Raw genomic sequence first — 54,527 nt, 5'->3', positions numbered from 1 at the left:
CTCGACAAACTTTTCCGACGGCTTGCCGAGTATTTTGGCGGTCTCACTGCTGTCGTAGTTGGCGAGGCCGCGGGCGATTTCTTCACCGGCACTGTTGTGACAGGACACCAGCTCGCCGCGCCGGAAGCGCCCCTCGACCGCGGTGACGCCGACGGCCAGCAGGCTTTTGCCGCCGGTGCGCAGCGCCGCTTCCGCGCCGTTGTCGAGGGTCAGCCCCCCGCGCACCTGCAACTGCCCCGCCAGCCAGCGCTTGCGTGCGGTCAGCGGATCCGCTTCCGGCAACAGCAGCGTACCCAGCGCTTCACCGGCACAGACCCGCGCAATAACATCGTCCTTCGCGCCGCCGACGATCACCGTGCTGGCACCCGAACGGGCGGCCAGCTGCGCCGCACGAACCTTGGTGGTCATACCGCCGCGGCCTAGACCGCTGCGGGAGCCGCCGGCCATGGCCAGCAGCTTCGGATCCGCGGCCGAGGCCTCGCCGATCAGCTCGGCCGCCGGGTTGTCGCGGGGATCCTCGGTGAACAGGCCATCGGCGTCGGTTAGGATCAGCAGCGCGTCCGCCTCCACCAGATTGGCCACCAGCGCCGCCAGCGTGTCGTTGTCACCGAAACGGATCTCGTCGGTGACCACCGTGTCGTTTTCATTGACGATGGGCACGGCACCGAGGGACAGCAGCGTGCGCAGGGTGCTGCGGGCATTGAGGTAGCGGGTGCGATTGGAGAGGTCGTCGTGGTCGAGCAGGATCTGCGCGGCGCGACTGTCGAACTGGTCGAACGCGTGCTCGTATACCTGCACCAGATGGCTCTGGCCGATGGCGGCAGCCGCCTGCAGCTGGTGGATGGATTCCGGGCGGCGGCGCCAGCCGAGCCGGTCCATGCCGGCGGCCACGGCACCTGAGGAGACGAGGATCACCTCGATACCGCGCTTGCGCAGCGCGGCAATCTGCTCCACCCAATTGAAAATCGCCGCGCGATTCACGCCTCTACCGTTGGCGGTCAGCAGGGCGCTGCCGATTTTGACCACCCAGCGCCGGCTGGCGGCGAGCTGTTGCCGAGCTTGCACCGATCCCCTCCCGTGGAAACCGCCCGATGCGGGCAAAAAAGCCGGGCGCATACCTCTGCCCGGCTACCGATCAATGCCGATATTCTATATCGACGTCGTGATCATCGTCGTCCCAATCTTCATCTTCGTCAGCCTGCCCCTTGGCGGCGCGGCGCTTGAGCCGCTGCGCCTCACGCAGCTCATCGATGCGCTCGCGCGCTTCGCGCTGCATCTGCCGCTGTGACTCCAGCTCCGCCTCTGCCAGCTCCGGATCCGCTTCCTCTTCTTCCTTGCGCTCCTCGAGGTAGTCCATCAGGCGACCGCTCAGCACATCGGTACCCTCGCCGCGAATAGCTGCGACGCGGAATACCGGCCCCTGCCAGTCGAGTGCCTCGACAATGTCATTGCAGCGCTGATCCAGCTCCGCCGCCGGCACCAGATCGGTCTTGTTCAACACCAGCCAGCGCTCGCGCCCAACCAGGGTCGGGCTAAAGCTGGCCAGCTCGCGCTCGATGGCACGGGCATTTTCCACCGGGTCGGAGCCGTCAAATGGCGCCAGGTCCACCAGGTGCAGCAGTACGCGACAGCGGGTCAGGTGCTTGAGGAAGCGAATACCCAGGCCGGCGCCCTCGGCGGCACCCTCGATCAGACCGGGAATATCGGCGATGACGAAACTGCGGTGCCGCTGTACCTGCACGACACCGAGATTCGGCACCAGGGTGGTAAACGGATAGTTGGCCACCTTGGGCTTGGCCGCGGAGACTGCGCGGATAAAGGTGGATTTACCGGCGTTGGGCAGGCCGAGCATGCCCACATCCGCCAGCACCTTCAGCTCCAGCTTCAGGCTGCGCTCCTCGCCCAGCGAACCGTTGGTGGTCTGGCGCGGGGCGCGGTTGGTACTGGACTTGAAACGGGTGTTGCCGAGTCCGTGCCAGCCACCCTGGGCCACCAGCAGGCGCTCACCGGCTGCGGTCATGTCGCCGAGGGTCTCGCCGGTATCCACGTCGATCACGGTGGTACCCACCGGCACTTTCAGCACCAGGTCGTCGCCCTTGGCGCCGGTACAGTTGCGCCCGCGCCCGGGCTCGCCGCTCTCGGCCGCATAGCGGGGCTGGTAGCGGTAATCCACCAGGGTGTTCAGGGCGTCGTCGGCCTCCAGATAGACCGAGCCGCCGTCGCCGCCGTCGCCACCGTCCGGGCCACCCTTCTCGACAAACTTCTCCCGGCGAAAGCTCAGGCAGCCGTTGCCACCCTTGCCGGCCTGTACGTGAATGGGCGCCTCATCGACAAATTTCATGCTATCTCCGCCGCCACCGCGGCTTTATTCCTCAATTGCAGTGTAATCTGCAACGATTTTCCAACACAAAATGGCAGGGATTGCCGTTTTGCACAGCCGAAGGCTGCCCACGGGTGAGGGCCATGGATGGCCCGAATGCAAAAAGCCCCGCAATATGCGGGGCTTTTTGTGAAGCTCTTGTGAAGCCTCGGGGACCTGGAACCGCTTAGGCAGTTTCGATGGAAACGAACTTGCGGTTGTTGGGGCCCTTCACTTCGAACTTCACAACGCCGTCCGCGGTCGCGAACAGGGTGTGGTCCTTGCCCATACCAACGTTTACGCCGGCGTGGAACTTGGTGCCGCGCTGACGAACAATGATGTTGCCTGCAGCTACAGACTGGCCGCCAAAGCGCTTCACGCCCAGGCGTTTACTTTCGGAATCGCGACCGTTGCGCGTACTACCGCCAGCTTTCTTGTGTGCCATGAGTCGTTACTCCTCTGCTTATGCCTTGATGCCAGTGATTTTAACTTCGGTGTACCACTGACGGTGGCCCTGGCGCTTCAAAGAGTGCTTACGACGGCGGAATTTGATGATTTTCACCTTCTCGCCGCGGCCGTGACTTACCACTTCAGCAGTCACTTTAGCGCCGTCTACAACGGGAGCGCCGATGTTGATCTTGTCGCCGTCGACGACCATCAGCACTTTGTCGAAATCGATGGATTCGCCAGTGGCGACTTCCAGTTTCTCCAGGCGAAGTACTTCGCCCTCTTCTACGCGGTGCTGTTTGCCACCGCTTTCGATAACAGCGTACATATTTCTATGCTCCGAAATGGACGACACGAAGCAGCGGGAGAGACCATCGAGTCACTGCTCCGCGTTTTGGGAGCTTGCGCCGTGTTGTTTAATATCAGCCGCCGACCGAGTCATGGCCGCCATGGCCGGCCCGGTTCGAACGGGGCGCAGATTCTAATCAATTCGCCGGATTGATACAATAGCGCCCCTTCGCTCCCGGACACCTCCGGGCAGCCCCTTACAAGCAGTATAAGGAATCCTTGCATGTTGCCTTTTCACCGGGTTGCCGCCGACGACTTTGCCGCGGTCAACCAGCGCATCCTCGACCAGCTGCACTCGGACGTTCCCCTGGTGGAAAACATCGGCCACTACCTGGTGGAGGCCGGCGGCAAGCGCCTGCGGCCGCTGCTAGTACTGCTGTGTGCGCGCGCCTGCGGTTACAGCGCCAAGGATCATATCGATCTGGCGACTATCATCGAGTTCATCCACACCGCCACCCTGCTCCACGATGACGTTGTAGACACCTCAGACAGGCGCCGCGGCCGCCTGACCGCGAATGCCAAGTGGGGCAATGCGCCGGCGGTGCTGGTTGGCGACTTCCTCTACTCCCGCGCCTTCCAGATGATGGTGGCGCTGCGGGACATGGACATCATGGCGATTCTCTCCGAGACCACCAACACCATCGCCGAAGGCGAGGTACAGCAGCTGGTCAACGCCGGCGATCCCGAGGTGAGCGAGGACAACTACTTCACCGTGATCCACAAGAAGACCGGCGCCCTGTTCGAGGCCGCCTGCGAGACCGCGGCGGTACTGGCCGGCTGTGCAGCGGAGGAGCGCAATGCGCTGAAACTCTACGGTCGCCACCTGGGCCTGGCCTTCCAGCTGGTGGACGACGCCCTGGACTACCGCGGCAATCCCGAAGAGCTGGGCAAGAATGTCGGCGACGACCTGGCCGAGGGCAAGCCGACGCTGCCTCTGATCTACACCATGGCCAATGGCACGGAAACCCAGGCAGAACTGGTGCGCGAGGCGATCGAGCAGCGCAGCGCCGAGAAACTGACCGAGATTGTCGAGGCCATCGAGGCCTGCGGCGCGCTGGAGTACACCATGGAACGGGCGCGGGCGGCGGTGGATGAGGCGAAAGACCAGCTGGCGTTTCTGCCAGAGGGAGAGCATAAGACTGCCCTGCAGCAGCTCGCCAGTTTCGCCGTCGAGCGCAGCGTTTAATTTTCTGCCCGGTGGTGCGGAGCGCTGTTGGGCTGCTGGCCAAAAACCTGATCGGTAACTATTGGCCAGCAGCCCAACACCGCTCCGAGCAAGTTTTGTGCTTACCCATCGGGACCCAGTCGAGGCCGACAGCGGGTAAAAAACCTTAGCAGCGCCCGGGATCGAAGAGAAAGACTTGCAGATAAAGGAGCGGCGGCGGGGGTGTGGGCAACGGTTACCGTTCAGGTTGTTGCCCACACCCCCGCCGCCGCTCCGCCCGGATCTATCCGGATTTATCGGCGATCCGCGCAATCAAGCGCGAATCAGCTTCAGCAGCTCTTCGGTCTTTGCCTCCATCAATGCTTTGTCACCGCGGGACTCAACGTTCAGGCGCACCACCGGCTCGGTGTTGGACATGCGCAGGTTGAAGCGCCAGTCGGCAAACGCGACGCTGAGACCATCCACGTGTTCGACACTCACAGCGCCCGGCGCGTACTTCTCTTCCGCCGCTTTCAGCAGCGCCGCCGGATCCTCGACCTTGGAGTTGATCTCACCGGAACAGGGGAAGGCGGCCATGCGCTCGCCCACCAGCTGTGACAGCGATTTGCCGCTGTGGCTGACCAGCTCCGCTACCAGCAACCAGGGGATCATGCCGCTGTCACAATAGGCGAAGTCGCGGAAGTAGTGGTGCGCGCTCATCTCGCCGCCGTAGATGGCATCCTCTTTGCGCATACGCTCCTTGATGAAGGCGTGACCGGTCTTGCTCTGCACCGGCTCACCGCCGGCAGCGCGGACGATGTCCTCGGTATTCCAGGTCAGGCGGGGATCGTGCACGACCTTCGCGCCGCGATGCTTGAGCAGGAAGGCCTCTGCCAGCAGACCGACAACGTAGTAGCCCTCGATAAACTCGCCGCTCTCGTCGAAGAAGAAACAGCGGTCGAAGTCGCCATCCCAGGCGATACCGAAGTCGGCACTACTGGCCTTTACCGCCTCGGACGTGGCGCTGCGGTTCTCCGGCAGGATCGGGTTGGGAATACCGTTGGGGAAGTTGCCATCCGCCTCGTGGTGTACGCGCACAAACTCGAACGGCAGGTGCGGCGCCAGGGCGTCCACGACCGCACCGGCGCCACCATTACCGGCATTGACGACCAGTTTCAGCGGCTTCAGCTCAGCGGTGTCCACGTAGCCAAGCAGGTGCTGCACGAAGTCGGCGCGGTGCTCAAAATTTGCCAATTCGCCGCGCTTCTCGACCGGGCCGAAGTCGTTTACCTCCGCCAGACGCTTGATATCCAGCAGACCGGTATCGCCGCTGATCGGGCGGCTGCCGGCGCGCACGAACTTCATGCCGTTGTAGTCCATCGGGTTGTGGCTGGCGGTCACGCAGATGCCGCCGTCGAAGTCCCCATGGAAGGTCGCAAAGTAGACTTCCTCGGTACCGCACTCGCCGATATGGAATACATCGGCGCCGGCGTCGCGCAGGCCGTTGGCCAGGGCGTCGGTCAGTTCACCGCTGGTCAGGCGAATATCGTGGCCCACGACGACGCGGCGCGCGCCCAGGAACTGGGCAAAGGCGCGGCCCACGCGGTAAGCGACATCGGCATTCAGCTCGTCGGGTACGCGGCCGCGCAGGTCATAGGCCTTGAAACAGGTCAGCTCGGTCATTTACTTCTTCTCCAGTGCCGCCTGCTCGGGCAGGTAGACATTCTCATAGACAAAGTTGGTGGCCTCGATAAAGCCGTCGACGGACCCGCAGTCGAAGCGGCGCCCCTTGAAGCGGTAGGCCAGCACGCAGCCGCGCTGGGCCTGGGCGAGCAGCGCATCGGTGATCTGCACCTCGCCGTTCTTGCCCGGTGGCGTCTCGCGAATCAGGTCGAAGATATCCGGGGTGAGTATATAGCGGCCGATAATCGCCATATTGCTCGGCGCATCCTCGGCGGCCGGCTTTTCCACCATATCGGTGACCTGATACAGGCCCGGCTTGATCTCGTTGCCGGCGATCACGCCGAACTTGTGAATCTGCTCCTTGGGTACCTCTTCCACCGCGACGATGCTGCAGCGAAACTGCTTGTAGAGCTGCACCATCTGCCCGAGAACGCCGATGTCTTCGTTCAGGCACAGGTCGTCGGCCAGCACCACGGCGAAAGGCTCGTCACCCACCAGGCGCTGCCCCTGCAGAATGGCATCGCCGAGACCGCGCATTTCGCCCTGACGGGTGTAGGAGAAGCTGGCGCTGTCGATTACTTTGCGCACGCTGTCCAGGTACTTCTCCTTGCCGGTACCGGAGATCTGGTGCTCCAGCTCGAAATTGGTATCGAAGTGGTCCTCGATAGCGCGCTTGCCGCGGCCGGTCACGAAGCCTATCTCGCCAAGGCCGGCCTCGATAGCCTCCTCGACGCCGTACTGCACCAGCGGCTTGTTCACCAGCGGCAACATTTCCTTCGGCATCGCCTTGGTTGCCGGCAGGAAGCGGGTGCCGTAACCGGCAACCGGAAATAGACATTTTTTCAGCATTCTTGTCCCCAACAATTCTTTTTGACAGCGCTGCTCGCTCCCCCCGGAGGCGCCAGACGGGGGAACTTATCACAAATTGATGACCGCCTTCACTTACAGAGGGTGACAGTTGGCCACTGTCGCCAATTGACAGAGACTCCTCAGCGTCTGTTACAAATTTATGTCAGCAATCTCCGTACCAGTCACAAAAACACTTCTGACCGACTGGACAAGCTATCCTCAGACCTTAGAATGCCCGCTCTTGCAAAAGCGCTCACTCTCTATTGCGCAAACACCCAACAACGGGGACCCAATGAGTAATTTTGTTCAAAAAAGCAGCTACAGCAAAGAAGAGCTCCTGGCCTGCTCCCGCGGCGAAATGTTCGGCCCGGGCAACGCCCAGCTGCCCGCACCCAATATGCTGATGCTCGACCGCATCACCCACGTCTCCAAGGATGGCGGCGCCTACGGCAAGGGCGAGCTGATTGCCGAGCTCGATATCCACCCGGATCTGTGGTTCTTCGATTGCCACTTCCCCGGCGACCCGGTAATGCCCGGCTGCCTGGGCCTGGACGCCATGTGGCAGCTGCTCGGCTACTTCCTGGCCTGGAAGGGCAATCCCGGCCGCGGCCGCGCCCTGGGCTGTGGCGAGGTAAAATTTACTGGCCAGATCCTTCCGACCGCCAAGAAGGTTACCTACCATATCCAGATGAGCCGTCTCGTGGAGCGCAAGCTGGTGATGGGTATCGGCGACGGCACCGTGTCTGTAGACGGCCGCGAGATCTACAACGCGAAAGATCTGCGCGTGGGCCTGTTTACCCGCACCGACAATTTTTAAGTCCGGCGGGACAAGTTCCGCCGGGCAGGTCCGGCCGGGCAGGTCCCGCCACACAGGGCGCACAGACATCGCCGGCCGGTAAATCCGGCCTGAGAAGTCCTCTGCAAACCTATCCTGACAAAAATAACTAATTACACTGTCGTAAAGCTTTATTGGAGATCACTATGCGTCGGGTTGCCATTACCGGAATGGGTATCACATCCTGCATCGGCACCAATACCGAAGAAGTGACCGCCTCCCTGAAGGCGGGTCGCAGCGGTATCCGCTTTATGGAGGAGTACCGTGAACTGGGCCTGCGCAGCAACGTCGCCTGCCCGGTGGATATCGACTTCAAGGAGCATATCGACCGCAAAGTGCTGCGTTTTATGGGCGACTCCGCCGCCTATGCGTATATCGCCATGCAGGAAGCCATCAAGATGTCCGGCCTGGAGGAGAGCGATATCTCCAATCCGCGCACCGGCATCGTCATGGGTTCCGGCGGCACTTCCACCCGCGAAATCATCGAAGCCGCGCAGACCCTGAAAGAAAAGGGTGTCCGCCGCGTCGGCGCCTACCGGGTACCGCAGGTCATGGGCAGCACCGTGTCCGCCTGTCTGGCCACGCCGTTCAAGATCAAGGGCGTCAACTACAGCATTTCCTCCGCCTGCGCCACCAGCGCCCACTGTATCGGCAACGGCGCCGAGCAGATCCAGCTGGGTAAGCAGGACATCGTCTTCGCCGGCGGTGGCGAGGAGCTGGCCTGGAGCCTGACTCACCTGTTCGACGCCATGGGCGCTTTGTCGACCAAGTACAACGACGAGCCGACTCGCGCCTCGCGCCCCTATGACGCCGACCGCGATGGTTTCGTCATCGCCGGCGGTGGCGGCTGCCTGGTACTGGAGGAAATGGAACACGCCAAAGCCCGCGGTGCCACCATCTACGCCGAACTGACCGGCTACGGCGCCACCTCTGACGGCTACGACATGGTCGCCCCCAGCGGCGAGGGCGCGGTGCGCTGCATGCAGCAGGCGCTGGCTGGAATGGACGGCAAGGGCCTGGAAGGCAAGGTCGACTACATCAACACCCACGGCACCTCCACGCCGGTGGGCGATGTCGCGGAGCTGCGCGCCATGCGCGAAGTCTTCGGCGACCAGGTGCCCGCATTTGCCTCCACCAAATCCCTGACTGGCCACTCACTCGGTGCGGCCGGCGTGCAGGAGGCGATCTACTGCCTGCTGATGATGCAGAACGACTTTATCGCCGCCTCCGCCAATGTGGAGAACCGCGATGAAGCGGCGGAAGGTATGGATCTGGTAACCGAGGTGCGCAACCAGGAGATCAAGCGCGCCATGTCGAACAGCTTCGGCTTCGGCGGCACCAACGCCTGCCTGATTTTCGACAAGGTCTGATCTATCGCAGCCGGCCCCGGCCGGTCAGAATAAAAAAGGGCGACCCAAATGGATCGCCCTTTTTTTGTTTCCATGCGGCAGTTCGGCCGCTGCCCCTTTACCCGTTCAACGCGAGGCACCCGCCTCGAGGCGTTCCAGCCACAACTCCACCTGCCGGGTCAGCCCCTGGCGCCAGCTGCGCTGCTGGATGCCGAATACATCGCGCAACTTGCCGCAGGCGAGCACCACGCTGTGCCCGTCGGCATCCGGCAGCGCACTCAGCTCCGGGGAAAAGTCCTCGTCGTAAAAAGACTGGGCCCGCTCCACCACTTCCCGGGCAAACTCCATCGCGGTGCAGCTGTCTGCGGCACCATAGTGGTAAATACCCGATGCAGGTGCACCGCTGGCCAGCTGTTGAGCCACCGCCACCGTTACCCTGACCATATCCATGACCGTCACCGGACTACCGCGGCTCTCTTCGTCCAGGGCGATCGGCTGGCGCGCCACCAGGCCGCGTAGAATGCGCCCCAGCAGGGCGTCATCATTGCGGTCCACCATCCAGCCGAAACGCAGAATGGTCAGGTTCTCATGGCCCGCCAGGGCCTCTTCACAGGCCAGCCAGCGCCGGCCGGCGTCCGAAATGGGAGCGGGAACTTCGTCCTCGTCGTAGCGCTTGCGCGTTCCGCCGGGAAATACTTGATAGGAAGAAAGATGGAGCAGGTAGCTGCACTTCTTCTGCGCCAGCAATTCACACACCCGAACTGCCCCGGCCATCTGCTGACCACCGGCACAGGCCGACACATTGATCACAATCGAGCCGGGGCGCAGCTGATCCAGCGCATCGGCCGTCAATAGCTGCACGCGAAAACCGGCGCGCTGCAGACGTTTCTGCAGCGCGCCGTCGATTTCGTTACCGGCACCAATAATCGCAATCGAATCCGGCCTGTAACCGGTGTGAAGCTCTGCCACAGGTTGTGCGGAACCTTAGAAGGGGATGTCGTCGTCGAAGCTGTTATCGAAACCGCCAGCCGGAGCCTGGTTCGACGGCTGCTTGTTGGACGGCGCCATCGGTGACGGCGCGGTGCGGCCCTGGGCGTAGGGGTCTGCCTGCTGGCCGCCGCCCTGCTGCTGGTAACCGCCCTGGAAGCCGCCACCCTGCTGCTGGTCGTAACCGCCCTGGCCGCCCATACCCTGGCCGCCAAAACCGCCGCCCTGCTCGCCGCGGCCGTCGAGCATCTGCATCTCGCTGGCGACGATCTCTGTGGTATAGCGGTCCTGGCCGCTGTTCTTGTCCTGCCACTTGCGGGTGCGCAGGGAACCCTCGATATAGACCTTGGAACCCTTGCGCAGGTACTCGCCGGCGATCTCCGCCAGGCGGTTGAAGAACACCACGCGGTGCCATTCGGTGCGCTCCTGCTGCTGACCGGTCTGCTTGTCCTTCCAGGTCTCGCTGGTGGCCAGGCTGACATTGGTCACGGCGCCGCCGCTGGGCATGTATTTGGTTTCCGGGTCGTTGCCCAGGTTGCCGATCAGAATTACTTTGTTGATACCCCTGGCCATGGCCCTCTCCTCTCTCGCCCGGGACCTGCCCGGGGCTGTAAACGTGCAAATGTAATGTTTTTGAATGCCTTTACGCGCAACTTCTGCGCGGCGGCCGCCCTCTGGCGACCAGTGTATTTTTATCCAGCAGCATACAACAGACGCCGCCGGTTAGTAAGCGCTTCCCGCCTCCAGGCCGCGCGCGCGCAACAGCCACCACAGCAGCGCCCACAACAGCAACACGGCAGTCCCCAACCCGGCCACTGCGCCGGCACCGCCGAGGCCGAACAGGTAGCCACCCAGGGCGCCGCCGAAGAAGGCGCCGAGAAACTGGAAAGTCGCATAGAGTCCGGTCGCGGCGCCGCGGGCCTCGGTCGGTGCGGTGCGCGTCAGCTGCGCCGGCAACAGCGCCTCGAGCAGGTTGAAGGCGACGAAGAAGACCAGCAGCATCGCTACCAGTGACAACCCGCTGCCAAAGGGCAATAGCGAGGCACTGCCGGCAGCCAGCCCAATCAGCGCCAGCCCCATCGCCAGCGGCACCCGGCCGCTGCGCTCGGCGATGCGCATCAGTGGCAACATTACCAAGAAGGCACCGAGCATCAGCGGACCATACAGTTTCCAGTGCTGGTCGGCCGGCAGGCCGAGCTTCGCCACCACCGCCAGCGGCAGGGCGACGAACAGCGCCGTCAGCAGCAGGTGCGAAAAGAAGACGCCGCTGACCAGCTGCCAGGCTTCGCCACTGCGCAGCAGCGCGCGGAAACCGCCGCGGTAGACCGCCGAGCCGACCTCTGCCTGCGGCGTCGGCACCAGTCGCCAGACCAGCAGCATGCCGAACAGGGCCAGCGCCATGGTCAGCCAGAAGATGGCCGACAGGCCGCCGAGGCCGGCCAGTAGCGGCCCCAAAATAACCGCCAGCATAAAGGCCACACCGATGGCTGCGCCGATGATCGCCATGGCGATACCGCGCTTCTCAGTACGGGTCAGATCCGCCACCAGAGCCATGGTCGCCGCGGCGATGGCACCGCAGCCCTGCAACACGCGGCCGACAATCAGCCCGTAGACGGAATCAGTCTGCGCCGCCACCAGGCTGCCGAAGGCGAACACTGCGAGGCCCCCGTAGATCACCGGCTTGCGCCCCCAGCGATCCGACAGCATGCCCAGCGGAATCTGCAACAGCGCCTGACTGAGACCATAGGCGCCCAGCGCCAGCCCCAGCAGCGCCGGGGTGCTGCCGCGGTAGTCGGCGCCGTACACCGACAGGACCGGCAGCACCATAAACAGGCCGAGCATGCGAAATACATACAGGGAAGCCAGGCCCGTGAGGGCGCGGCGCTCAGTGGAATTCATGCACATCCCGGGACAGCGTTAAACAGGGCGCGCATTGTACAGCGGTCAGCAGTTGAGCTGTAGGGCAGATCGCCGTTAGATCCCGGCCTCAGCTGCGCCCGTAGGCATCGTCGAAGCGGATAATATCGTCCTCGCCCAGATAACTGCCGGACTGCACCTCGATCAACTCCAGCGGAATGGTGCCCGGATTCTCCAGGCGGTGGGTCACCCCCAGGGGGATGTAGGTGGATTGGTTTTCGGTGACCAGCAGCTGCTCGTCGCCGCGGGTAACCTTGGCGGTGCCGCGCACCACTATCCAGTGCTCGGCGCGGTGGTGATGCATCTGCAGGGACAGCTGCTTGCCCGGCTTGACGACGATGCGCTTGACCTGGAAACGCGGGCCGGCATCGATGGAGTCGTAGTAACCCCATGGGCGGTAGACCTTGCGGTGGCGCTGGGCCTCGCTGCGCTGCGAGCACTTCAGGCGCTGCACCAGCTTCTTCACTTCCTGCACCCGCTGCTTGTCGGCGATCAGTACCGCATCATCGGTGTCTACCACCACCAGGTCGCGCACACCGAGCAGGCCCACCAGGCGGTTGTCGGCCCGCACCAGGCAGCCCTCGCTGTCCTCGGCCATTACATCGCCGTGCAGCAGGTTGTCGTCACAGTCCCGTTCGGCCAGCTCCCACAGCGCAGACCAGGAGCCCACGTCACTCCAGCCGGCAGCCATCGGCACCACCGCGGCGGACTCGGTTTTTTCCATGACCGCGTAGTCCACTGACTCATCGGCGCAGGCGGCGAAAGCCTGGGCATCCATGCGGGTGAAGTCCAGGTCCCGCGCGGCGCCGGCGTAGGCCTGCCGGCAAGCGTCGAGAATATCGGCGCGGTGGTGGCCCAGCTCCTCGATATAGCGCGAGGCGCGGAACAGGAACATGCCGCTGTTCCAGGAGTAGTCGCCACTGGCCAGGTAGGACTCGGCGGTAACGGTATCCGGTTTCTCGACGAACTGAGCCACCTTCCAGGTGCCCTCTTCCAGCTGCTCACCGCGGCGTATGTAGCCGTAACCGGTCTCGGCGCGGGTGGGCACTATGCCGAATGTCACCAGGTTGCCCTGCGTCGCCAGATCGGTAGCCCTGGTCACGGCCGCCTGGAAAGCCACCACATCGGCAACGGCGTGGTCCGCAGGCAACACCAGTAACAGCGGGTCCTCGCCCCCCTCCAGCGCCGCCAGCGCGGCCAGCGCGATCGCCGGTGCCGTATTGCGCGCACAGGGCTCCAGCAGAATCGATTGCGCCGCGCGCCCTATTTCCTGCAGCTGTTCGGCAGCGGCAAAACGGTGCTCCTCGTTGCACACGAGTATCGGCGCCTGCAGCTGCGCGAGGCCATCGAGGCGCAGCGCGGTGGCCTGCAGCATGGTCTCGCTGCCCGCCAGGGGCAGGAATTGTTTCGGGTAGGCTTCGCGCGACAGCGGCCACAAACGTGAGCCGGTGCCGCCACAGAGAATGACGGGAATCATGGATCGAAGGTTAGTACTTAAATTTTCTGGCGGTGGAATTTTGGCACAGTTCAGCACCGGATTATACTTGCCTGTTTTCCCGGCCAAGGTATAGGAAAAGCGTGGACACGATTTACGTAAGGGGTGCGCGCACCCACAACCTGAAGAATATCGATCTGGATATTCCCCGCGACAAGCTCATCGTAATCACCGGCCTGTCCGGTTCCGGCAAGTCCTCGCTCGCGTTTGACACCCTCTACGCCGAGGGGCAGCGGCGCTATGTGGAGTCCCTGTCCACTTACGCACGCCAGTTCCTGTCGATGATGGAGAAGCCGGACGTGGATACCGTGGAGGGGCTGTCGCCGGCCATCTCCATCGAGCAGAAGTCCACCTCTCACAACCCGCGCTCCACGGTCGGCACCATCACCGAGATCTACGACTACCTGCGCCTGCTGTTCGCCCGCGTCGGCGAACCGCGCTGCCCGGACCACGCCGAACCGCTGCAGGCGCAGACCGTGAGCCAGATGGTGGACCAGGTACTGGCCCTGCCGGAGGGCACCAAGCTCATGCTGCTGGCGCCGGTGGTGCGCGACCGCAAGGGCGAACACCTGCACGTATTCGAACAACTGCGCCGCGATGGTTTCGTGCGCGCGCGCATCGACGGCGTCGTCTGCGACCTCGACGACACCCCCAAGCTGGACAAGCGCAAGAAGCACACCGTCGAGGTGGTGGTAGACCGCTTCAAGGTGCGCGACGATCTGCAGCTGCGCCTGGCGGAATCCTTCGAGACGGCGCTCAACCTGACCGACGGCATAGCGTCGATCAGTTTTATGGAGGGCAAACAGGAAGACCGTCTATTCTCTGCACGCCACGCCTGTCCGGTATGTGATTACTCACTGGACGAGCTGGAGCCGCGCCTGTTCTCCTTCAACAACCCCGCCGGCGCCTGTCCCGGTTGCGACGGCCTCGGCGTCAAACAGTTCTTCGACGAGGAAAAGGTCATCCTCGATCCGGGCAGCAGCATTTCCGAAGGGGCGATCCGCGGCTGGGACAGGCGCAATATTTACTACTACCACATGCTCGACTCACTCGCCGAGCATTACGGCTTCGACCTGGACAAGCCGTGGAGTAAACTCGCGAAAAAATATCGCGAGGTAATCCTGCGCGGCAGCGGCGACACACCGATCGACTTCAGCTACGTCAACGACCGCGGCGACGTCACCATTCGCCGCCACACCTTCGAGGGCATCATCCCCAACTTCCAGCGCCGCTATCGGGACACCGAGTCCCAGTCGGTGCGCGAGGAGCTGGCCAAGTACCTCAGCACCCAGAAATGTCCCGAGTGTCACGGCACCCGCCTGCGCCGCGAGGCGCGCCACGTGTTTGTGGACAACCGCACCCTGGCGCAGATTACCGAGCTGCCGGTGGGCGACGCCTTTGAGTATTTCACCCACCAGCTGGGTTTCACCGGCGCCCAGAAAGAGATCGCTGACAAGATCCTCAAGGAGCTGCGCGACCGCTTCCGCTTCCTGGTGGATGTGGGCCTCAACTACCTGACCCTGAACCGCAGCGCCGAGACACTTTCCGGTGGCGAAGCCCAGCGTATCCGCCTCGCCAGCCAGATCGGCGCCGGCCTGGTCGGCGTCATGTATATCCTCGATGAGCCGTCCATCGGCCTGCACCAGCGCGACAACGAGCGGCTGCTCGCCACCCTCACCCACCTGCGCGATATCGGCAATACGGTCATCGTGGTCGAGCACGACGAAGACGCCATCCGCAGCGCCGACTTCATTGTCGATATCGGCCCGGGCGCCGGTGTGCACGGCGGCGAAGTGGTGGCGGCAGGCAGCCACGACCAGATCGCCGCTTGCGAGCGCTCGCTAACCGGTCAGTACCTGTCGGGCAGGAAGCAGATCGCCGTACCCGCGGCGCGCAATCCGGCCGGCGACGAACTCCTGCGTATTGAAGGGGCCACCGGCAACAATCTGCAGAATGTCGACCTGGAGATTCCGGTGGGTCTGTTTACCTGCGTCACCGGTGTGTCCGGTTCCGGCAAGTCGACACTGATCAATACCACCCTGTACCCCCTGGCAGCCACGGCGCTGAACAAGGCGACCACGCTGAAGGCCTCCCCCTACGAGGCGGTGCACGGACTGGAACATTTCGACAAATGCGTCGACATCGACCAGAGCCCGATCGGCCGCACGCCGCGCTCCAATCCCGCGACCTACACCGGCATCTTCACGCCGATCCGCGATCTTTTTGCCGGCACCCAGGAAGCGCGCTCGCGCGGTTACAAGCCCGGACGTTTCAGCTTCAACGTCAAGGGTGGCCGCTGTGAGGCGTGCCAGGGCGATGGCGTCATCAAGGTGGAAATGCACTTCCTGCCGGATATCTATGTCCCCTGCGATACCTGCAAGGGCAAGCGCTACAACCGCGAAACGCTGGAGGTGCACTACAAGGGCAAGAATATCCACGAAGTACTGGAGATGACGGTCGAGGACGCGCGTGAATTTTTTGATCCGGTGCCCGCGATCGCCAAGAAGCTGCAGACGCTGATGGATGTGGGGCTGTCCTACATCAAGCTGGGCCAGGCGGCGACGACGTTATCCGGTGGTGAGGCGCAACGGGTCAAGCTGTCACGCGAGCTGTCCAAGCGCGACACCGGCAAGACGCTGTATATTCTCGACGAGCCCACCACCGGCCTGCACTTCGCCGACATCCAGTTGCTGCTCGACGTACTGCATCGCCTGCGCGACCACGGCAACACCATCGTCGTGATCGAGCACAACCTGGATGTGATCAAGACGGCAGACTGGATCGTCGACCTGGGCCCTGAAGGCGGCTCCGGCGGCGGGCAGATTATCGCCACCGGCACACCGGAGCAGGTCGCCAAGATCAAAGCCTCCCACACCGGCAGATTTTTGAAGCCGATGCTGGCAGCCGCAAAGGCATAATCCATCCAATGCCGCAAATAAAAAGGGGCGAAGCCACCGGCTTCGCCCCTTTTTATTTGCGCACCTCCCGCGAGAAGTCCAGCCTCCGCCTGTTGCAACGAGTCGGCAGGCCGTTGGTATTTGCCGAGCGCTGTGATTAACTCCCCCTTGTCTAAAGCGCAACTACGAACAATAACTACAATGAAACTCGGCAAGTACCTGAATATTGGACCCGCCACCATGGTGGCCGCGGCGTTTATCGGCCCGGGAACGGTGGTCACCGCCAGCCTCGCCGGCGCTAGTTTCGGATATGCGCTGCTGTGGGCGCTACTTTTCGCAATAGTCGCCAGCATGATCTTGCAGGAAATGACGGCTCGCCTTGGTGTAGTCACTCAGCAGGGCCTCGGCGAAAATATTCGTGAGACTTTTCACCAGCCTCTGCCACGCGCACTGGCAGTGTTGCTCGTCGTCAGTGCAATCGTGATCGGCAATGCCGCCTACCAGAGCGGCAATATCGCCGGCGCCAGTATGGGACTGGAGGCCCTGACTTCCGCCGTTGGGCGGGATTCGCTTACCTTCAATCCCTGGCCGCTGGTCATTGCAGCAATCGCGTTTTTCCTGCTGTGGCGTGGCGAGTATCGGCTGATTGAAGGTTCGCTGGTAGCGCTGGTATTGCTGATGAGTCTGGCTTTCCTGGCCACCCTCGTAATTACCAAGCCCGATTTGCCGGCCCTGCTCAAGGGGCTCCTGCTACCCTCCATTCCATCGGGCGCGACACTGACGACTGTCGCGTTGATCGGCACCACGGTTGTGCCCTACAACCTGTTTCTACACAGCTCCAGCGCCGGAAAGAAATGGCAGCACCCCGACTTATTGCCGCAGGCGCGCCGCGATATCTATTTCTCTATCCCGCTGGGCGGCCTGATTTCGATCGCGATTGTTTCCACCGCCGCCTCGGCATTTTTCGGACGCCAGATAGTGCTGAGCGGCGCCGGGGATATCGCCGCATCGCTACAACCGCTGTTCGGTGGCGGCGCCCAGTATTTTATGGGCATCGGCCTTTTCGCCGCAGGCATCTCCTCCGCCTTGACCGCGCCGCTCGCCGCCGCCTATGCCCTCAGCGGAATCCTGGGGCTGAAGTCGGATATGAAGTCGCTGGGATTCCGCCTGGTGTGGTTCACGATCCTGGCTATCGGCACGCTGGTTGCCACGCTCGACATGAGGCCGGTGCAACTGATCTGGTTTGCACAGATAGCGAATGGACTCCTGCTGCCGATAGTGACTATTTTTCTCCTGTGGGAAATGAATTCGTCGAGGCTTGGCGGATACAGAAATTCACGGCTGCAGAACCTGCTTGGTGTGGCAGTGCTTTTGGTGACACTGCTGCTGGGCGGCCGCAGTCTAATGTCGGCTTTTGGTTGGTTATAGATGCAAAAGATAGATATCAATTGCGATCTGGGCGAAGGCGAGACCAGTGCCGACTGTCAGAGAGATGCACTGATAATGCCGCATATTTCCCGCTGCAATATTGCCTGCGGCGGCCACGCCGGCAACCTCGACACCATGCAGCTGTCGGTCGACAACGCACGGAAGAACCGGCTGATAGTCGGCGCCCATCCCGGATATCCCGACCGGGAAAACTTCGGACGCCGGTCGCTGGATATAGGATTCGAACACCTGCTCGCATCCGTCGGTGAACAGGTGCGGCGTCTGCAGGGCGTCGCCCGCGCGGCCGGAACACAGCTAGATCATATCAAGCTGCACGGTGCGCTCTACAATGACGCCGAAGCCAATAGCGAGTTGGCCGAAAATATTACGGCGTTTGTCGCTGCAGAATTCCCACAGCTGAAAATCCTCGGCCTCGCCAATGCACAAATGGAGATTGCCGCGCAACGGTACCGACATGCATTTATCCGCGAAGGTTTTATGGATAGGCGCTACCTCAACAATCACCAGCTCGCACCACGAGCGATGGAAAACTCGGTGATCGCGGACACGGAATTATGTCTCGAACAGGCGCTGCGCCTGGCAACGGGCCAGATATTCCAGTCGATATCCGGCGATGAACTGCAGTTTTCTGTCGACAGTATCTGTCTGCACGGAGACAACACGAACGCGCCGAGCATTGCGCAACAGCTTGTGCGATACCTCCACCTGCATGACATAAAGGTGCGCCAGTGATTCCTGCTTTCTCGGTTATCGCCAATGGCGACAGTGCCCTGGATATCCGCTTCGATGCCGAACCCAGTGAGGAACTCAGCCGCTGGATTATTGCAATCGAGCAGGCAATCAACGCACTGGACAGGGCCGGCATACAGGACCTGATTCCGGCCTACCAGTGCCTGACACTCTGCTTCGACCCACTGCTGTGCGATCCCGACGGGCTTAAAAATGACGTTGAGGCGCTGACCCGCAAGCTCCTGGCACGACAACCGGAACTGAAGAGAAATCCCCGGCTTATTCGCCTTCCCGTCTGCTACGAAGGGGAGTTCGCGCAGGACATGTCGGCGGTGAGTGAACACACCGGCTTGTCAGCGCAGCAAATCACCGCCAAACATTGCGCTCCGCATTACCTGGTCCATATGCTGGGCTTCTCGCCCGGATTCCTGTATCTCGGCGGACTGGACCCGTCCCTGCACTGCCCGCGCAAGGAAACCCCCGCGCTGCGCGTTCCCGCCGGCGCGGTAGGGATTGGTGGCAAGCAGACCGGTGTCTATCCGCAAGAGAGCCCCGGTGGCTGGCAGATCATCGGCCGTACGCCGGTAGAACTGTTTAGACCCCATGGCAACCCGGCCTTTGTCGCCGAACCCCTGGACCGGATCGAGTTCTATCCGATCGACAGAGCGCAGTTCGAGCAATTTCGGCAGGAGATGCTCGAGGTTATACCGCTGGAGCAGGCGTCATGACTATGCGCTTTCTCCGCGCGGGCCTGCAGACCAGTGTTCAGGACCTCGGGCGATTCGGCCTCATGCGCTACGGCATTTCCCGCGGTGGTGCCGCCGACCCGATGGCGATGCGGTTGGCCAACCTACTGCTCGGCAATCCAATGGACAACCCGGTGCTGGAGGTAACGCTTGCGGGGCCCACGATCGAATTCGAAGACGAGATTTCCGTTGCGGTCGTCGGTGCGCATTTCGAGCTCACCCTGAATGAGGAAAGCGTAGGCTGCAATGAGGTGCTGCAAATCAGGCGCGGCGATATTCTCAGCTTCGGCCAGCTGCTCAGTGGCGCCCGTGCCTATATCGCCTTCTCCGGCGCGATGGACCTGCCCAAGGTTTTCGGTAGCTGTGGAAGCAATCTTCTCGGACGGTTTGGCGGCGTCAATGACCGCGCGATCCAGCGGGGCGACAGCATCCGCTTCTCCCGGATTAAATCGGTTGCCCATCGCCGTCTCGAGGAACATTTTCAGCTGAAATATACCGGACATCCGCAATTGCGGGTCATCACCGGTGCAGAGGCGCATTGCTTCGATAAGCAGGCAGTAGACGATTTTTACAATCAGGCCTATCAGGTATCGGCGCAGAGCAACCGCATGGGAGTCCGACTCAGTGGCAGCGCTCTCGACACGGAAGAAATACCACAGCAAATATCTTCCGGTCTCTGCCCGGGTACCGTGCAGATTCCACCGGACGGGCAACCGATTGTCAGCTTCGTTGAGGGGCAGACCATTGGCGGCTATCCGCGCATCGCACATGTCATCAGTGCAGACTTACATATGGTCGGGCAGCTGAAGACCAATGACCGCATCAACTTTCTGCAGGTCACGCAGGAGCATGCGCGTGAAATACTCGCCGGAAAGTTCCGGCTACTCGAACAACTGCGGGCAGAGCTCAGTGGATGAATCAGCAAATCAATAGCGCCCCACCATCAACGATCCTGGAAACCCAGCGGCTTTGGCTGCGCGAGTTCACGCTAGACGATATTGAAGACTACTACCTGCTCAACGCCAACCCGGAGGTGGTGCGTTTTGTGGGACGCAAACCCCTGACTTCGCGGGATCAGGCGCTGCAACTGTTGCAGGCCGGCCCCCTGCGCGACTATCGCGAACGCGGGATGGGCCGCCTGGCCTGCATCGCTAAAGACAGTGGCAGGCTGATCGGTTTCGCCGGCGTGAAATATGTTGCCGAGATCGACGAGGTGGATATCGGCTATCGCTTTCTGCCGGAATACTGGGGTCGCGGTCTGGCCTCCGAATCTGCCACCGCAGTGATGGCGTATGGCCGCACTGTATTGGGTCTGCAACGCATAGTCGGGATAGTCGATCCGGCCAACGAAGGGTCTGCCAGCGTTTTGCGGAAACTCGGGCTGCAATACGAACGCACTATCGCATTGAGCCTGAGCGAGGCCGACCTGCACCTCTATGCCTGAGGTATCTGCCGCCTTCTGTCGACCAAATCGGCTGGAGGGCGGCGATCTGCGGAGACGGCGAATTGCCTCCCCTCAGCCGGCCAGTCCTTCAAATCAATCCAACCGGTTAGGCCTGTACCGCCGGGAAAGGTTGTCGAGCAGCTCATCGCGTGCAAAATACACGTCGCGCAGTGTTTCGCCGACGAACAGTTCTGCCTGATCGGCATAATGTGGTGACCGCTGATCGAGTGTCGCGGAACCAAAGTTATGCACGGCCCGCGAGGAAACACTGCCATCACGGGCCCACTCCACCAGCATGATATAGCTGTCGCCCGCCCTGTTCTCGAATTTACCGCTGTCGTTCAGCGGACCGCCGTAAACCGCCCGCACTGTGTCGGGCCCGCCACTTAATGGCCAGCTGTGCTCGCCGCGCACATGGCGATTGATCTGGCCGTAAGGCACCTCAGTACCGCCATAAAAATGGTGCAGACGATCTACCGCGCTTTTAAATGCCTGATCAACCTCGTCGGGATTCGCCAGTTCACCGCCGGCACGCTGAACCGGCTCCAGCGTCAATATCGCCAATGCCGCGGTGGTATCTGCCCGGTCCGTTGTCAACGCCCATTCGGACAACTGGCGCAGTGCAGCCTGGTATTTTTCACTCTGCAATGCCTCAGGCTTCGGCATACTCAACCAGTGCTGCAGTGTGCGCACCTGATAGGAATTCGGGTGATAGGCGTTGTCATATTTCAGGCGCTCGAAATCCGATGCCGAGATCTTATCCTGCGCACCATAGAGCGCTTCGATCTGCAGCGCCCGGTTGGTCACCACCTGCTCGATACCCATCGATTGAGGAAAGTCCTCGACCCAGGCATCGTCATCGCCGTCCGTTGCCTGAAAGGGTGGGTTATTCGCGTTGTAGACAAGGCCACTTAGCGGATTTAGCGTCTTTGGCATCCACTGGAAATCCCGGTAGCCATGCCAAATTAATTCCGATCTGTCACCTGGCAGATACTTCTGCCAGTCCCAGCCGTTTATCCGCTGCGGAAACATGGCATTGTAGTAGTGGCCGATATTGCCTTCTCTATCGGCGTATACGTAATTGATACTGGGCATCGCCTGCATTTTCAGCGCAGCTTCAAATGCCTCTTTGTTTGTCGCCTTGTTAAGCGCCAGCATAAAGTCCAGCGTCCGCACCTCGCCCATGCCCGCCCAGCGAACTGCGTAGGTGCCGTGATTGGTTCGGAACACCGGGCCGTGCTCGGCGATTAGCACCTCCCGGTTTACGGTCCAGTGCAGTGGCCCGAACAGCTTGACCGTGATTTGCGCCTGCCGTTTTTCCAACTCATGCCATTCGCCATCGAGAAGATAGCGGTCGGGATCGTCGGGATGGATCTCCAGTTTATAGATGTCCACCAGGTCGGGCTTGTTGACGGTATTGGCCCAGCCCAGATACTCGTTGTGGCCGTGAATGATTGCCGGCGCCCCCGGAAATGTCGCTCCAGCCATATTCCAGCCCGCGTTCGAATGTATGCGCGCCTCGTACCAGGCCACCGGGCCGGTAAGTGGCTGGTGGGAGTTCACCAGCAAGCGGGTGGCGCCATCACTTGAGCGGTGCGGGGCTACTGCGATTCCCTGGCTACCGACCGGCAGTGACTGCTGAGGCCCCCAGGTCAGGGCGCTTTCGCCAGCCTTGGCAAGCTCATGGGGCGCGTCGGGGTCGAGTAATTCGCCGAGGACCTTGTCGAAGCCGTAGAACATGGGTGTCTTGAAGGTAAAACCGGCAACCAGGTCTTCTCCCCTGACCGGCAGCAGATAGCGGGAGACTTCGTCCGGGTGATGCACCGCGTAGAGATTCAGACCTGCGGCATAGGCCTCGGCCACAGCTCGGGCGTCACTGGATAGCCGCTGGTAACCGCGCTCGACGGCCGGCCATACGCCCATCCACTGCACCAGGTAATCGGTCTTGGCGGCCGCAAAGCCCTTTTCTGCGGCGAGCTGGCCACGGGTGGCGAGGATCACGTTCTGAATCGTCGCGAAGTCGTCCTCCGCGTGTGCATAGGCGAGGCCGAATGCGGCATCGGCATCTGTGTCGCCATAAATATGCGGTACGCCCCAGTTATCGCGCAGTATCTCCACGTCATAATGGCGCGCTTCGGTCTGATAATCGCGGGCGGAAAGCTGTGCCTCGACGCTGGGTGGCAGGTGCAGGTAGCCGCTAAGTAGTGCCAGGGACCCCAGCGCGGCCAGACTGGCCAGGCCTCTCTTGATCAGTCTCATGTATTGACTCGGATTTATTGTTCTCTTTCCGTTGAGTCTCTACGAGCCTAAGCGCCAGGTAAAGTCCGGGGAGGACATATAGCCCGAGGTCATTTGTACGCAATCGGCTTCGCCGTATCCGCGACACCTGTGGAACAGCTCCGGGCAGGGTTCGATCCCAGTGGTAGGCGGTGAACAACGTAATCAATTGCCCCGGAGCCCCCCTTACCGGCAACCACACCAGTCCACCGTAAAACTGCGAGCCGACTATTCATAATATCTTTTTTCATCATCGATATTTCTGGCTGAATTTCCCGGCTTAAAAAGTTGCAGCAACACAGAAATCACTTAACCGATAAAATTAAAACAACTTCAGACTTGCTTGTTTTCAATTCGATATTCGTCGCGCAAAACTGCCAACAGCAAGCGACTTCAGTATCAGTTCAAACACAAAGTTCCAGAACAGCAACGCACTAAAAATAGGACTGGTACGTCTATGGTGACCACGGGGTTTTACCCAATCAATTTTCTGGACCACTTTAAAAATATTCACTAGGCTCTTTCCGTTTTACCCAAATAGCGATTTGGACTGACGTCCAAATTGAATCGGTCGAGAAAGGGGTAATTTTGTCGGTCCCTGCGTTACGGCTCAGCGTTATCAATTTGACGCAGTCCAGAGAGAAGACTCTTCACCAACCAAGGGAAATGAATAATGATAAAAACGCACCGACATATCCCCCTCGTAGCCGCCACCTGCCTGTCTTTACTGGCTGGCAGCGCACAGGCTGAACCCGGCGATTATGGCTTCTGGGCCACTCTCGGCAATCTGATCAACCCACGCGATGCCAATGCGCCTGTCACACCCGCGCAGACAGAAGGCATGTATCCGCTGTCCGTGGACGATCCCAGTTTTAACGATGGCTTCGATCCCGCTGATTACGATAACTGGCAGAAAGTGGACGTGCCGGCCAGCACCGGCGCCATGTGTGGCAACGGTTCACCGTACAAGTTCTTTGTCTACCGGGTGCCGGATACCAGCAACACGATCTTCTATTTTGAGGGCGGCGGCGCCTGCTGGGACTACGAGAGCTGCTCCGGCCAGGCCGGTATCCGCGGCGCCCGCAACCCAAATGGCATTCCCGATGATTACGTACAAAACATCAATTTGCTGGACTTCCAGAATTCCGCCAACTTAGCCACGGCCGCGGTGTCACCACTGATCTACACGCACCATCCCTACAACCAGTTCAAGACCGGAGAGTGGAACCTCGTCTATGTCCCCTATTGTACCGGCGATATTTATGTCGGCGACAAGACCGAGATTTACGCAGACCCGAGCGGCCAGAACCCGGACCTGGTTTGGCACCACAACGGCTTGCGCAACGTGCAAGCGGTCACTTCCTGGGTGAAGAATAATTTACAACAACCGAAGCAGATGGTGGCCGCAGGCTGTAGTGCCGGCAGCATCGGTGCACTGTTGAATTATTCCAAACTCCGCGGCGACATGAACGTGGATTACGGCTATCTGATCGACGACTCGGGCCCCCTCTACCGCGCACCACTGGATAGCAGTGATGACGCTGCCTATCCATCGGCACCACTGCACAACGAAGTACTGAGCTCCTGGACCACGTTCATTCCCGGAGGCAGTGATGCGGAAGAAAACCCGATCAACATGCTTGCCAGCATTACCCCAGGGTTTCACAAGAATGAACTCGCGTCTATTTACGCTGCCTTGTCTGGCAAGTTCCCGGGTGATCGACTCGGCATCACCCACTTTCTCGCCGATGGAAACTTTTCATCTTACTCCTATGAGCGCTTCCACGAGGATATCTACAACGATCCCGATGCGAGCTCACGGCTGAATAAGTTGCGGCAGAAATGGCAGCACGACACCCACAACAACCTGATCCCGCTGCTCGAGCAGACCAGTAATTGGGGTTACTATTTCCCGACGTACCGGGATTTCAACGAGAGCCACTGCACAACCATTCTCGATCTCGAATACGGCGAGATTGCCGAACACGGTCTCGTACTGAAGGACTTCCTGGACAATATCGTCAACTACCAGGGTGGCGCCATGATCCGCGCCCATGAGTCGGATCAGGTTTCAGACTACGAAAATAATCACAACTGGTTTTACGATCTGGTGGGAGGGCTACTCTAGGCCTCGCCCCTAATGTGCAAAAAAAAGCGCGGCTCCAGCCGCGCTTTTCACCCATCTCGGGGTCCGTAAGCGGCTTCCCGCGCTTTCAGTAACCGTTTGCGCAGGTATTCGTGCCTGTTTAGACCGTCGGGAAACGTTGTCATCTGTTGCACCTCCCGCACTATTCGCCGCTCCATCTCCTTGTACTCGGCAAATCCGGGCACCTGCTCGTAGGGGTTGTAGTCTGCCGCGTTTTGCCTGGCCTTCTCGCCATATGACGCCAGCAACGCCCGTGATGATGCGTCAAACTCGGCCCTGTCGACACTGTTACGCTCCAGCCACGCCAGCTTTAGCGCCAGCGCTTCGTAAGCCAGAATCCGCCCTTCACGTTCGATCGACTCGATGAGATCCCAGACTTCTGTATCCGAAAGCGCGTCACTAGCACCTGAAAAATAATTCCGAATCTCTTGTTTGTCTTTTTCACGCTGCAAATAGCTTTGCACTCGAGGATCATCGAGGAGGCGGGCCACTTCATCACTGCTAATGTCAGCCGCGGCGAGTTGTTCGGCGAAAGCTTCAGGGCTGCGTTCGCTTTCCAATTCCTGTTTCAGTTCCGGCCCGACATCCTCGCCGCGACCAGCGGACTCACCGGGCCCCGGCACATACAGGATTCCGAGCACTATGAGTGTCGACAGTGCTGTCCCCCCCAAGAATATTCGAGCTCCGCTTCGCATAGTTTTATTCCGAGTGCTGTTACAGGCGGCTGCGCCTCTAGCGCGCAACCCATGTAAGCAGAGATTTCCCGGCGGGTGAATGGCTTGGAAGCAAGCCAGCGTAGATATGCGCGCCTTTTCAGGCCGCTCAGAGGGGTCAGGCGGCGAGAGGGAGAATTGTCGCTGTGTGTGAGCGAGGGGAGGAAATCAGACCCAGTTGAGCTGCTGCTCTTCGTCGCCCTTATCCGCGCAGGGGGTCTTCTTGGGCGGCACATAGCCCACCTGCGCCTCTGCTGGCAGGTTGCGATGCTCCCAATTGGCCACCGCTTCGGCACACAGATTGCGCTGCTGCTCCGTCAGGGTAACGCCATTTGGCCACTTACCCAGTTCGATGGCGCGCTTGAGGCTGCCGACGATCTGCGGGTTCAGGTTATCGAGCAGTTGTTCAAAGGACATGGGGTATTACCTCACCTGCAACGAAGCATACAAAAAAGGCCGGTCACTGACCGGCCTTCCTTTGCGCTGAGTAATCGCCGGCTTACGCCTCGGCGGCTTCTGCAGCGTCGTCAGCCTGAGGGCGATCCACCAGCTCAACGTAGGCCATCGGGGCCTTGTCGCCGGCGCGGTAACCGCACTTCAGGATACGGATGTAACCACCCGGACGCGCTTCGTAACGCGGACCCAGCTCTTCAAACAGCTTCTTCACTGCATCCTTGTCACGGATACGGGCGAAGGCCAGACGACGATTGGCCACAGTGTCCTTCTTGGACAGAGTGATCAGCGGCTCGGCGACGCGACGCAGCTCTTTGGCTTTGGCCAGAGTAGTTTTAATCAGTTCGTGCTCTACCAGAGAAGCGCTCATGTTCTTGAACATGGCCTTGCGGTGAGCGCTGGTACGGCTGAATTTACGGCCACTATAGCGATGACGCATGACTCAATTCCTTACGACGTTTTTGCTAACAACGGACGCTGTCTAAGCAAGTCGTTCATGAGCGGTGTCGCGCACTAAGCCGTGGCACCGCTCGGGTTCTTTCTACTACGCGGCCAGAGGCCGCGCCTACCAAAACTGTTTACAGGGGGCTCAGCTTGCTGTCGCCCTTGAGGCTGGCCGGCGGCCAGTTCTCGAGGCGCATGCCCAGGGACAGACCACGGGAAGCCAGAACATCCTTGATTTCGGTCAGGGATTTCTTACCCAGGTTCGGGGTCTTCAGCAGCTCTACTTCGGTGCGCTGAATCAGGTCACCGATATAGTAGATGTTCTCTGCCTTCAGACAGTTGGCCGAACGTACGGTCAACTCCAGATCGTCTACCGGGCGCAGCAGCACCGGGTCAACTTCCGGCTCCTCAGCCTTGGGCTGGGACTCCTTCTCGCCTTCCAGGTCCACAAACACTGCCAGCTGCTGCTGCAGGATAGTGGCGGCACGGCGAATCGCCTCTTCCGGATCCAGAGTACCGTTGGTCTCCAGGTCCAGTACCAGCTTGTCCAGGTCGGTACGCTGCTCAACACGCGCGGCTTCTACGCTGTAGGAAACGCGACGAACCGGGCTGTAAGAAGCGTCCAGCTGCAGACGGCCGATCGAACGGGTCTCTTCCTCTTCGTCACGACGGGCGTCGGCGGGCTGGTAGCCACGGCCGCGCGCCACAGTCAGACGCAGGCTGAGTTCGACGTCGCCGGTGATATTGGCGATCACGTGTTCGGGATTAACGATCTCGATATCGTGATCGACCTGGATATCTCCAGCGGTCACCGCTCCCGGGCCCTTCTTGCTCAGGCTCAGTACCGCCTGATCTTTGCCGTGCATGACCACGGCGATTTCCTTCAGGTTGAGCAGGATTTCAATTACATCTTCCTGCACACCTTCGATCGCGCTGTACTCGTGCTCAACACCGTCAATCTCGACTTCGGTGACGGCGCAGCCCGGCATGGAGGACAGCAGGATGCGGCGCAGCGCATTGCCGAGAGTGTGGCCGAAACCACGCTCCAGGGGCTCCAGAACCACTTTGGCGTGGTTCGGGTTGTACTCGGTGACGTCAATACGACGCGGTGTCAAAAACTCGTTGACAGCAGTCTGCATAGCCATACCTGTTTACAGTTGGATTCCTTAAAGTGGACCAAGTCTTACTTGGAGTAAAGTTCCACGATAAGGTTTTCGTTGATCTCTGCCGGCAGATCCACGCGATCCGGAACGCGCTTGAAAGTGCCTTCCAGCTTGCTCGCGTTTACGTCTACCCACTCGACATCGCCGCGTGCGGCGGAGAGGGAAACGGAATTCTGGATACGCAGCTGCTTCTTGGCTTTTTCGCGCACTGCGATCACATCGCCTTCTTTCACTTGGTAAGAGGGGATGTTTACAGCGCTGCCATTCACCAGGATCGCCTTGTGGGAAACCAGCTGACGCGCTTCAGCGCGGGTAGAGCCGAAGCCCATGCGGTAAACCACGTTGTCCAGGCGCTTTTCCAGCAGTTGCAGCAGGTTTTCACCAGTGGCGCCCTTCAGACGCGCCGCTTCCTTGTAGTAGTTGCGGAACTGCTTCTCCAGTACGCCGTAGATGCGGCGAACCTTCTGTTTTTCACGCAGCTGAACGCCGTAGTCAGACAGGCGGCCGCGGCCGGCGCCGTGCTGACCGGGCTTGGATTCCGCGCGACATTTGGAGTCGTGCGGACGTACACCGCTCTTCAGCTGCAGATCGGTACCTTCCCGACGGGAAAGCTTACATTTCGGTCCAATATAACGTGCCATTTTGTCAGCCCCCTCTTACACGCGACGTTTCTTGGGCGGACGACAACCATTATGCGGGATCGGCGTCACGTCGGTGATGTTGGTGATCTTGTAGCCGCAGTTGTTCAGCGCGCGAACAGCAGATTCGCGGCCGGGGCCAGGGCCCTTCACTTCTACGTCAAGGTTTTTCAGGCCGTATTCCTGAGCGGCAGTGCCTGCGCGCTCGGCGGCAACCTGGGCTGCAAACGGGGTGCTCTTACGAGAACCACGGAAACCGGAACCACCCGCGGTGGCCCAGCTGAGGGTATTACCCTGACGATCAGTGATCGTGACGATCGTGTTGTTAAACGATGCGTGGATGTGGGCAATACCGTCGACAACGGTCTTTTTGACCTTCTTGCGAACAGTAGTTTTTGGCTTAGCCATACCAGTATCCTAAATCCTGTATCAAATCCCGCCTCGATGAGAGGTCGGGCTTCTTAAACCGCGATTTGCGTTTCAGTCCTGGGACTTACTTACGAATCGGCTTGCGCGGACCCTTACGGGTGCGGGCATTGGTCTTGGTGCGCTGGCCGCGGAGCGGCAGGCTGCGACGATGGCGCAGACCGCGGAAGCAACCCAGGTCCATCAGGCGTTTGATGTTCATGGATACTTCACGGCGCAGATCGCCCTCTACGGTGTGCTTAGCAACTTCACCGCGGATGGATTCGATCTGATCTTCAGACAGATCGCGGATTTTGGTGGATTCAGCGATACCAACCGCTGCCAAAATAGACTTAGCCGTGGTGCGACCAACCCCGTAGATATGGGTCAGGGAGATCACGGCGTGCTTGTGGTCTGGTACATTGACACCAGCAATACGTGCCATAGAGGCGTACTCCACGTATTGGGAGCCACTTACTACAAATAAGTGTGTGACTCAGCTTTGAATTCGGCGCTGACAGCGACTAAAAAACCGGCGGCGCCACCAAAAAGGCGCGCAAGAATAGCTTTTCAGACACTAAATTGCAATAGCCCACGCCCCCTCCGGTAACCCGAAGAGGATGCGGACGACAGTCAACGCCCCCAAATTGAGACCTTCAAGTTATGACTCTTCAGTCTCCACCACATTCCCGGGAGGGTTTGCGGTGTCGCCAACTATCGCGGGGGCCGCGACGGCCGGCATGTTCTTTCAATTGACGTCTCAAGCAGCCATCCCTGGAGCGGACGCCGGCCCAGCCATCCATGGCCGGTCGTAAGCTGTACTGCGAAATGCCACTGGCATTTCGGTCGCAGCTTACCCTTGCCGCTGCTTGTGACGAGGCTCAGCGCTGCAGATAACCCGCAGAACGCCCTTGCGACGTACGATTTTGCAGTTACGGCAGATCTTTTTAACAGAAGCGCGTACTTTCATGACCTTACCTCAATCCAATCAAACTGCGAGCAGGTGACGCACTAGCGACGACCGTAGCTTTGCAGGTTCGCTTTTTTCATCATACCTTCGTACTGGTGCGACAGCAGGTGCGATTGTACCTGTGCCATAAAGTCCATCACCACGACAACAACGATCAGCAGTGAAGTACCCCCCAGATAGAAGGGAATATTCAGTCCTACCACCAGGAACTGCGGTAGCAAGGACACCAGTGCTATGTAACACGCACCCACCAGCGTGAGACGGGTCAGCACACTATCGATGTAACGTGCGGTCTGCTCACCGGGGCGGATGCCGGGCACATAGGCGCCGGATTTTTTCAGGTTATCCGCCACTTCATTCGGGTTGAACATCAACGCCGTATAGAAGAAGCAGAAGAAACCAATCAGCAGCGCGAACAGAATAATGTTCAGCGGCTGACCCGGGCCCAGCTGCAGTGCCATCCACTGCAGAATCTGCGCACCGATACCTTCACCGCCCTGGCCGAACCACTGTGCCAGGGTGGCCGGGAACAGCAGGATGCTGCTGGCGAAGATCACCGGGATAACACCGGCCATATTCACCTTCAGCGGCAGGTGGCTGGACTGCGCAGCAGGGGCTGCGGAGTAGCGACCGGCCTGGCGGCGCGCATGGTTGATAGTGATGCGACGCTGGCCGCGCTCCATCACAACCACAAAGTACACAACCGCGATGGCGACAAAACCGATGGCCAGCAGCAGCAGGATGTGCAGCTCGCCCTGGCGCGCCTGCTCGAATGCCTGACCGATGGCACTGGGCAGACCCGCCACGATGCCGGCAAAGATCAGCATCGAAATGCCGTTGCCGACGCCGCGCTCGGTGATCTGCTCACCCAGCCACATCATGAATACCGCACCGGTTACCAGTGACGTCACCGCCACGAAGTAGAAACCGAATGCCGGCTCTGCTGAATAAGCCAGGTTTTGACCAGCCAGGCCGAACGTCATGCCGATACCCTGGATCAGGGCCAGTACCACCGTCAGGTAACGGGTGTACTGGTTGATCTTGCGCCGTCCGGCGTCCCCCTCTTTCTTCAACGCTTCCAGAGAGGGCGTCACCGCGGCCATCAACTGCATGATGATGGACGCAGAAATGTAGGGCATGATGCCCAACGCCAGAATACTCATGCGCTCCAGGGCGCCGCCTGAGAACATGTTGAACAGCCCCAGGATCGTGCCCTGGTTCTGGTTAAACAGGTTCGACAGCTTTTCCGGGTCTATACCGGGCACCGGAATATGCGTTCCGAAGCGATACACGAGAATCGCGAGGAACAGAAAACGAAGGCGAGCCCAAAGCTCGCCCAATCCCTTGCTGTTGCCCAGGGGATTTACACCGGATCCTGGTCGTGCCATTGGGGCCTCAATTAGTCTTCTATTTTACCGCCAGCAGCTTCGATGGCCGCTTTCGCACCTTTGGTGACGCCCAGACCTTTAACGGTTACCGCTTTGGTCAGCTCGCCGGACAGGAATACTTTGGCGCGTTTAATGTGGTTGCCGATAATATCGGCATTCTTCAGCGCTGCCAAATCGATTACGTCAGCGTCTACCTTGGCCAGCTCCGCCAGGCGTACTTCCGCAACAAAGCGGGATACACGCGCGGTGAAACCGTATTTCGGCAGGCGCTTCTGCAGCGGCATCTGACCGCCTTCGAAGCCCGGACGTACAGAACCGCCGGAGCGGGACTTCTGGCCCTTGTGGCCGCGGCCGCCGGTTTTACCCAGGCCGCTACCGATACCACGACCGACGCGCTTGGCGCTGTGCTTGTGGCCTTCTGCGGGAGACAGTTCGTTCAAACGCATCTTATTCCCCCTCAACCTTAACCAGGTAGTTAACTTTGTTGATCATGCCGCGCACAGAGGGAGTGTCTTCCACTTCCACAGTGTGACCGATGCGGCGCAGGCCCAGACCGGCAACGCACGCCTGATGGTTTTTCAGGCGTCCGTGAATGCTTTTGATCTGGGTGACTTTAATGGTCTTCTTAGCCATGGTCTTAACCCACTAATAACCTTTGGTCCAGGCCGCAATTAGCCCAGGATCTCTTCGACTGATTTGCCACGCTTGGCCGCAACGTCTTCCGGGCTCTGCATTTGATCCAGAGCCTTGAAAGTTGCGCGCACTACGTTCACCGGATTGGTGGAGCCGTAGCACTTGGCCAGTACGTTGTGTACGCCAGCCATTTCCAGTACGGAGCGCATGGCACCGCCGGCGATAACACCGGTACCCTGGGAAGCGGGCTGCATGTAAACCTTGGAGCCGCCGTGACGACCGTTGGTCGCGTACTGAATGGTGTCACCGTTCAGATCGACCTGGATCATGTTGCGACGCGCAGCTTCCATCGCCTTCTGGATGGCAACCGGCACTTCACGTGCCTTGCCGCGACCGAAGCCAACGCGGCCATTGCCGTCGCCAACTACGGTCAGTGCGGTAAAGGCGAAGATACGACCACCTTTAACAGTCTTGGCAACGCGATTGACCTGGACCAGCTTTTCCTGCAGGCCTTCGTCGTTGCTTTTGTCTTTCTCTCTAGCCATAACTCAACCCTTAGAATTTCAGACCGGCTTCGCGAGCAGCGTCAGCCAGCGCCTTAACGCGGCCGTGGTATTTGAAACCGCTGCGATCGAAGGCAACTTGTTCAACACCGGCAGCCTTGGCGCGCTCGGCGATCAGGGTGCCAACCGCCTTAGCGGCATCGACGTTACCGGTTTTACCGGAGCGCAGGTCCTTATCCAGGGTAGAGGCAGAAGCCAGTACCTTGTTGCTATCGGCAGACAGGATCTGTGCGTAAATGTGACGCGGCGTACGGTTCACGGTCAGGCGAACGGCGCCGAGCTCGCGGATCTTGGCGCGGGCACGACGTGCACGACGCAAGCGAGATGCTTTCTTAACGTTCATATCTATGCCCTATTTACTTCTTCTTGGCCTCTTTGCGATACACGCGCTCGTCGGCGTAACGGACACCCTTACCTTTGTAGGGCTCCGGCGGACGGAAAGCGCGGATCTCGGCGGCCACTTGGCCCAGCAACTGCTTGTTGCTGCTCTTCAGTACGATTTCAGTCTGGGTCGGAGTTTCCGCAGTCACACCTTCCGGCAGCTGATAATCGATCGGGTGGGAGAAGCCCAGGGTCAGGTTTACAGTCTTACCGGACGCCTTAGCGCGGTAACCAACACCCAACAGCTGCAGCTTACGCTCGAAGCCCTGGCTGACACCTACCACCATGTTGTTGACCAGAGCGCGGGTAGTACCTGCCAGCGCCTTGGCCTGCTTGGAGTTATTGCGCGCAACGAAAGTCAGCTGGCTGTCTGCCTGGCTCACTTCTACATCGCTGTGAATAACCATGTTCAGGTTACCGTTACCGCCTTTTACAGCGATGTCCTGACCTTTCAGGTCAATGGTAACGCCCGCGGGAATTGCAACTGGACTATTTGCTACTCGAGACATATCGACCCCCGCTTAGAATACGGTGCAGAGCACTTCGCCACCGACACCGGCCTGACGCGCAGCGCGATCAGTCATCACACCCTTGGAGGTGGAAACGATCGCGATACCCAGGCCACCACGGACGGTCGGCAGAGCTTTCTTGCCAGTGTAAGCGCGCAGGCCCGGACGGGATACGCGATCCAGCTCGGCGATAACCGGCTTGCCCTGGAAGTATTTCAGGGCAATGGTCAGCTCCGGCTTGGCGCTTTCGCTTACGTTGACGTCAGTGATGTAGCCTTCGTCTTTCAGCACGTTAGCTACAGCCACTTTCAGTTTTGATGAAGGCAGAGTGACTTCGGCCTTTCCGCGCGCCAGGGCATTGCGGATGCGAGTCAGCATATCTGCCAACGGATCTTGCATACTCATTTATTAAGACTCCTCAAGTCTGCCTTTTACCAGCTGGACTTAACCAGACCGGGAACATCACCACGCATTGCCGCTTCGCGCAGCTTGTTACGGCACAGGCCGAACTTGCGGTAGACAGCGTGGGGGCGACCAGTGATACGACAGCGGCGTTGCTGACGTACCGGGCTTGCATCGCGCGGCAGTTTCTGCAGCTTGAGTTGAGCCTCCCACTGCTCTTCTTCAGAAGCAGTGGTACTGGCGATGATCGCCTTCAGCTCTTGACGCTTTTCGGCGTACTTAGCTGCGGTTCGAGCGCGCTTTTTCTCACGCGCAATCATGGATTTCTTCGCCATGGAATCCTCTTAACCCTTGAAAGGGAAGTTAAACGCTTTCAGCAGCGCGCGACCTTGGTCGTCGTTAGCCGCTGTAGTGGTAATACAAATATCCAGACCGCGGAGCTTGTCTACTTTGTCGTAATCAATTTCCGGGAAGATGATTTGCTCAGTCACACCCATAGAGAAGTTGCCGCGGCCGTCGAACTGCTTCGGGCTGACGCCACGGAAGTCGCGGATACGCGGGATCGCGATGTCGACCAGACGCTCCAGGAATTCATACATGCGCTCACCGCGCAGAGTCACCTTGCAGCCAATCGGCCAACCGTCACGAATCTTAAAGCCCGCAATAGACTTGCGCGCCTTAGTCACGATGGGTTTTTGACCAGTAATTGCCGTCATATCACTGACAGCGTGCTCCAGCACCTTCTTGTCAGCAATCGCCTCACCAACACCCATGTTGATGGTGATCTTAGTGATGCGCGGCACTGCCATCACATTGTCGAGCCCCAGCTCTTCTTTCAGCTTGGGCGCGAGTTCTTTCGTGTAGAGCTCTTTAAGCTTTGCCATGATCTACCAACCTGCTTCTGCGCCTAAAGCCTTAGATGGCTTCGCCGCTGGATTTGAAGACGCGAATCTTAGTGCCGTCTTCCAGTACTTTAAAGCCTACCCGGTCAGCCTTTTGGGTGTTGGGGTTGAAGATAGCTACGTTGGAAGACTGGATTGCAGCCTCCTTCTCAACGATACCACCGGCAACGCCCAGCTGGGGGTTTGGCTTCTGGTGTTTTTTGATCATCTGTACACCGGCAACAATCAGGCGACCGTCGTTCAGTACTTTGCGTACAGTACCGCGCTTGCCCTTGTCGCGACCGGCGATAACGATCACTTCGTCGTCACGCTTGATCTTGCGCATAACTCTATTTCTCCGCTTCAGGCTTAGATAACTTCCGGTGCCAGCGAGATGATCTTCATGAACTTCTCACCGCGCAGCTCGCGAGTTACCGGGCCAAAAATACGGGTGCCGACCGGCGCCAGTTGCTGGTTCAGCAGTACCGCTGCGTTATCGTCAAATTTGATCAGGGATCCGTCTGCACGGCGCACACCTTTTTTGGTGCGAACCACAACAGCGTTCATTACCTGACCCTTCTTCACTTTACCGCGGGGGATGGCTTCCTTAACGGTCACCTTGATAATGTCGCCCACGCCGGCGTAACGACGATGGGAGCCGCCCAGCACCTTAATGCACATGACACGGCGAGCCCCACTGTTGTCAGCTACTTCTAAGTAGGATTCCGCTTGAATCATCGTCTCTCTCCGAAACTCTTCAATGCGCTAGGGGTTAAACCTTCGCCGCACGCTCTACAATTTTCTGCAAAGCCCAGGATTTGCTCTTGGACAGCGGACGAGACTCTTCGATGGTTACAACATCACCGATGCTGCACTCATTGTTCTCATCATGTGCCTTGAGCTTGGTGGACTTGCTCACAATTTTGCCGTAGATCGGGTGCTTAACACGGCGCTCGATCAAAACGGTGATGGTTTTATCCATCTTGTCACTCACAACCTTACCGGTCAGAGTACGCTTCAGTTTTGCTTCAGCCATGATTAATTACCTGCCTTCTCGGTCAACACAGTCTTAATGCGAGCAATGTCGCGACGAGTCTGCTTCAGCAGATGAGTCTGAGTCAGCTGACCGGTGGACTTTTGCATCCGAAGCTTAAACTGAGCCTCGAGCTGATTCAGCAATTCCTGGTTCAGCTCTTCAACTGACTTTTCGCGTAGATCTGCAGTCTTCATTACATCACCGAACGCTTAACGAAAGTTGTCTTTACAGGCAGCTTGGCCGCGGCGAGCTCGAAAGCCTCGCGAGCCAGATCTTCGGACACACCCTCCATTTCGTAGAGGACCTTGCCCGGCTGGATCTGAGCCACCCAGTATTCAACGCCACCTTTACCTTTACCCATCCGTACTTCGAGGGGCTTGTTGGTAATGGGCTTGTCCGGAAACACGCGAATCCAGATCTTACCGCCACGCTTAACGTGACGAGTCATTGCGCGACGAGCCGCTTCGATCTGACGGGCAGTAATGCGACCGCGACCGATGGCTTTCAAGCCGAACTCGCCAAAGCTCACTTTAGAGCCGCGCTGAGAAAGACCGCGGTTGCGACCCTTCTGTACCTTGCGGAATTTTGTACGCTTTGGTTGCAACATTTGCGTACCCCTTATTTAGCAGCTTTCTTGCGGGTCTTCGCCGGCTTCTCATCGGGAATTTCATCACCGATGACTTCACCTTTGAAGATCCAGACTTTGATACCGATGATGCCGTAAGTGGTCATCGCTTCATGTGTGGCGTAGTCGATATTCGCACGCAGGGTGTGCAGCGGCACACGACCTTCGCGATACCACTCGGTACGGGCGATTTCCGCACCGCCGAGACGGCCACTAACCTGAATCTTGATACCTTCGGCACCCTGACGCATGGCGTTCTGTACGGCGCGCTTCATCGCGCGACGGAACATTACACGGCGTTCCAGCTGCTGGGCGACGTTCTGGGCTACCAGAGCGGCGTCCATGTCCGGCTTGCGCACTTCTTCGATATCGATGTGCACCGGTACGCCCATCTGCGCGCTAACTTCGTTGCGCAGACGCTCTACGTCTTCACCTTTCTTACCGATCACGATGCCCGGACGCGCAGTGTGAATGGTCACACGAGCGGTGTTTGCCGGACGTTCGATCTCGATGCGGCTCACGGAAGCGTGGGCCAGTTTCTTGCGAATGTATTCGCGAACTTTCAGATCCGTGTACAGCTTGTCTGCGTACTCGTCACTGCCGGCATACCAAACAGAGGTATGCTTTTTAACGATACCCAGACGAATGCCGGTAGGATGTACTTTTTGTCCCATGGTTTTCTCGCCTGCTCTCTTATTTCTCGGCCACTTTCACAGTGATGTGACAAGTACGCTTGAAAATGCGGTCAGCACGACCCTTGGCGCGCGGTTTGATGCGCTTCATGGTCATACCTTCATCCACGAAAATGGTGGAAACCTTCAGCTCGTCAACGTCAGCACCTTCGTTGTGCTCGGCGTTGGCGATGGCCGACTCCAGAACCTTCTTGACGACCGCCGCACCCTTTTTATTACTGAATGCCAGAATATCCAGGGCTTCCTCAACGCCTTTGCCGCGAATCTGATCAGCTACCAGTCGCGCCTTTTGCGCCGACAGACGAGCGCCGCGTAATTTTGCTGCTACTTCCATCGTTATAACCTCGGCTTAGCGCTTCTTCGCTTTCTTATCCGCAGCGTGGCCGCGGTAAGTGCGGGTAGCGGCGAACTCGCCCAGCTTGTGGCCAACCATTTCTTCGTTGACCAGCACGGGCACGTGTTGACGACCGTTGTGCACGGCAATCGTCAGTCCAACCATTTCCGGCATAATCATGGAACGGCGGGACCAGGTTTTAATCGGTCGACGATCATTGGCTTCAATCGCCGCCTCCACCTTCTTGATCAGATGCAGATCAATAAAGGGACCTTTCTTTAATGAGCGTGGCACTGTCGATTCCTCTCTAGCTGCTCAGACATCGCGCGGCTTATTTGCCGCGACGACGTACAATCATCTTATCGGTGCGCTTGTTCTTGCGCGTTTTCTTACCCTTGGTGGGAATACCCCACGGAGTTACCGGGTGACGGCCACCAGAGGTACGACCTTCACCACCACCGTGCGGGTGATCCACCGGGTTCATCGCCACACCGCGAACGGTCGGGCGAACACCGCGCCAGCGCTTGGCACCAGCTTTACCCAGCTTGCGCAGGCTGTGCTCAGAGTTGCTCACTTCACCCAGGGTGGCGCGGCACTCGGACAGGACCTTACGCATCTCACCGGAGCGCAGGCGAATGGTCGCATACTGACCTTCGCGAGCTACCAGCTGTACGGAGGCACCGGCAGAACGAGCCAGCTGAGCGCCTTTGCCCGGCTTCAGCTCTATACCGTGAATCACGGAACCCACCGGAATGTTGCGCAGCGGCAAAGTGTTGCCCACAACAATCGGAGCGGCATCGCCGGACTGCACGGTAGCGCCCGCCTTCAGACCTTTCGGCGCGATGATGTAGCGACGCTCGCCGTCTGCATAGCAAACGAGGGCGATGTGCGCGCTGCGGTTCGGGTCGTACTCCAGGCGCTCAACCTTGGCCGGGATACCGTCCTTGTTGCGCTTGAAGTCGACTACGCGGTAGTGCTGCTTGTGACCACCACCGATATGACGAGTGGTGATGCGGCCAGCATTGTTGCGACCACCGCTTTTGCTTTTGCTCTCTACCAGAGGCGCGTAAGGCGCACCCTTGTGCAGGTCAGAGTTAACAACCTTGACCAGGTGGCGACGGCCGGCAGAGGTAGGTTTTGTCTTTACAATAGCCATTGTAACTGTCCCCTTTACTCAGCAGCTTCAAAGTTGATGTCGCTGCCTTCGGCCAGGCGAACGTAGGCTTTTTTCCAGTCGTTGCGACGGCCAACGCCGAAGCGGGTACGCTTGGTTTTGCCTTTCACGTTCACGGTGCGAACCTGCTCAACAGAAACGTTGAACAACTTCTCGACCGCGGCCTTGATCTCGGCTTTATCGGCATCGGTGGTAACCTTGAAAACCACCTGATTGGCGGAGTCCGCCAACACAGCAGCCTTTTCGGAAATTACCGGGCCCAGCAGTACTTTGTAGAGTCGCTCTTGGTTCATCCCAGCACCTCTTCAATTTTCTTGAGCGCAGAAACGGTAACCACGACCTTGTCAAAGCGAATCAGGCTTACCGGATCGATGCCCTGTACGTCGCGAACGTCGATCTTGTGCAGGTTGCGCGCGGCCAGGTAGAGGTTTTCGCTCACCTCTTCGGTCACGATCAACGCGTTGGACAGATCGAACTGAGCCAACTTGCTCACCAGCTGCTTGGTTTTCGGCGCGTCCACATCGAAGGACTCAACCACGACCAAACGCTCCTGACGGGCCAGCTCAGACAGAATGCAGCGCAGAGCAGCGCGGTACATCTTCTTGTTCAGCTTGACGCTGTGATCGCGCGGTTCAGCGGCGAAAGTCACACCACCGGAACGCCACAGCGGGCTGCGGATAGTACCGGCGCGAGCGCGGCCAGTACCCTTTTGACGCCAAGGCTTCTTGCCGCCGCCGGAAACGTCAGCGCGATTCTTCTGCGCCTTGGTACCCTGACGAGCGCCAGCCATGTAGGCGACAACGGCCTGGTGAACCAGGTCCTGGTTGAATTCACGACCGAAAGTCACTTCAGAGACAGCTACAGTGCCTTTAGCGCCTTCGGGAGTAGCGATATTCAGTTCCATATCTATTTCCCCTCAGACTTAGGCTTTTACTGCCGGACGAACGATAACGCTGCCACCCGGCGCACCAGGAACGGCACCCTTAACCAGCAGCAGATTGCGTTCGGCGTCGACACGAACCACTTCCAGATTCTGCACGGTTACGCGCTCAGCACCCATGTGACCGGCCATCTTCTTGCCCTTCCACACTCGACCAGGAGTCTGGCACTGACCGATAGAACCGGGAGCGCGGTGAGACAGGGAGTTACCGTGGGTTGCATCCTGGGTACGGAAATTCCAGCGCTTAACGCCACCCTGGAAACCTTTACCTTTGGAAGTGCCGGTTACGTCGATCATCTGACCAGCTTCAAAGCCGGAAACAGTGATCTCAGAACCAATTTCGAAAGTCTCGTCGGAACCGTCAGTACGCAGTTCGAAGAGATTAGAGCCAGCCTCTACATTGGCCTTGGCGAAGTGGCCCGCTTGGGGCTTGGAGACACGGGAAGCCTTACGGGTGCCCACGGTTACCTGAACCGCTGCATAGCCGTCGGTTTCCACAGTTTTCACCTGGGTGACGCGGTTCGGAGCTACCTCAATAACGGTAACCGGAATAGAAGCGCCATCTTCGGTGAAGATGCGAGTCATGCCGCTCTTGCGGCCGACAATACCTATAGTCATCTTTTCAACCTCTCAGTGCACGGGGCTTTAACCCACTGCGGCCGCCCAGTTTCAGAGCGTTACACTACCCGGACCTTTTTCGCCCGGGATTCGGTAGTTAATTTAAAGTGTTAGCCGAGACTAATCTGAACCTCAACACCAGCCGCCAGATCGAGCTTCATCAGCGCGTCGACGGTTTTCTCGGTGGGCTCAACGATGTCCAGCAAACGCTTGTGAGTACGGATCTCGTACTGGTCGCGCGCGTCTTTGTTGACGTGCGGAGAAATCAGCACGGTGTACTTCTCTTTGCGAGTCGGCAGCGGGATGGGACCGCGAACCTGCGCGCCAGTGCGCTTGGCCGTCTCGACGATCTCCTGGGTAGACGCGTCGATCAGCTTGTGATCGAACGCCTTCAGGCGAATTCGGATGCGTTGACCCTGCATGGAATCAAACTCCAACTTAATAACTAAAGAACGTCCTTTTACACAGCCCCGAGGGCGGGCGAAAAGGAGCGCGAATTCTACGGTCGGAGCAAGGGCCTGTCAACCGGCTTATCCGCTTAGTTTTCGCGGGGAGCCGCTGGCGCGAATTTGCCCTTTCGCAAACTACAATTGGGTATCGGCAGCCGAACGAGGGTAGTGACATGACTATTGCCGCAAGAGTGAGTCAGTATTTGCGCGACCAATCGGTCGATTACCAGCTAATCCAGCATCCGCACAGCCATACCAGCAGGGAAAGCGCCCACGCTGCTCATGTCCGCGAGGACCAGGTGGCAAAGGCCATCCTGCTGAAAGACGATGAAGGGTACGTAATGGCGGTGATCCCGGCCAGCAGCAGCCTGGACATGCGTGCAGTGCACGAAGAGACAGGCCGCAATCATCTGGAAATGGTAACGGAAGACGAACTGGGACGAGTCTTCCCCGACTGCGAACTGGGCGCCCTGCCCCCGCTCGGGCAGGCGTATGGCATTGCCACACTACTGGATAGCAGCCTGAGCCGCTGCGATACCGTCTACTTCGAAGCCGGCGACCACGAGGAGCTGGTGGAAATGGATGGCTCGCGGTTCACGCGCCTGTTTTCCGGCAGCCGCAGCTGTGACCTGAGCAAAGACTGGCCGTAAATTAATGCATTAATGGAATAAAGGGAGGCTCCAGGGACTGGAGCCGCGCCGGATCCATCCCCCGACAGTTGGCAGAGAGGGGCATGTTTCAGTGCCAGCGGAAAGCGTAGTCTATACTCGCTGGTACTCTGCAAAAATAATCTGACCATCCCTGCGGGGATCAGGGTGGATCGATATGGCCTACAAGCCGTCAGACAATGAAAACTTCGACAACCTGTTGATGCTTTTCGCCTTGCTGATCACCGCAGCGATGGTGTTTGCCTTATTCTGTGGTTTCTTCTGGGTCTACGACAATCTACAGCACATCAATTCCACTGCCGCCAAACTGGTACAGGCCCACCCGGTCGCCGCGCCTGCGGCCGCACTGACCTGTATCTGTATGGCGCCCGCTACGTTTTTTATGCTGTTTGCACTTCAGAATCGCCGCGATGACCACGGGCATTTCGAGATTCTGGCCGAGCCCGAAAACCTCTCCAGCAGCGCCTTCTCCCCGCGCCATCAATAGCGGTAACTGAAACGGGCATAAAAGACCCGATCTTCCTGCTCCGGTACCGCAACTTCCAATGCCTCGGCCAGGCTCATACGCCCAGGACAGGGTGCGGATGACGACTTCCCGTAGCACCCCCTACATCAACAGCTCGGAGCGGTGAAGCGCACGCCGCGCGGCTCAGACGGGGGCCCGCCCAACACCGCCGGATCGCCCAACACCTGCGCTTCGACGACAGCGACTCGCTCTGAACGGTATTGCGCTGCTACAGGCGCCACAAACCCAGCCGCCCACACTGATGCGCCTCTATCAGAGAACTCTCGAGGCCACCGGCAATATCCAGCAGCCCCCCCCAACAATGGTCAGGGTGTTGTCGTCGACCACGAAAGACATATTGCCGCCGACTAACAGGCTGCCGGTCACATCTACCAAGCCGGCCAGGCAGCGTTGCGCCGCCGGTAGCCGCATTGACTATTGAGGGAGCAGGTCAGGCACAGAGCCAGTTACCGGATGAGCCAGAACTCTCACGCCCACCACAAACCCGGGTTACATTCGCGCGCAACCACGAGGATTACCCTGCCATGCCGAGACCATTTCAAACCGCGAGCCTCGCCAGCAAACTGACCAAATAAAAATTTCAAGCACAAAAAAAGCCGCAGCGTTTCCGCTGCGGCTTTTTTGATTCAGATCAGGAGTAAATATTACTCGATGATCTTGGCAACAACGCCGGCGCCAACGGTACGGCCACCTTCGCGGATCGCGAAGCGCAGGCCTTCTTCCATGGCGATCGGGGCAATCAGAGTTACAGTCATCTGAATGTTGTCGCCCGGCATTACCATCTCGGTGCCTTCCGGCAGCTCACACGCACCAGTTACGTCAGTGGTACGGAAGTAGAACTGCGGACGGTAGCCTTTGAAGAACGGAGTGTGACGACCACCTTCGTCCTTGGACAGGATGTACACTTCGGACTCGAACTTGGTGTGCGGGGTAATGGAACCCGGCTTAGCCAGAACCTGACCACGCTCTACTTCGTCACGCTTGGTGCCGCGCAGCAGGGCGCCGATGTTCTCACCAGCACGGCCTTCATCCAGCAGCTTGCGGAACATTTCCACACCAGTACAGGTGGTGGAAGTGGTTTCCTTGATACCAACGATCTCGATTTCGTCGCCAGTGTGGATGATGCCACGCTCTACACGGCCGGTTACTACGGTACCGCGACCAGAGATGGAGAATACGTCTTCGATCGGCATCAGGAACGGCTGATCTACCGCGCGCTCCGGCTCCGGGATGTACTCGTCCAGGGTTTCAACCAGCTTCTTAACAGCGCTGGTACCCAGTTCGTTGTCGTCTTCGCCGTTCAGGGCCATCAGAGCGGAGCCAACGATGATCGGGGTGTCGTCGCCCGGGAACTCGTACTGGTCCAGAAGTTCGCGAACTTCCATCTCAACCAGTTCCAGCAGCTCTTCGTCGTCAACCATGTCGGCCTTGTTCAGGAATACCACGATGTAAGGTACACCTACCTGACGAGACAGCAGGATGTGCTCGCGAGTCTGCGGCATGGGGCCGTCAGCTGCGGAACATACCAGGATAGCGCCGTCCATCTGAGCAGCACCGGTGATCATGTTCTTAACGTAATCGGCGTGTCCCGGGCAGTCTACGTGCGCGTAGTGGCGAGTCGGGGACTCGTACTCTACGTGGGAGGTAGCAATGGTGATACCGCGCTCACGCTCTTCCGGAGCATTGTCGATACCGTCAAACGCTACAGCCTGGCCGCCCCATACTTCCGCACATACGCGAGTCAGAGCAGCAGTCAGGGTGGTTTTACCGTGGTCAACGTGACCGATGGTGCCCACGTTTACGTGGGGCTTGGAACGTTCAAACTTTTCTTTTGCCATTGCAGCCTCCTAATATAGGTGCACAACACAAGCGCAACCCACGTCCAGAACAGGCGCATCCGACCCTGGAAAACCCAGACCCCGGATACAAATAACCGCAGAGGCACCTGCCCCTGCGGCCATAAAATGGAGCTCATGGGCGGATTTGAACCGCCGACCTCACCCTTACCAAGGGTGTGCTCTACCCCTGAGCTACATGAGCATATTACTGCCAACACCTGACACCCCACAGGGCGCCAGTCCGGCAAGCGACCAAACCAGGCCACCCACCTCGCCACCATCCCGGTGACTTATTCCCACCTAGCCCCACACTCAGTATGGAGCGGGCAGCGGGAATCGAACCCGCATCATCAGCTTGGAAGGCTGAGGTTCTACCATTGAACTATGCCCGCAGGACCAAGCCCGCATGCAGGAACCTCTTAGCAAAAGGCTTCAACCTTCCGCTGGCGACACCTTACGGCATCTAAATATGGTGCAGGGGGGTGGATTCGAACCACCGAAGCTTGCGCGTCAGATTTACAGTCTGATCCCTTTGGCCACTCGGGAACCCCTGCTGGAAGCGGTGCGTATTCTCTACATCGACCGCCGCGCTGTCAACATTTTTCCTTCAAATTCACACACTTATCGGCAGAACTTAAAGTGCAACAACGCCCGGGACAAAAATGGAGCTGGCGAGAGGAGTCGAACCCCCGACCGGCTGATTACAAGTCAGCTGCTCTACCAACTGAGCTACGCCAGCACCGTCCCTCACTAAGAAACCGAAACCAGCCCCTTAAGTGGAGGCGGGATTCTATGGGATGTTCTGCCGACAAGCAACCGTCTTTTTACGACTGATGATTCGCCCCCGAAAACATCGACTGCCACCAGGCAAACCGCATACCGCAGCCCTCTGCGCAGGGGCGCGACCGTCAATCCACACAACGCGCTGCTTGCCGCCGGGGTTTACCCGCCCTTCACTTCACTGCACAGGTTCTGGCGGCGATCCAGCTCCGGGTACTCGGACTGCAACTGTTCCCAAAACGATTCTGCCAACCGCCCTGCCGCGCCGGGCTCCAGCACGATCCAGCGCTCGAGATAGGTTTGCGGCTCCTCACGGGACCGGGCGTCGACACCCTGGTCGCGCAGTTCGGCGACCAGTGATTCAGCGCGATCCAGCTCCGAAAAGATGCCGAAGGAGATGCCATTGGCGAGTGAGCCCTTTGGAATCACATAGCTGTCGACGCCAGCGGATTGCAACTCGCGCAACTTGCGGAAGGCCTCTCGGCGAGAATTCAACGGCTCCAGGAAGACCCAGTAGCGCATCTGCCCTGCCATCTCGATCTCGCGCAGATCGCCGTCTACCTGCAGAGCCTGCAGGCGCTCAACTATGTCCTGCCCCTGATATTCCTCCGCAAAAGGACCCAGCAGCGTACAAAGCTGCCCCGCCGACGGCGGCGCGGATTGCCGCTCCACAGGGGCGGGCTTCGGCGCTGCCCGCGCCGCCGCCAACTGGTCCGGCGATACCTCGGCCACCAACGCAATGCGCTCGCCAGCCTCGGCGACCGGCTTTGCGCCACTGGATACGGGCTTCGCGGCCGGCCGGCCGTCCAGCTCGAACCAGGTAAAGACACCGATATTGATGAACAGCAGAGCAAGAACTATCCAGCGCATAAAGTTATAAGAATTATTAAGGGTTAGTGAGGGCCAGCCCATCCAGGACCAGTTCGGTCACCAGCTGATGCGGGCGATCGCACAGGGCTGATAACAGGGGACCGTCGCCGCCGGTCAGCCACAACCGCGGGGAGGCTGCGCCGGCGGAATGCAGCTCCGCCATGGCGCGATCTATGGCGCCCAGCGCCATAACCACCAGGCCGCGATTTACCGCATCCGCGGTATCACGCCCTGGAGCGAGCGACATATTCGGCGCCAACTCCGACGACACCTTGACCGCATCCGTATCCTGGAAGAGCGCGCGACGCATCAGGTCGAGCCCTGGCACTATATAGCCCCCCAGGTGGCGCCCACCATTATCCAGCAAGTCGAGGGTGACGGCACTGCCGCAGTCGACAATCAGCGCCGCACGCGGATCCTTGTGGTGTGCGGCGAGTACCGCCAGCCATCGATCCACCCCCAGGCGCTCGATATGCCGATAGCCACAGGTAACCCCGGCGCATTGTGACGTTACCCGCGCAAATTCCACCGGCAGCGCAAAGCGGGCGCTGACGACGGCCGCCAGGGCATCGGCGACAGCGGCACCCGCGACATTCGCCGCCCGCACACGCTGCAGCCGCATACCAGCCCAACTTTCTGGCAAGTTGCCACTTTTCAGCTCAGCGATGGAGAGACTGCCGCGCGACCGCACCGCGTCGCCATCCAGCAGGCGCCATTTACCCCGGGTATTGCCGAGATCCAGCTCCAGAATCACGGTGCCTCCCGCAGGGAGACTTCACCACCGTGAAACAACTTATGCTCGCCGTCCGCCTCGAGGATCAGGGCTCCGGACATATCCACACCGACGGCGGTGCCCGTCCAGGCCTGGTTCGCGGACTGCAGCCGCACCGGCCGCCCGGCGAATTGATCCAGCGCCAGCCAGGCCTCGCGATAGGCGCCGAAACCGCACTCGGGATAATCCCGCAGTAGTGGCAGCAGATGATTCAGCATGGAGGCGGCCAGGCGGTTGCGATCAATCCCCGCGCGTACGCTCTGCAGATCGATCCAGGGCTGGTCGATGGCGGCAGCGCTGTCACCGCGAAGCCCCACATTCAGCCCAATGCCCACCACCACGGCGCAGCGATCGGTGAGATCGCCACTCAGTTCCAGCAGCACACCGGCCAGCTTGCGCTCGCGACACCAGACGTCATTGGGCCATTTCAGGCGGATGTCGGGCACCTCAAACTCCGCCAGCGCCCGCGCCAGGGCTACCCCAACGGCGAGGCTCAGCCCTTCCAGGAGCTGGACACCGCCATTGAACTGCCAACCGATGGACAGGTTGATGCCTCCGCTAAAGGGACTGACCCAGGTGCGCCCGCGGCGACCGCGACCGGCTGTCTGCCGTTCGGCAAACATGGCCACACCGTGGCCACAGCCCTCCTCCATGCGCAGCAGGAGCTGGCCGTTAGTGGAATCCACTTCGTCACACAGGATTAACTCCCGCAGCAACTCGCGAGCCGCAGGATCCAGTGCCGTGCCGATCGCCTCCCCGGACAGCAGGTTCAGGCCTCCGGGCAAGCGGTAACCGCGCCCCTTGACCGACTCCAGCGCCAGTCCGTAGCGCTCGAGTTTCTGCAACTGCTTCCAGACCGCCGCCCGACTCACCCCCAGGGCCGCGCCGAGCGACTCGCCGGAATGTACCTCGCCGTCGGCAAGCAGATTGAGCACCGGACGCAGAGATTCCAGGGGACTGTTCGAACTAGAGCTTTGCAATTTCAACTTCTCAAATAACGGCGGTAATAGCGGTTGCCGAGACTCGTCAGTATCTCGTAGCCGATGGTGCCGGCGTACTCCGCCACCTCGTCCACGGTCAGTTCGCCGTTGAGGACTTCGATGGATTCCAGCGCCTCGCGCTCCGCCTCACTGAGCCCACTGATATCAAAGGTTGTGGAATCCATCGACACACGCCCAACCATCGGCAGGCGCTTACCACTGCCCCAGCCACAACCGCGACCGCCCTGGGCGCGCAGGATACCGTCGGCATAACCGCCCCGCGCCACCGCCAGCCAGCTACCGGCCGAAACACTCTGGGTCGCGCCGTAGCCCACTGACCGATCGCTGCTGACATGGCGCTTCTGCACGATCGGCAGGCTCAGCTCGACCACCTGGCGCATGGGATTCGGTGTGCCGGGTAGCGGATTGACGCCGTACAGGGCCGAGCCGGGGCGCGCGATGTCGAAATGGTATTCCTCGCCGAGAAAGATGCCCGACGAATTGGCCAGGCTCAACAGCACCTCCGGGCACTGCGCGCGCAAACGCTCGCCGGCGCGCTTGAAATCCTCCAACTGAACCCGGTTCTGGGGATGCGCCGGCTCATCGGCACAGGCCAGGTGACTGAGCAGCAAGCGGATATTGGCCGCGGCCAACAGCTCGCGATCGGCCACCAGCTGCTCGAACTCCTCCGGTGTCATGCCCAGCCGGGTCATACCCGAATCCACTTTCACCGCACAAGGCGCCTCTATACTCGCCTGCGCGCACAGATCCACCCAGTTGCGCAGCTGCTGCAGGGTAAACAGGGTCGGAATCAGCCCCGCGCGCGCGCATTCCAGCTCAGCGCCAGCGCGCACGCCCGTCAGCACCACGATAGTGACGTCACCACCCAATTCCGCCCGCAGGCGCTCGCCCTCGGCCTGGGTGGCCACGAAGAAATCCCGGCAACCGCGCCGGTACAGCGCCGGCGCCACCTCTGTCATGCCGAGACCGTAGGCGTCGGCCTTGACCACGGCGCCGCAGCGGCTGCCGCTGGCCAGGCGGCCGCAAAGATCCAGGTAATTGTCACCGATCGCCTGCAAATCAATGGTCAAAAGGCCTTCGCGCGAATCACTCATGCCGTCTCTGTACTCAAGTCAGTTTTCTATAGCGCCCCGAGCAGGCTCTCACGGCGCAGGGCCCGGGCACCGAGTGCCACGAATAAACCCACCAGCCCCAGGCACACCAGCGAGCCCGCAACGACCAGCGGCAGGGAGACCGAATCCCCCACCAACAGCGCCTTTAGCCACTGCTGCTGTCCGACCAGTGGCATCAGCTGCCAGAGGGGCTCGCCCAGCTCTACCCGCGACATATCCAGCACCATCAGCAGTGTGACCGGCGCCAGCTGCAAAATACTCAACTGGGTCTGGGCATCCTTGAAAGACTGTGAGCGCAGGGCGAGCAGAATCTGCACCACCGCCACCAGCATTGCCAATGGCAACAATAACAGACCCATGGTGATCACGCCGGCGACCGTCGTGGCCTGCTGAATACCCAATTCGGCCAGCGGCATCAACGGCATCAGCGCCACCAGCGCGGCAATCGCCAGCAGTGCCCCCAGCCAGCCCATACTGGCCACGGCGAGCATCTTGGCACTGATCAACTGCCAGCCGGGGAGCGGTTGCAGCAACAGGGTTTCCAGGCTGAGGCGTTCACGCTCTCCTGCCGAGGTATCCACCGATGTTGCGAGGCTCGCGACAAACAGCGTCAGGATCAGCAACCCCGGCACCATTGCCAGAATCAGGGCTCCGCGGCTGGATGGCGTGCTGACGTCGCGCACCTGCAACTGCCAGGGTGCCAGCAGTTGCGGCGCCACGCCGCGCGCCGACAGGCGCTGGCTCACGATAAGCTGCTGCAGACCGCCGAGCCGCTCCTGCAGGTGGCGCTCAGCCCGCCCGGCAGAAGTAGAGGAGCTGTCCACGTACAGATACAACTTGGGCGCGCGAAAGTTGCGATAACCGTCGACAAACCCCTCTGCCACCTGCAACACCAGATCATAACCGTCGGCGAGCAGCGCGCGCGGCTCACCCTCATTCACAATCACGACCTCAAGGCTGTCACTGCGCAGCTGCTGCGCCAGTACGGGGACTTGCTCTCCCCCCAGAAGCGCCAACCGCGTGGACTCTTCCGCGTGTTTTTTTACAAAGAAGATTGTGGAGCCGGCCAAAAGCACCGGGAACAGCAGCGAGAAACAGATTGCCATCCACAGGGCGCGGCGATCGCGCCAGGCCTCCAAAAACTCCTTGCGCAATAGGGCGGACATTTGCCGCGTAAAAATTGCATTCACAGTATTCACGCCGGCTCCTCCTGCCTGGGCCGGCCTGCTGCCGCGCCATAAGCGAGAGTGACGAAGCTGTCCTCCAGGTTGTCGCAGCCGCTCTCCCGCATCAATTCCACCGGTGAGCCACCGCCGACAATGCGCCCGGCGGCCATTACCAACACCCGATCCGATAGTTCCGCGACCTCTGACATCACGTGACTGGAAAACAATATGGTGGTGCCCTGAGCGCGCAGGCGCGACAGGGTCCTGCGCAACAGCCGTGCCGCGAGCACATCGAGGCCGCGGGTTGGTTCGTCGAGGATCAAGTGTCGCGGCCTGTGTACCAGCGCTCGCGCCAGCGAGACCTTCATGCGCTCTCCCTGGGAAAAACCGCGCGTGCGACGCAGCCACAGCGCATCCAACTCAAGCTCCTCGCGCACTGCATCCAGGGCTCGCTCGAGACTCTTCCCGGCAAGCCCTTGCACGCTGGCGAATAGCGTCAGGTACTCGGCGACGGTTAGCCGCTCATAGAGCCCCTCGCGGTCGCCGACCACACCCAGTTGCCGGCGTGCCGCCATCGGCTGTTGCGCGACATCGATATCACCGAGCAACACCCTCCCCGCATCGGCGCGGAGTAATCCGGTAATAATGCGCAGGCAGGTGGTCTTGCCCGCACCATTGGCGCCGAGCAAAGCGGTAATCTGCCCGTCCGGCACGGTAAAGCTGAGATTATCCAGTACCGGCCGGCCCGCAAACTGTTTATCGACAGACTCCACCCTGATCACAGGCCACCTCCTTGCGGCTCTCCGCCAAGCTTACCCCCCAGCGCCGGACCAAAGGCGTCCGCCATAAAGGGCGGCCGGCGGATCTCCGCCACACAGCTCTGGTCCAGCGGTGACTCCGGCGCATTCAGGAAACGGGCGATCAATTCCGGGATACAGCCGCGGCGCGAATTGATATGACCACCACCGGGCACCACCAGGTGCTGCTTTCGGGACAGGTATGCCAGTGCCTGCTCGGCGTAGTAAGGCGGGGTAATCGGATCCGCCTCACCGGAAATCAGCAATACAGGCTGTGCACGTGACTCGGGGACACTATAGGGCTTTGCCGTGACCGGCCAGCCCTGACAGCCACTGTGAAACAGCTCGTAAAAAGCGGAGCCAAGAAATGAGCCCTTGCTGTCCGCGACCACGTCCTCCGCGGTGATTCGATTCAGCTCTTCCGCACAAGCGACGGAGAATGTCAGCCCCATGGCCATGCCATCCGCGGTATTCAGGAACAGGCCACTGATACCGGACAGCGGCAAGTAATTACCGCGGCTCGCCTGGTGTATCGCGTAGGGCAGCTGTGCCGCTGCGGCCGGATCGTAGAGCGCCGCGCGAATGGAGTTCGCCAGCGCCCAGCGCGGCAGCGGAATCGCAGCCGGGACTCCTGTGACCGGGTCCGGAAACCTGGCTGCCATTTCGGCGTTCCAGCCAGCCAGCAATTGATCGAGGTCACCACGCCAGTTGCCTAAGCCCGCACAGACGGCATCGCCCGCGCAGTCGCGTTCCAGTATTTGCATTGCGCGCTCGGCTGCGGTCGCCGTCAAAAATACCTTGGTATCTATCGGCGCGACGGCATCCAGCACCAGCGCGCTCAACGAATCGGGGTACCACTGCTGATAGAGCAGGGCAGTGCGCGTGCCCCAGGAACCTCCCCAGAGTGCAATTCGCTCGTGCGCAAGTGTCTTGCGCACCAACTCGAGATCCTCCACCGCCTGGCGACTGCTGAGCGCCTCGGCAAACTGTGGCTGTTGCAAGTAGCATCGCGCTAGCTGGCGAGAGAACGACTGCAGGTCCACCGGCATATCCCGCTCAAATCCACAACGAAATGCAGCGGAGTGCCCGGCACCGCGGCGATCAACCATCACAATGTCGCGCTCGCGGTTGATACGCCGAAATGCATTCAACAGCGGCGCGAGATCGCTGGCCGCCTGCCCCGGCCCGCCGGCGAGCAGATACAGCGGTTCACGGCCGACATCGTTGACCGCCGGTGCCACCGTGACTGAGAGCTCAACCGCAGTCGCATCCAGTCCGACGGCTATCCGATAACAGCGCAGGGCATCCCCCCAGCCATCCAGATAGCAGCTACTGGAGGTCCGGCCATCCTGGACATCCGCCATGGACGGCGATCCGAATCCGCAATAAGAAAGAACTACAGTAACCAGCAGTCGTCGCATCCATACCACGACCAAATCTCCCTCTGACAATCACTCGAAAGAACCCCAGTCTACCGGACTTTTGGCCGTGACGCCGTCATCGCCGCACTACAGCCGCGGTTAGCATTAGCGCGCCCGGGCCCACAGTGGTAAGGTTTCGCTTTGCTTTCGCCTACGCCAGCACTCATGAGCTTTTCAGATCGAGAAAAACAACTAATTCGCGCGGCTTTTTCCTGGGGTCAGATCACACAGAAAGAGGGCTATACGCTTTCGGACCTCGAGATAGAGAAGTCGGTGTTGTTCCGCCGCCTGCTGGCGGGGCGCCCGCCGCTCGCATTCCCACCGCCACTGCGCCACGGATTCCCCTGGTATGAGGTAATCGAGGGGCGCGGTGAATACGTGGTCAACGCATCGGAGCCCTCACCCGAGTGCAGCATCATCGCACCCGGTAGTAAACCCGGCGATACCTGCATTCTGATCGATGGCGCCTTCTGGCGAGTGGCGGAAACCATACGCGAGCGCGAGGAGTACGTCGTCGAATGGGGCCAGTACCCAATTCAGTGGCGACTGAAAAAGCACTGGGAAGTGAATTATGAAATGACCCAGCAGCTACATAATTTCCGCAAGGAAAACCCCACGGCCCAAATCAGCTTTGATCGCCGCTCAGACCAGCGCGATTACGGCGAGTTTCGTATCGATGACGAACAGACCGTCTGGCTCAGCGAATGGCAGCTCAGCCGCATCGGGCTGTCCGGTTGGGTGTGGGTCGGCACTCCGGTGGAGCTGGACAGCCGCATGCAGCTGGCGCCGCTGTTTCAGGATCAGCAGGGACCGCTGGTGATCGGTGAAGACGGCAAGAAGCGGGGATGCGGCTGGCTGCGGATTGAGCATGCGGGATCCGAATACCGCTTTATCAAACTGGGCGAGAAGCTGGAGTACCAGTCACTGATAGCCGCCGCCATCACAGAATTCGGCTCCCTGCTGCACGGCATACAAGGGGAAGAACTGGAAATCATCGATTGGCGCAACGGCCAGCCACTGCGCCAGTTCTCGGTCCCCATACAGCTGGCGCCACTCGAGCAATTCGATCTGCGCGAACAGAACTACGACCTGGTGCCGGACAACGCGTTCGGAAATTAATCGACATCCCTGCCGCGGGCGGCATGCAGCAATCGGAACCAGGCCTCCCGCGGCAATTCTTTCTCGACAGCCTGAACGCCACTGCGCAATCGGGCCATCTTGCCGCTTCCCAAAACAGGCACCATCCCCGCCGGATGTTTCAGCAGCCACGCCAGTGCCAGCTGCTGCGGCTCCATACCCAACTCCTGCGCCAACTCCTCCATGCAGGCCTGCACACGCAGGGCAGCCTCACCATCCCCCTCAAACAGAGCGCCGCCGGCAAAGGGTGACCACGCCATCGGGATCACTTCTTCACGCTGACAGAAGTCGAGCTGGCCATCGAACATAGGCGAGCTATGCAGCAGTGACACCTCGATCTGGTTAACCACAAGCGCAGTGTGCAAACGGGAACGCAGCAACTCAATCTGATGGGGCAGGAAATTCGAAACGCCGATCGCGCGCACCTTCCCATCGCTCACCAGCCTATCCAGGGCACCGGCCAGTTCATCAGCGCACATCAGCGGATCGGGACGATGTATCAAGAGCAGATCCAACTCCGCGATTCCCATTTTGCGCAAACTGGATTCGACCGAGGCAATAACGTGCGCGGCACTGGAGTCGTAGTGGTTGAGCGCAAACTGATTGTTGCTGCCCACCAACTTGATTCCACACTTGGAGACGATCTCCATTTTATTCCGCAGTTCCGGCTTTAATTTCAGCGCATCGCCGAACAGCTGCTCACAGCGGTAGTCGCCGTAAATATCGGCGAGATCAAAGCTCGTCACGCCCAGCTCAAGCAGTTCTTCCAGCAGCCCCAACACTTGCCGGTTTGAATAGCCCCAGTCGGCAAGACGCCAGAGTCCCATCGCCACGCGCGACAGGGAAAACGATTGATCCAGAGGAGAGAGAATACGCTGCATGGTAACTAACTACTTTTGGGTGAATTGACTGCGAGTGATGCACTGTGAATAAAGTGCCTAATTTTAACTAACCCGGGCGCTATTAACAGAATCCTTGGATAGGGGTGTGCACAACTATGGGATATCCAATTCAAGCCCTGCGATATCGCCGGCTCGCGCTACCGAGCAAAAAAGCACCGCACAAAAACTCCGCGATTCTGCTTCTGATGACAACCCCTTTACCAACAGATTGCATGGATAGAGTTGTGAATAAGTGCGGGATACTCCGCCAAGCCCCCCTATTCCTGCCGCCTCTCGCTCAGCGCGCAAAAAAACACCGCCCAGAAACTCCACGACTCTCGCCGCCTTCGCCATCCCGTTACTCACAGAATGTATGGATAGAGTTGTGTATAACAGTGGGACACTTGTCGCTAAGCCAGTGATTCCAATGAGCTGTGGTTGGCGCGTAAAAAAACAGCGCTGAAAATTTCAAAGTAAAAGGGCTGGGGAAAGCATTTTTCTTTCTCAAGTACGAGCGCACTGGACAGGTTCGATTGGCTTTTTGTTAGCGGGGAGGTGTCTCGCTATAAAGTCGTCGCAAGCGCACGCGGCACGAATCCACCGGCGTTATTTTTTTCAGAGCAGTAGTGAGTGGGTGACTTAAAAACAGAGCGGGTAGGTGGATAGACAATGCGCTCGATCGGCATTTACAAAATGAATGGCTGGGGGATTGTGGAGGGAGGGGCGTTTGTTTGGATGGCCCTTTCCTTTATCTAGAAGCTTGTATGCAGGGGCGACTGGCTTTTGTGTTGCCTTCCATGGCGTAGCTCCGGCTTGTTCGATCGGGCCCCGGCCCGGCCATCCATGGCCGGTCGACCGAAAGCGCGCGAAGCTTCGCTTCGCAAACGCGCTTTCGGTCCCTACTCTCACGATGTTCGGGATTATCTCGCTGCGAGGTTCGTAAATAAAAAAAGGGCCACCCGTTTGGGTGGCCCTTTCTTTTATTTAGAAGCCTGACGATGACCTACTCTCACATGGGGAAGCCCCACACTACCATCGGCGATGTT

63 protein-coding genes and 4 tRNA genes (1 of these 67 running past the window's edge) are annotated in these 54,527 nt (G+C 59.6%); 13 read left to right on the top strand and 54 right to left on the bottom strand.

Annotated elements, in window-relative coordinates; all coding sequences use genetic code 11:
• The 4 genes from proB to rplU form a co-directional block, all read right to left on the bottom strand.
• On the bottom strand, positions 1 to 1,065 hold the 5' portion of the coding sequence (gene proB, locus BUC36_RS17400; protein WP_234995051.1) for a glutamate 5-kinase. Its footprint begins 60 nt before the window's first position; the window shows 1,065 of its 1,125 coding nt (coding positions 1–1,065); its start codon is at positions 1,063 to 1,065; its stop codon lies beyond the left edge, outside the window.
• 70 nt (positions 1,066 to 1,135) lie between these two features.
• Positions 1,136 to 2,341 carry an Obg family GTPase CgtA gene (cgtA, locus tag BUC36_RS17395; protein WP_073277574.1) on the bottom strand — a complete coding sequence of 402 codons (1,206 nt, stop codon included), beginning with the start codon at positions 2,339 to 2,341 and terminating at the stop codon, positions 1,136 to 1,138.
• Between the two features lie 205 nt (positions 2,342 to 2,546).
• Positions 2,547 to 2,804 carry a 50S ribosomal protein L27 gene (rpmA, locus tag BUC36_RS17390; RefSeq protein WP_073277572.1) on the bottom strand — a complete coding sequence of 86 codons (258 nt, stop codon included), beginning with the start codon at positions 2,802 to 2,804 and terminating at the stop codon, positions 2,547 to 2,549.
• An 18-nt stretch (positions 2,805 to 2,822) separates the two neighbouring features.
• The gene (gene rplU / locus BUC36_RS17385; RefSeq protein ID WP_073277570.1) at positions 2,823 to 3,134 is read right to left on the bottom strand and encodes a 50S ribosomal protein L21; all 312 of its coding nucleotides are present in this window, start codon (positions 3,132 to 3,134) and stop codon (positions 2,823 to 2,825) included.
• Positions 3,135 to 3,377: 243 nt separating this feature from the next.
• On the opposite strand from rplU, the gene ispB reads away from it, so the two are divergent.
• The gene (ispB, locus tag BUC36_RS17380) at positions 3,378 to 4,340 is read left to right on the top strand and encodes an octaprenyl diphosphate synthase (protein ID WP_073277568.1); all 963 of its coding nucleotides are present in this window, start codon (positions 3,378 to 3,380) and stop codon (positions 4,338 to 4,340) included.
• 291 nt (positions 4,341 to 4,631) lie between these two features.
• Here ispB and BUC36_RS17375 read toward each other — a convergent pair whose 3' ends face one another.
• Together BUC36_RS17375 and galU are read right to left on the bottom strand one after the other, a co-directional pair.
• Positions 4,632 to 5,981, bottom strand: a complete 1,350-nt coding sequence (locus BUC36_RS17375; protein WP_073277566.1) for a phosphohexomutase domain-containing protein — start codon at positions 5,979 to 5,981, stop codon at positions 4,632 to 4,634.
• Complete coding sequence (galU, locus tag BUC36_RS17370; RefSeq protein ID WP_073277564.1) at positions 5,982 to 6,830, bottom strand: UTP--glucose-1-phosphate uridylyltransferase GalU; 849 nt, start codon at positions 6,828 to 6,830, stop codon at positions 5,982 to 5,984. It abuts the gene before it with no gap.
• Between the two features lie 292 nt (positions 6,831 to 7,122).
• On the opposite strand from galU, the gene fabA reads away from it, so the two are divergent.
• Both fabA and fabB read left to right on the top strand, forming a co-directional pair.
• Positions 7,123 to 7,647 (top strand): 3-hydroxyacyl-[acyl-carrier-protein] dehydratase FabA, encoded by a 525-nt coding sequence (gene fabA, locus BUC36_RS17365; protein ID WP_073277562.1) that lies wholly within the window; start codon positions 7,123 to 7,125, stop codon positions 7,645 to 7,647.
• Positions 7,648 to 7,811: 164 nt separating this feature from the next.
• A complete protein-coding gene (gene fabB, locus BUC36_RS17360) occupies positions 7,812 to 9,035 on the top strand; it encodes a beta-ketoacyl-ACP synthase I (RefSeq protein WP_073277664.1) in 1,224 nt (407 codons plus the stop codon).
• 105 nt (positions 9,036 to 9,140) lie between these two features.
• Here the strand turns inward: fabB and BUC36_RS17355 are convergent, their stop codons facing one another.
• From BUC36_RS17355 to BUC36_RS17340, 4 genes are all read right to left on the bottom strand, one after another.
• A complete protein-coding gene (locus BUC36_RS17355) occupies positions 9,141 to 9,983 on the bottom strand; it encodes a sugar nucleotide-binding protein (protein WP_073277560.1) in 843 nt (280 codons plus the stop codon).
• A gap of 15 nt (positions 9,984 to 9,998) precedes the next feature.
• Positions 9,999 to 10,574 carry a single-stranded DNA-binding protein gene (gene ssb / locus BUC36_RS17350; RefSeq protein WP_073277558.1) on the bottom strand — a complete coding sequence of 192 codons (576 nt, stop codon included), beginning with the start codon at positions 10,572 to 10,574 and terminating at the stop codon, positions 9,999 to 10,001.
• A 150-nt stretch (positions 10,575 to 10,724) separates the two neighbouring features.
• Complete coding sequence (locus BUC36_RS17345; protein WP_073277662.1) at positions 10,725 to 11,900, bottom strand: MFS transporter; 1,176 nt, start codon at positions 11,898 to 11,900, stop codon at positions 10,725 to 10,727.
• 88 nt (positions 11,901 to 11,988) lie between these two features.
• A complete protein-coding gene (locus BUC36_RS17340) occupies positions 11,989 to 13,395 on the bottom strand; it encodes a mannose-1-phosphate guanylyltransferase/mannose-6-phosphate isomerase (RefSeq protein WP_073277556.1) in 1,407 nt (468 codons plus the stop codon).
• Between the two features lie 101 nt (positions 13,396 to 13,496).
• Between BUC36_RS17340 and uvrA the strand changes: the two genes are divergently transcribed.
• The 6 genes from uvrA (at position 13,497) to BUC36_RS17310 (ending at position 20,678) form a co-directional block, all read left to right on the top strand.
• On the top strand, positions 13,497 to 16,331 hold the full coding sequence (gene uvrA, locus BUC36_RS17335) for an excinuclease ABC subunit UvrA (RefSeq protein WP_073277554.1): 2,835 nt from the start codon (positions 13,497 to 13,499) through the stop codon (positions 16,329 to 16,331).
• Positions 16,332 to 16,511: 180 nt separating this feature from the next.
• Positions 16,512 to 17,738, top strand: coding sequence for an Nramp family divalent metal transporter (locus tag BUC36_RS17330; RefSeq protein WP_073277552.1), 1,227 nt, complete (start codon positions 16,512 to 16,514; stop codon positions 17,736 to 17,738).
• Positions 17,739 to 18,491, top strand: coding sequence for a 5-oxoprolinase subunit PxpA (gene pxpA / locus BUC36_RS17325; RefSeq protein ID WP_073277550.1), 753 nt, complete (start codon positions 17,739 to 17,741; stop codon positions 18,489 to 18,491).
• Positions 18,488 to 19,216, top strand: coding sequence for a 5-oxoprolinase subunit PxpB (gene pxpB, locus BUC36_RS17320; RefSeq protein ID WP_084536238.1), 729 nt, complete (start codon positions 18,488 to 18,490; stop codon positions 19,214 to 19,216). The genes pxpA and pxpB overlap by 4 nt, the downstream gene beginning before the upstream one ends.
• Positions 19,213 to 20,151, top strand: coding sequence for a 5-oxoprolinase subunit C family protein (locus BUC36_RS17315; protein WP_073277547.1), 939 nt, complete (start codon positions 19,213 to 19,215; stop codon positions 20,149 to 20,151). The genes pxpB and BUC36_RS17315 overlap by 4 nt, the downstream gene beginning before the upstream one ends.
• Entirely contained in the window at positions 20,148 to 20,678 is a 531-nt protein-coding gene (locus BUC36_RS17310) for a GNAT family N-acetyltransferase (protein WP_073277545.1), read from the top strand. The genes BUC36_RS17315 and BUC36_RS17310 overlap by 4 nt, the downstream gene beginning before the upstream one ends.
• A 93-nt stretch (positions 20,679 to 20,771) precedes the next feature.
• Here the strand turns inward: BUC36_RS17310 and BUC36_RS17305 are convergent, their stop codons facing one another.
• Positions 20,772 to 22,937, bottom strand: coding sequence for a penicillin acylase family protein (locus BUC36_RS17305; protein WP_073277543.1), 2,166 nt, complete (start codon positions 22,935 to 22,937; stop codon positions 20,772 to 20,774).
• A 691-nt stretch (positions 22,938 to 23,628) separates the two neighbouring features.
• Here BUC36_RS17305 and BUC36_RS17300 point away from each other — a divergent pair.
• Positions 23,629 to 25,083: a pectin acetylesterase-family hydrolase gene (locus tag BUC36_RS17300; protein WP_073277541.1), complete on the top strand. Its 1,455-nt coding sequence runs from the start codon at positions 23,629 to 23,631 to the stop codon at positions 25,081 to 25,083.
• 47 nt (positions 25,084 to 25,130) lie between these two features.
• Here BUC36_RS17300 and BUC36_RS17295 read toward each other — a convergent pair whose 3' ends face one another.
• The 30 genes from BUC36_RS17295 to rpsJ all read right to left on the bottom strand — a co-directional run bounded on the left by BUC36_RS17295 (position 25,131) and on the right by rpsJ (position 40,485).
• A complete protein-coding gene (locus BUC36_RS17295; protein ID WP_143187035.1) occupies positions 25,131 to 25,742 on the bottom strand; it encodes a hypothetical protein in 612 nt (203 codons plus the stop codon).
• Between the two features lie 240 nt (positions 25,743 to 25,982).
• The gene (locus BUC36_RS17290) at positions 25,983 to 26,231 is read right to left on the bottom strand and encodes a DUF1315 family protein (RefSeq protein WP_073277537.1); all 249 of its coding nucleotides are present in this window, start codon (positions 26,229 to 26,231) and stop codon (positions 25,983 to 25,985) included.
• Positions 26,232 to 26,313: 82 nt separating this feature from the next.
• Positions 26,314 to 26,706 (bottom strand): 50S ribosomal protein L17, encoded by a 393-nt coding sequence (gene rplQ, locus BUC36_RS17285; protein ID WP_073277535.1) that lies wholly within the window; start codon positions 26,704 to 26,706, stop codon positions 26,314 to 26,316.
• Between the two features lie 139 nt (positions 26,707 to 26,845).
• On the bottom strand, positions 26,846 to 27,850 hold the full coding sequence (locus tag BUC36_RS17280; protein ID WP_073277533.1) for a DNA-directed RNA polymerase subunit alpha: 1,005 nt from the start codon (positions 27,848 to 27,850) through the stop codon (positions 26,846 to 26,848).
• A gap of 44 nt (positions 27,851 to 27,894) precedes the next feature.
• A complete protein-coding gene (gene rpsD / locus BUC36_RS17275) occupies positions 27,895 to 28,515 on the bottom strand; it encodes a 30S ribosomal protein S4 (RefSeq protein WP_073277531.1) in 621 nt (206 codons plus the stop codon).
• 15 nt (positions 28,516 to 28,530) lie between these two features.
• On the bottom strand, positions 28,531 to 28,920 hold the full coding sequence (rpsK, locus tag BUC36_RS17270) for a 30S ribosomal protein S11 (RefSeq protein ID WP_020411406.1): 390 nt from the start codon (positions 28,918 to 28,920) through the stop codon (positions 28,531 to 28,533).
• 85 nt (positions 28,921 to 29,005) lie between these two features.
• Positions 29,006 to 29,362, bottom strand: coding sequence for a 30S ribosomal protein S13 (gene rpsM, locus BUC36_RS17265; RefSeq protein WP_073277529.1), 357 nt, complete (start codon positions 29,360 to 29,362; stop codon positions 29,006 to 29,008).
• Between the two features lie 408 nt (positions 29,363 to 29,770).
• Complete coding sequence (gene rpmJ, locus BUC36_RS17260; RefSeq protein WP_010133825.1) at positions 29,771 to 29,887, bottom strand: 50S ribosomal protein L36; 117 nt, start codon at positions 29,885 to 29,887, stop codon at positions 29,771 to 29,773.
• A gap of 41 nt (positions 29,888 to 29,928) precedes the next feature.
• On the bottom strand, positions 29,929 to 31,275 hold the full coding sequence (gene secY / locus BUC36_RS17255; RefSeq protein WP_073277527.1) for a preprotein translocase subunit SecY: 1,347 nt from the start codon (positions 31,273 to 31,275) through the stop codon (positions 29,929 to 29,931).
• Positions 31,276 to 31,286: 11 nt separating this feature from the next.
• Positions 31,287 to 31,721 carry a 50S ribosomal protein L15 gene (gene rplO / locus BUC36_RS17250; RefSeq protein WP_073277525.1) on the bottom strand — a complete coding sequence of 145 codons (435 nt, stop codon included), beginning with the start codon at positions 31,719 to 31,721 and terminating at the stop codon, positions 31,287 to 31,289.
• Position 31,722: 1 nt separating this feature from the next.
• Complete coding sequence (rpmD, locus tag BUC36_RS17245) at positions 31,723 to 31,908, bottom strand: 50S ribosomal protein L30 (protein WP_073277523.1); 186 nt, start codon at positions 31,906 to 31,908, stop codon at positions 31,723 to 31,725.
• Positions 31,909 to 31,946: 38 nt separating this feature from the next.
• Complete coding sequence (gene rpsE / locus BUC36_RS17240) at positions 31,947 to 32,453, bottom strand: 30S ribosomal protein S5 (protein WP_073277521.1); 507 nt, start codon at positions 32,451 to 32,453, stop codon at positions 31,947 to 31,949.
• 10 nt (positions 32,454 to 32,463) lie between these two features.
• Positions 32,464 to 32,814: a 50S ribosomal protein L18 gene (rplR, locus tag BUC36_RS17235; RefSeq protein WP_073277519.1), complete on the bottom strand. Its 351-nt coding sequence runs from the start codon at positions 32,812 to 32,814 to the stop codon at positions 32,464 to 32,466.
• A gap of 13 nt (positions 32,815 to 32,827) precedes the next feature.
• A complete protein-coding gene (gene rplF / locus BUC36_RS17230; protein ID WP_073277517.1) occupies positions 32,828 to 33,361 on the bottom strand; it encodes a 50S ribosomal protein L6 in 534 nt (177 codons plus the stop codon).
• A gap of 12 nt (positions 33,362 to 33,373) precedes the next feature.
• Positions 33,374 to 33,766 carry a 30S ribosomal protein S8 gene (rpsH, locus tag BUC36_RS17225; RefSeq protein ID WP_073277515.1) on the bottom strand — a complete coding sequence of 131 codons (393 nt, stop codon included), beginning with the start codon at positions 33,764 to 33,766 and terminating at the stop codon, positions 33,374 to 33,376.
• Positions 33,767 to 33,792: 26 nt separating this feature from the next.
• Positions 33,793 to 34,098 carry a 30S ribosomal protein S14 gene (gene rpsN, locus BUC36_RS17220; protein WP_073277513.1) on the bottom strand — a complete coding sequence of 102 codons (306 nt, stop codon included), beginning with the start codon at positions 34,096 to 34,098 and terminating at the stop codon, positions 33,793 to 33,795.
• A 9-nt stretch (positions 34,099 to 34,107) separates the two neighbouring features.
• Positions 34,108 to 34,647: a 50S ribosomal protein L5 gene (gene rplE, locus BUC36_RS17215; protein WP_073277511.1), complete on the bottom strand. Its 540-nt coding sequence runs from the start codon at positions 34,645 to 34,647 to the stop codon at positions 34,108 to 34,110.
• A 31-nt stretch (positions 34,648 to 34,678) separates the two neighbouring features.
• Positions 34,679 to 34,990 (bottom strand): 50S ribosomal protein L24, encoded by a 312-nt coding sequence (rplX, locus tag BUC36_RS17210; RefSeq protein WP_073277508.1) that lies wholly within the window; start codon positions 34,988 to 34,990, stop codon positions 34,679 to 34,681.
• 23 nt (positions 34,991 to 35,013) lie between these two features.
• The gene (rplN, locus tag BUC36_RS17205) at positions 35,014 to 35,382 is read right to left on the bottom strand and encodes a 50S ribosomal protein L14 (RefSeq protein ID WP_067151032.1); all 369 of its coding nucleotides are present in this window, start codon (positions 35,380 to 35,382) and stop codon (positions 35,014 to 35,016) included.
• Positions 35,383 to 35,416: 34 nt separating this feature from the next.
• Positions 35,417 to 35,680, bottom strand: a complete 264-nt coding sequence (gene rpsQ / locus BUC36_RS17200; protein WP_073277506.1) for a 30S ribosomal protein S17 — start codon at positions 35,678 to 35,680, stop codon at positions 35,417 to 35,419.
• Between the two features lie 2 nt (positions 35,681 to 35,682).
• Positions 35,683 to 35,874, bottom strand: coding sequence for a 50S ribosomal protein L29 (gene rpmC / locus BUC36_RS17195; protein ID WP_069946927.1), 192 nt, complete (start codon positions 35,872 to 35,874; stop codon positions 35,683 to 35,685).
• The gene (rplP, locus tag BUC36_RS17190; RefSeq protein WP_073277504.1) at positions 35,874 to 36,287 is read right to left on the bottom strand and encodes a 50S ribosomal protein L16; all 414 of its coding nucleotides are present in this window, start codon (positions 36,285 to 36,287) and stop codon (positions 35,874 to 35,876) included. The genes rpmC and rplP overlap by 1 nt, the downstream gene beginning before the upstream one ends.
• A gap of 11 nt (positions 36,288 to 36,298) precedes the next feature.
• Positions 36,299 to 36,979: a 30S ribosomal protein S3 gene (gene rpsC / locus BUC36_RS17185; RefSeq protein WP_073277502.1), complete on the bottom strand. Its 681-nt coding sequence runs from the start codon at positions 36,977 to 36,979 to the stop codon at positions 36,299 to 36,301.
• Between the two features lie 19 nt (positions 36,980 to 36,998).
• On the bottom strand, positions 36,999 to 37,331 hold the full coding sequence (gene rplV / locus BUC36_RS17180) for a 50S ribosomal protein L22 (RefSeq protein ID WP_073277500.1): 333 nt from the start codon (positions 37,329 to 37,331) through the stop codon (positions 36,999 to 37,001).
• 15 nt (positions 37,332 to 37,346) lie between these two features.
• The gene (gene rpsS / locus BUC36_RS17175) at positions 37,347 to 37,625 is read right to left on the bottom strand and encodes a 30S ribosomal protein S19 (protein ID WP_020411388.1); all 279 of its coding nucleotides are present in this window, start codon (positions 37,623 to 37,625) and stop codon (positions 37,347 to 37,349) included.
• A gap of 37 nt (positions 37,626 to 37,662) precedes the next feature.
• Complete coding sequence (gene rplB / locus BUC36_RS17170) at positions 37,663 to 38,487, bottom strand: 50S ribosomal protein L2 (protein ID WP_073277498.1); 825 nt, start codon at positions 38,485 to 38,487, stop codon at positions 37,663 to 37,665.
• Positions 38,488 to 38,501: 14 nt separating this feature from the next.
• Positions 38,502 to 38,798, bottom strand: coding sequence for a 50S ribosomal protein L23 (rplW, locus tag BUC36_RS17165; protein ID WP_073277496.1), 297 nt, complete (start codon positions 38,796 to 38,798; stop codon positions 38,502 to 38,504).
• Positions 38,795 to 39,409, bottom strand: coding sequence for a 50S ribosomal protein L4 (gene rplD, locus BUC36_RS17160; protein WP_073277494.1), 615 nt, complete (start codon positions 39,407 to 39,409; stop codon positions 38,795 to 38,797). Before rplD ends, rplW begins: the two co-directional genes overlap by 4 nt.
• Positions 39,410 to 39,427: 18 nt before the next feature.
• A complete protein-coding gene (rplC, locus tag BUC36_RS17155; RefSeq protein ID WP_073277492.1) occupies positions 39,428 to 40,063 on the bottom strand; it encodes a 50S ribosomal protein L3 in 636 nt (211 codons plus the stop codon).
• 110 nt (positions 40,064 to 40,173) lie between these two features.
• Positions 40,174 to 40,485: a 30S ribosomal protein S10 gene (gene rpsJ / locus BUC36_RS17150; RefSeq protein ID WP_010133849.1), complete on the bottom strand. Its 312-nt coding sequence runs from the start codon at positions 40,483 to 40,485 to the stop codon at positions 40,174 to 40,176.
• Positions 40,486 to 40,685: 200 nt separating this feature from the next.
• Between rpsJ and BUC36_RS17145 the strand changes: the two genes are divergently transcribed.
• Together BUC36_RS17145 and BUC36_RS17140 are read left to right on the top strand one after the other, a co-directional pair.
• Positions 40,686 to 41,162, top strand: a complete 477-nt coding sequence (locus BUC36_RS17145) for an aminoacyl-tRNA deacylase (RefSeq protein ID WP_073277490.1) — start codon at positions 40,686 to 40,688, stop codon at positions 41,160 to 41,162.
• Between the two features lie 175 nt (positions 41,163 to 41,337).
• Positions 41,338 to 41,667, top strand: a complete 330-nt coding sequence (locus BUC36_RS17140; RefSeq protein ID WP_073277487.1) for a hypothetical protein — start codon at positions 41,338 to 41,340, stop codon at positions 41,665 to 41,667.
• 683 nt (positions 41,668 to 42,350) lie between these two features.
• On the opposite strand, the gene tuf is transcribed toward BUC36_RS17140, so the two are convergent.
• The 12 genes from tuf to BUC36_RS17080 all read right to left on the bottom strand — a co-directional run bounded on the left by tuf (position 42,351) and on the right by BUC36_RS17080 (position 51,406).
• Positions 42,351 to 43,544 (bottom strand): elongation factor Tu, encoded by a 1,194-nt coding sequence (gene tuf, locus BUC36_RS17135; protein WP_073277483.1) that lies wholly within the window; start codon positions 43,542 to 43,544, stop codon positions 42,351 to 42,353.
• 127 nt (positions 43,545 to 43,671) lie between these two features.
• Positions 43,672 to 43,746: transfer RNA gene (locus BUC36_RS17130), tRNA-Thr, on the bottom strand.
• A gap of 116 nt (positions 43,747 to 43,862) precedes the next feature.
• A tRNA-Gly gene (locus BUC36_RS17125) sits at positions 43,863 to 43,936 on the bottom strand.
• 78 nt (positions 43,937 to 44,014) lie between these two features.
• Positions 44,015 to 44,098: transfer RNA gene (locus BUC36_RS17120), tRNA-Tyr, on the bottom strand.
• Between the two features lie 109 nt (positions 44,099 to 44,207).
• Positions 44,208 to 44,283: transfer RNA gene (locus BUC36_RS17115), tRNA-Thr, on the bottom strand.
• Positions 44,284 to 44,486: 203 nt separating this feature from the next.
• On the bottom strand, positions 44,487 to 45,194 hold the full coding sequence (locus BUC36_RS17110) for an SPOR domain-containing protein (RefSeq protein ID WP_073277479.1): 708 nt from the start codon (positions 45,192 to 45,194) through the stop codon (positions 44,487 to 44,489).
• 16 nt (positions 45,195 to 45,210) lie between these two features.
• Complete coding sequence (locus tag BUC36_RS17105; protein ID WP_073277477.1) at positions 45,211 to 45,948, bottom strand: type III pantothenate kinase; 738 nt, start codon at positions 45,946 to 45,948, stop codon at positions 45,211 to 45,213.
• Positions 45,945 to 46,901 carry a bifunctional biotin--[acetyl-CoA-carboxylase] ligase/biotin operon repressor BirA gene (gene birA / locus BUC36_RS17100; protein ID WP_234995050.1) on the bottom strand — a complete coding sequence of 319 codons (957 nt, stop codon included), beginning with the start codon at positions 46,899 to 46,901 and terminating at the stop codon, positions 45,945 to 45,947. The genes BUC36_RS17105 and birA overlap by 4 nt, the downstream gene beginning before the upstream one ends.
• Before the next feature lie 47 nt (positions 46,902 to 46,948).
• Positions 46,949 to 48,061, bottom strand: coding sequence for an alanine racemase (alr, locus tag BUC36_RS17095; protein WP_073277475.1), 1,113 nt, complete (start codon positions 48,059 to 48,061; stop codon positions 46,949 to 46,951).
• Positions 48,062 to 48,087: 26 nt separating this feature from the next.
• Entirely contained in the window at positions 48,088 to 49,278 is a 1,191-nt protein-coding gene (locus tag BUC36_RS17090) for an ABC transporter permease (protein ID WP_073277473.1), read from the bottom strand.
• The gene (locus tag BUC36_RS17085; protein ID WP_073277471.1) at positions 49,275 to 50,027 is read right to left on the bottom strand and encodes an ABC transporter ATP-binding protein; all 753 of its coding nucleotides are present in this window, start codon (positions 50,025 to 50,027) and stop codon (positions 49,275 to 49,277) included. Before BUC36_RS17085 ends, BUC36_RS17090 begins: the two co-directional genes overlap by 4 nt.
• Entirely contained in the window at positions 50,024 to 51,406 is a 1,383-nt protein-coding gene (locus BUC36_RS17080; protein ID WP_073277469.1) for an alpha/beta hydrolase, read from the bottom strand. The genes BUC36_RS17085 and BUC36_RS17080 overlap by 4 nt, the downstream gene beginning before the upstream one ends.
• Before the next feature lie 222 nt (positions 51,407 to 51,628).
• Here BUC36_RS17080 and BUC36_RS17075 point away from each other — a divergent pair, with 222 nt between their 5' ends.
• Entirely contained in the window at positions 51,629 to 52,582 is a 954-nt protein-coding gene (locus BUC36_RS17075; RefSeq protein ID WP_073277467.1) for a hypothetical protein, read from the top strand.
• Here BUC36_RS17075 and BUC36_RS17070 read toward each other — a convergent pair.
• Positions 52,579 to 53,481: an aldo/keto reductase gene (locus BUC36_RS17070; RefSeq protein ID WP_073277465.1), complete on the bottom strand. Its 903-nt coding sequence runs from the start codon at positions 53,479 to 53,481 to the stop codon at positions 52,579 to 52,581. The genes BUC36_RS17075 and BUC36_RS17070 overlap by 4 nt on opposite strands.
• Between the last annotated feature and the right edge of the window lie 1,046 nt (positions 53,482 to 54,527).

Source organism: Microbulbifer donghaiensis (assembly GCF_900129095.1).
Lineage (GTDB): Bacteria > Pseudomonadota > Gammaproteobacteria > Pseudomonadales > Cellvibrionaceae > Microbulbifer > Microbulbifer donghaiensis.
The sequence above is the reverse complement of the archived record's forward strand: the minus strand, read 5'-3'. Positions and strand labels throughout refer to the sequence as shown.

What these genes read in the sequence shown, in the direction of transcription:
- cgtA (WP_073277574.1), bottom strand. Translation starts at nt 2,341, where the DNA reads ATGAAATTTGTCGATGAGGCGCCCATTCACGTACAGGCCGGCAAGGGT.
- rpmA (WP_073277572.1), bottom strand. Translation starts at nt 2,804, where the DNA reads ATGGCACACAAGAAAGCTGGCGGTAGTACGCGCAACGGTCGCGATTCC.
- rplU (WP_073277570.1), bottom strand. Translation starts at nt 3,134, where the DNA reads ATGTACGCTGTTATCGAAAGCGGTGGCAAACAGCACCGCGTAGAAGAG.
- ispB (WP_073277568.1), top strand. Translation starts at nt 3,378, where the DNA reads ATGTTGCCTTTTCACCGGGTTGCCGCCGACGACTTTGCCGCGGTCAAC.
- BUC36_RS17375 (WP_073277566.1), bottom strand. Translation starts at nt 5,981, where the DNA reads ATGACCGAGCTGACCTGTTTCAAGGCCTATGACCTGCGCGGCCGCGTA.
- galU (WP_073277564.1), bottom strand. Translation starts at nt 6,830, where the DNA reads ATGCTGAAAAAATGTCTATTTCCGGTTGCCGGTTACGGCACCCGCTTC.
- fabA (WP_073277562.1), top strand. Translation starts at nt 7,123, where the DNA reads ATGAGTAATTTTGTTCAAAAAAGCAGCTACAGCAAAGAAGAGCTCCTG.
- fabB (WP_073277664.1), top strand. Translation starts at nt 7,812, where the DNA reads ATGCGTCGGGTTGCCATTACCGGAATGGGTATCACATCCTGCATCGGC.
- ssb (WP_073277558.1), bottom strand. Translation starts at nt 10,574, where the DNA reads ATGGCCAGGGGTATCAACAAAGTAATTCTGATCGGCAACCTGGGCAAC.
- BUC36_RS17345 (WP_073277662.1), bottom strand. Translation starts at nt 11,900, where the DNA reads ATGAATTCCACTGAGCGCCGCGCCCTCACGGGCCTGGCTTCCCTGTAT.
- BUC36_RS17340 (WP_073277556.1), bottom strand. Translation starts at nt 13,395, where the DNA reads ATGATTCCCGTCATTCTCTGTGGCGGCACCGGCTCACGTTTGTGGCCG.
- BUC36_RS17330 (WP_073277552.1), top strand. Translation starts at nt 16,512, where the DNA reads ATGAAACTCGGCAAGTACCTGAATATTGGACCCGCCACCATGGTGGCC.
- pxpA (WP_073277550.1), top strand. Translation starts at nt 17,739, where the DNA reads ATGCAAAAGATAGATATCAATTGCGATCTGGGCGAAGGCGAGACCAGT.
- BUC36_RS17315 (WP_073277547.1), top strand. Translation starts at nt 19,213, where the DNA reads ATGACTATGCGCTTTCTCCGCGCGGGCCTGCAGACCAGTGTTCAGGAC.
- BUC36_RS17310 (WP_073277545.1), top strand. Translation starts at nt 20,148, where the DNA reads ATGAATCAGCAAATCAATAGCGCCCCACCATCAACGATCCTGGAAACC.
- BUC36_RS17305 (WP_073277543.1), bottom strand. Translation starts at nt 22,937, where the DNA reads ATGAGACTGATCAAGAGAGGCCTGGCCAGTCTGGCCGCGCTGGGGTCC.
- BUC36_RS17300 (WP_073277541.1), top strand. Translation starts at nt 23,629, where the DNA reads ATGATAAAAACGCACCGACATATCCCCCTCGTAGCCGCCACCTGCCTG.
- BUC36_RS17290 (WP_073277537.1), bottom strand. Translation starts at nt 26,231, where the DNA reads ATGTCCTTTGAACAACTGCTCGATAACCTGAACCCGCAGATCGTCGGC.
- rplQ (WP_073277535.1), bottom strand. Translation starts at nt 26,706, where the DNA reads ATGCGTCATCGCTATAGTGGCCGTAAATTCAGCCGTACCAGCGCTCAC.
- BUC36_RS17280 (WP_073277533.1), bottom strand. Translation starts at nt 27,850, where the DNA reads ATGCAGACTGCTGTCAACGAGTTTTTGACACCGCGTCGTATTGACGTC.
- rpsD (WP_073277531.1), bottom strand. Translation starts at nt 28,515, where the DNA reads ATGGCACGTTATATTGGACCGAAATGTAAGCTTTCCCGTCGGGAAGGT.
- rpsK (WP_020411406.1), bottom strand. Translation starts at nt 28,920, where the DNA reads ATGGCTAAGCCAAAAACTACTGTTCGCAAGAAGGTCAAAAAGACCGTT.
- rpsM (WP_073277529.1), bottom strand. Translation starts at nt 29,362, where the DNA reads ATGGCACGTATTGCTGGTGTCAATGTACCAGACCACAAGCACGCCGTG.
- rpmJ (WP_010133825.1), bottom strand. Translation starts at nt 29,887, where the DNA reads ATGAAAGTACGCGCTTCTGTTAAAAAGATCTGCCGTAACTGCAAAATC.
- secY (WP_073277527.1), bottom strand. Translation starts at nt 31,275, where the DNA reads ATGGCACGACCAGGATCCGGTGTAAATCCCCTGGGCAACAGCAAGGGA.
- rplO (WP_073277525.1), bottom strand. Translation starts at nt 31,721, where the DNA reads ATGCGTTTGAACGAACTGTCTCCCGCAGAAGGCCACAAGCACAGCGCC.
- rpmD (WP_073277523.1), bottom strand. Translation starts at nt 31,908, where the DNA reads ATGGCTAAGAAGACCATTAAAGTCACCCAGATCAAAAGCATTCACGGA.
- rpsE (WP_073277521.1), bottom strand. Translation starts at nt 32,453, where the DNA reads ATGGCTAGAGAGAAAGACAAAAGCAACGACGAAGGCCTGCAGGAAAAG.
- rplR (WP_073277519.1), bottom strand. Translation starts at nt 32,814, where the DNA reads ATGAACGTTAAGAAAGCATCTCGCTTGCGTCGTGCACGTCGTGCCCGC.
- rplF (WP_073277517.1), bottom strand. Translation starts at nt 33,361, where the DNA reads ATGTCTCGAGTAGCAAATAGTCCAGTTGCAATTCCCGCGGGCGTTACC.
- rpsH (WP_073277515.1), bottom strand. Translation starts at nt 33,766, where the DNA reads ATGAGTATGCAAGATCCGTTGGCAGATATGCTGACTCGCATCCGCAAT.
- rpsN (WP_073277513.1), bottom strand. Translation starts at nt 34,098, where the DNA reads ATGGCGAAGAAATCCATGATTGCGCGTGAGAAAAAGCGCGCTCGAACC.
- rplE (WP_073277511.1), bottom strand. Translation starts at nt 34,647, where the DNA reads ATGGCAAAGCTTAAAGAGCTCTACACGAAAGAACTCGCGCCCAAGCTG.
- rplX (WP_073277508.1), bottom strand. Translation starts at nt 34,990, where the DNA reads ATGCGCAAGATCAAGCGTGACGACGAAGTGATCGTTATCGCCGGTCGC.
- rplN (WP_067151032.1), bottom strand. Translation starts at nt 35,382, where the DNA reads ATGATTCAAGCGGAATCCTACTTAGAAGTAGCTGACAACAGTGGGGCT.
- rpsQ (WP_073277506.1), bottom strand. Translation starts at nt 35,680, where the DNA reads ATGGCTGAAGCAAAACTGAAGCGTACTCTGACCGGTAAGGTTGTGAGT.
- rpmC (WP_069946927.1), bottom strand. Translation starts at nt 35,874, where the DNA reads ATGAAGACTGCAGATCTACGCGAAAAGTCAGTTGAAGAGCTGAACCAG.
- rplP (WP_073277504.1), bottom strand. Translation starts at nt 36,287, where the DNA reads ATGTTGCAACCAAAGCGTACAAAATTCCGCAAGGTACAGAAGGGTCGC.
- rpsC (WP_073277502.1), bottom strand. Translation starts at nt 36,979, where the DNA reads ATGGGACAAAAAGTACATCCTACCGGCATTCGTCTGGGTATCGTTAAA.
- rplV (WP_073277500.1), bottom strand. Translation starts at nt 37,331, where the DNA reads ATGGAAGTAGCAGCAAAATTACGCGGCGCTCGTCTGTCGGCGCAAAAG.
- rplB (WP_073277498.1), bottom strand. Translation starts at nt 38,487, where the DNA reads ATGGCTATTGTAAAGACAAAACCTACCTCTGCCGGCCGTCGCCACCTG.
- rplW (WP_073277496.1), bottom strand. Translation starts at nt 38,798, where the DNA reads ATGAACCAAGAGCGACTCTACAAAGTACTGCTGGGCCCGGTAATTTCC.
- rplD (WP_073277494.1), bottom strand. Translation starts at nt 39,409, where the DNA reads ATGGAACTGAATATCGCTACTCCCGAAGGCGCTAAAGGCACTGTAGCT.
- rplC (WP_073277492.1), bottom strand. Translation starts at nt 40,063, where the DNA reads ATGACTATAGGTATTGTCGGCCGCAAGAGCGGCATGACTCGCATCTTC.
- rpsJ (WP_010133849.1), bottom strand. Translation starts at nt 40,485, where the DNA reads ATGCAGGGTCAACGCATCCGAATTCGCCTGAAGGCGTTCGATCACAAG.
- BUC36_RS17145 (WP_073277490.1), top strand. Translation starts at nt 40,686, where the DNA reads ATGACTATTGCCGCAAGAGTGAGTCAGTATTTGCGCGACCAATCGGTC.
- BUC36_RS17140 (WP_073277487.1), top strand. Translation starts at nt 41,338, where the DNA reads ATGGCCTACAAGCCGTCAGACAATGAAAACTTCGACAACCTGTTGATG.
- tuf (WP_073277483.1), bottom strand. Translation starts at nt 43,544, where the DNA reads ATGGCAAAAGAAAAGTTTGAACGTTCCAAGCCCCACGTAAACGTGGGC.
- BUC36_RS17110 (WP_073277479.1), bottom strand. Translation starts at nt 45,194, where the DNA reads ATGCGCTGGATAGTTCTTGCTCTGCTGTTCATCAATATCGGTGTCTTT.
- alr (WP_073277475.1), bottom strand. Translation starts at nt 48,061, where the DNA reads ATGAGTGATTCGCGCGAAGGCCTTTTGACCATTGATTTGCAGGCGATC.
- BUC36_RS17080 (WP_073277469.1), bottom strand. Translation starts at nt 51,406, where the DNA reads ATGGCGGATGTCCAGGATGGCCGGACCTCCAGTAGCTGCTATCTGGAT.
- BUC36_RS17075 (WP_073277467.1), top strand. Translation starts at nt 51,629, where the DNA reads ATGAGCTTTTCAGATCGAGAAAAACAACTAATTCGCGCGGCTTTTTCC.
- BUC36_RS17070 (WP_073277465.1), bottom strand. Translation starts at nt 53,481, where the DNA reads ATGCAGCGTATTCTCTCTCCTCTGGATCAATCGTTTTCCCTGTCGCGC.